General features: G+C 68.0%; 54 protein-coding genes (1 of these 54 cut by a window edge). 28 read left to right on the top strand and 26 right to left on the bottom strand.

Annotated features, from left to right (window positions below):
* Positions 1–177: 177 nt before the first annotated feature.
* Positions 178–924: a hypothetical protein gene (locus ASF54_RS07310; protein WP_055960478.1), complete on the top strand. Its 747-nt coding sequence runs from the start codon at positions 178–180 to the stop codon at positions 922–924.
* 217 nt (positions 925–1,141) lie between these two features.
* On the opposite strand, the gene ASF54_RS07305 is transcribed toward ASF54_RS07310, so the two are convergent.
* From ASF54_RS07305 to ASF54_RS07295, 3 genes are all read right to left on the bottom strand, one after another.
* Positions 1,142–1,801, bottom strand: coding sequence for a response regulator (locus ASF54_RS07305; protein ID WP_055960476.1), 660 nt, complete (start codon positions 1,799–1,801; stop codon positions 1,142–1,144).
* Positions 1,802–3,010 (bottom strand): sensor histidine kinase, encoded by a 1,209-nt coding sequence (locus ASF54_RS07300; RefSeq protein ID WP_055960474.1) that lies wholly within the window; start codon positions 3,008–3,010, stop codon positions 1,802–1,804. It abuts the gene before it with no gap.
* Between the two features lie 122 nt (positions 3,011–3,132).
* Entirely contained in the window at positions 3,133–3,576 is a 444-nt protein-coding gene (locus ASF54_RS07295) for an SRPBCC family protein (protein ID WP_326934329.1), read from the bottom strand.
* A gap of 226 nt (positions 3,577–3,802) precedes the next feature.
* On the opposite strand from ASF54_RS07295, the gene ASF54_RS07290 reads away from it, so the two are divergent.
* Complete coding sequence (locus ASF54_RS07290; RefSeq protein WP_055960470.1) at positions 3,803–4,321, top strand: GNAT family N-acetyltransferase; 519 nt, start codon at positions 3,803–3,805, stop codon at positions 4,319–4,321.
* A 101-nt stretch (positions 4,322–4,422) separates the two neighbouring features.
* Here the strand turns inward: ASF54_RS07290 and ASF54_RS16070 are convergent, their stop codons facing one another.
* The gene (locus ASF54_RS16070; RefSeq protein ID WP_084816016.1) at positions 4,423–4,683 is read right to left on the bottom strand and encodes a hypothetical protein; all 261 of its coding nucleotides are present in this window, start codon (positions 4,681–4,683) and stop codon (positions 4,423–4,425) included.
* A gap of 31 nt (positions 4,684–4,714) precedes the next feature.
* Between ASF54_RS16070 and ASF54_RS07285 the strand changes: the two genes are divergently transcribed.
* Entirely contained in the window at positions 4,715–5,170 is a 456-nt protein-coding gene (locus ASF54_RS07285) for a MarR family winged helix-turn-helix transcriptional regulator (RefSeq protein ID WP_055960468.1), read from the top strand.
* A gap of 81 nt (positions 5,171–5,251) precedes the next feature.
* Here the strand turns inward: ASF54_RS07285 and ASF54_RS07280 are convergent, their stop codons facing one another.
* The gene (locus ASF54_RS07280; RefSeq protein WP_055960466.1) at positions 5,252–5,539 is read right to left on the bottom strand and encodes a hypothetical protein; all 288 of its coding nucleotides are present in this window, start codon (positions 5,537–5,539) and stop codon (positions 5,252–5,254) included.
* A 63-nt stretch (positions 5,540–5,602) separates the two neighbouring features.
* Between ASF54_RS07280 and ASF54_RS07275 the strand changes: the two genes are divergently transcribed.
* Positions 5,603–6,175 (top strand): TlpA family protein disulfide reductase, encoded by a 573-nt coding sequence (locus ASF54_RS07275; RefSeq protein WP_157510133.1) that lies wholly within the window; start codon positions 5,603–5,605, stop codon positions 6,173–6,175.
* A gap of 52 nt (positions 6,176–6,227) precedes the next feature.
* Here the strand turns inward: ASF54_RS07275 and ASF54_RS07270 are convergent, their stop codons facing one another.
* Positions 6,228–6,596, bottom strand: a complete 369-nt coding sequence (locus ASF54_RS07270; RefSeq protein ID WP_055960461.1) for a hypothetical protein — start codon at positions 6,594–6,596, stop codon at positions 6,228–6,230.
* A gap of 102 nt (positions 6,597–6,698) precedes the next feature.
* On the opposite strand from ASF54_RS07270, the gene ASF54_RS07265 reads away from it, so the two are divergent.
* The gene (locus tag ASF54_RS07265) at positions 6,699–6,914 is read left to right on the top strand and encodes a hypothetical protein (protein ID WP_055960460.1); all 216 of its coding nucleotides are present in this window, start codon (positions 6,699–6,701) and stop codon (positions 6,912–6,914) included.
* 66 nt (positions 6,915–6,980) lie between these two features.
* Here the strand turns inward: ASF54_RS07265 and ASF54_RS07260 are convergent, their stop codons facing one another.
* The 9 genes from ASF54_RS07260 to ASF54_RS07220 form a co-directional block, all read right to left on the bottom strand.
* A complete protein-coding gene (locus tag ASF54_RS07260) occupies positions 6,981–7,925 on the bottom strand; it encodes a hypothetical protein (protein WP_055960456.1) in 945 nt (314 codons plus the stop codon).
* A gap of 138 nt (positions 7,926–8,063) precedes the next feature.
* Positions 8,064–8,708 carry a hypothetical protein gene (locus tag ASF54_RS07255; RefSeq protein ID WP_157510064.1) on the bottom strand — a complete coding sequence of 215 codons (645 nt, stop codon included), beginning with the start codon at positions 8,706–8,708 and terminating at the stop codon, positions 8,064–8,066.
* A gap of 62 nt (positions 8,709–8,770) precedes the next feature.
* On the bottom strand, positions 8,771–9,148 hold the full coding sequence (locus ASF54_RS07250; RefSeq protein WP_055960450.1) for a hypothetical protein: 378 nt from the start codon (positions 9,146–9,148) through the stop codon (positions 8,771–8,773).
* A 97-nt stretch (positions 9,149–9,245) separates the two neighbouring features.
* Positions 9,246–10,595 (bottom strand): extracellular solute-binding protein, encoded by a 1,350-nt coding sequence (locus tag ASF54_RS07245; RefSeq protein WP_055960447.1) that lies wholly within the window; start codon positions 10,593–10,595, stop codon positions 9,246–9,248.
* Positions 10,596–10,665: 70 nt separating this feature from the next.
* On the bottom strand, positions 10,666–11,496 hold the full coding sequence (locus ASF54_RS07240; RefSeq protein ID WP_055960443.1) for a carbohydrate ABC transporter permease: 831 nt from the start codon (positions 11,494–11,496) through the stop codon (positions 10,666–10,668).
* On the bottom strand, positions 11,496–12,440 hold the full coding sequence (locus tag ASF54_RS07235; protein ID WP_055960440.1) for a carbohydrate ABC transporter permease: 945 nt from the start codon (positions 12,438–12,440) through the stop codon (positions 11,496–11,498). Before ASF54_RS07235 ends, ASF54_RS07240 begins: the two co-directional genes overlap by 1 nt.
* Before the next feature lie 142 nt (positions 12,441–12,582).
* Positions 12,583–13,227 carry a 2'-5' RNA ligase family protein gene (locus tag ASF54_RS07230; protein WP_055960437.1) on the bottom strand — a complete coding sequence of 215 codons (645 nt, stop codon included), beginning with the start codon at positions 13,225–13,227 and terminating at the stop codon, positions 12,583–12,585.
* 103 nt (positions 13,228–13,330) lie between these two features.
* Entirely contained in the window at positions 13,331–14,365 is a 1,035-nt protein-coding gene (locus ASF54_RS07225) for a LacI family DNA-binding transcriptional regulator (protein WP_055960434.1), read from the bottom strand.
* Complete coding sequence (locus ASF54_RS07220) at positions 14,362–14,985, bottom strand: TetR/AcrR family transcriptional regulator (protein ID WP_084816014.1); 624 nt, start codon at positions 14,983–14,985, stop codon at positions 14,362–14,364. Before ASF54_RS07220 ends, ASF54_RS07225 begins: the two co-directional genes overlap by 4 nt.
* A gap of 117 nt (positions 14,986–15,102) precedes the next feature.
* On the opposite strand from ASF54_RS07220, the gene ASF54_RS07215 reads away from it, so the two are divergent.
* Complete coding sequence (locus ASF54_RS07215; protein WP_055960428.1) at positions 15,103–15,984, top strand: SDR family oxidoreductase; 882 nt, start codon at positions 15,103–15,105, stop codon at positions 15,982–15,984.
* Between the two features lie 636 nt (positions 15,985–16,620).
* On the opposite strand, the gene ASF54_RS07210 is transcribed toward ASF54_RS07215, so the two are convergent.
* From ASF54_RS07210 to ASF54_RS07200, 3 genes are read right to left on the bottom strand one after another with little or no spacing between them, the layout of a single operon-like run.
* Positions 16,621–18,207, bottom strand: a complete 1,587-nt coding sequence (locus tag ASF54_RS07210) for an MSMEG_0567/sll0787 family protein (protein WP_200919575.1) — start codon at positions 18,205–18,207, stop codon at positions 16,621–16,623.
* A 1-nt stretch (position 18,208) separates the two neighbouring features.
* A complete protein-coding gene (locus tag ASF54_RS07205; protein ID WP_200919574.1) occupies positions 18,209–19,285 on the bottom strand; it encodes an MSMEG_0568 family radical SAM protein in 1,077 nt (358 codons plus the stop codon).
* 12 nt (positions 19,286–19,297) lie between these two features.
* A complete protein-coding gene (locus ASF54_RS07200) occupies positions 19,298–19,828 on the bottom strand; it encodes an MSMEG_0572/Sll0783 family nitrogen starvation response protein (protein ID WP_055960425.1) in 531 nt (176 codons plus the stop codon).
* 226 nt (positions 19,829–20,054) lie between these two features.
* Between ASF54_RS07200 and ASF54_RS07195 the strand changes: the two genes are divergently transcribed.
* From ASF54_RS07195 to ASF54_RS07170, 6 genes are read left to right on the top strand one after another with little or no spacing between them, the layout of a single operon-like run.
* Entirely contained in the window at positions 20,055–21,002 is a 948-nt protein-coding gene (locus ASF54_RS07195; RefSeq protein WP_084816013.1) for a carbon-nitrogen hydrolase family protein, read from the top strand.
* Positions 20,995–21,327: an MSMEG_0570 family nitrogen starvation response protein gene (locus ASF54_RS07190; RefSeq protein ID WP_055960422.1), complete on the top strand. Its 333-nt coding sequence runs from the start codon at positions 20,995–20,997 to the stop codon at positions 21,325–21,327. Before ASF54_RS07195 ends, ASF54_RS07190 begins: the two co-directional genes overlap by 8 nt.
* The gene (locus tag ASF54_RS07185) at positions 21,324–22,616 is read left to right on the top strand and encodes an MSMEG_0569 family flavin-dependent oxidoreductase (protein WP_055960419.1); all 1,293 of its coding nucleotides are present in this window, start codon (positions 21,324–21,326) and stop codon (positions 22,614–22,616) included. Before ASF54_RS07190 ends, ASF54_RS07185 begins: the two co-directional genes overlap by 4 nt.
* 9 nt (positions 22,617–22,625) lie before the next feature.
* Positions 22,626–23,474 carry a carbon-nitrogen hydrolase family protein gene (locus ASF54_RS07180; protein WP_055960416.1) on the top strand — a complete coding sequence of 283 codons (849 nt, stop codon included), beginning with the start codon at positions 22,626–22,628 and terminating at the stop codon, positions 23,472–23,474.
* Positions 23,474–24,634, top strand: coding sequence for an MSMEG_0565 family glycosyltransferase (locus tag ASF54_RS07175; protein WP_084816012.1), 1,161 nt, complete (start codon positions 23,474–23,476; stop codon positions 24,632–24,634). The genes ASF54_RS07180 and ASF54_RS07175 overlap by 1 nt, the downstream gene beginning before the upstream one ends.
* Positions 24,579–26,057 (top strand): AMP-binding protein, encoded by a 1,479-nt coding sequence (locus tag ASF54_RS07170; protein WP_055960413.1) that lies wholly within the window; start codon positions 24,579–24,581, stop codon positions 26,055–26,057. Before ASF54_RS07175 ends, ASF54_RS07170 begins: the two co-directional genes overlap by 56 nt.
* A gap of 204 nt (positions 26,058–26,261) precedes the next feature.
* On the opposite strand, the gene ASF54_RS07165 is transcribed toward ASF54_RS07170, so the two are convergent.
* Positions 26,262–27,101: a metallophosphoesterase family protein gene (locus tag ASF54_RS07165; RefSeq protein ID WP_055960410.1), complete on the bottom strand. Its 840-nt coding sequence runs from the start codon at positions 27,099–27,101 to the stop codon at positions 26,262–26,264.
* 40 nt (positions 27,102–27,141) lie between these two features.
* Complete coding sequence (locus tag ASF54_RS07160) at positions 27,142–27,717, bottom strand: YitT family protein (protein ID WP_084816162.1); 576 nt, start codon at positions 27,715–27,717, stop codon at positions 27,142–27,144.
* 180 nt (positions 27,718–27,897) lie between these two features.
* On the opposite strand from ASF54_RS07160, the gene ASF54_RS07155 reads away from it, so the two are divergent.
* A complete protein-coding gene (locus ASF54_RS07155; RefSeq protein ID WP_200919573.1) occupies positions 27,898–28,368 on the top strand; it encodes an Lrp/AsnC family transcriptional regulator in 471 nt (156 codons plus the stop codon).
* A gap of 137 nt (positions 28,369–28,505) precedes the next feature.
* The gene (locus tag ASF54_RS07150) at positions 28,506–29,540 is read left to right on the top strand and encodes an iron-siderophore ABC transporter substrate-binding protein (RefSeq protein ID WP_055960407.1); all 1,035 of its coding nucleotides are present in this window, start codon (positions 28,506–28,508) and stop codon (positions 29,538–29,540) included.
* A 201-nt stretch (positions 29,541–29,741) separates the two neighbouring features.
* On the opposite strand, the gene ASF54_RS07145 is transcribed toward ASF54_RS07150, so the two are convergent.
* A complete protein-coding gene (locus ASF54_RS07145) occupies positions 29,742–30,767 on the bottom strand; it encodes a LacI family DNA-binding transcriptional regulator (protein ID WP_055960404.1) in 1,026 nt (341 codons plus the stop codon).
* 156 nt (positions 30,768–30,923) lie between these two features.
* Between ASF54_RS07145 and ASF54_RS07140 the strand changes: the two genes are divergently transcribed.
* The 8 genes from ASF54_RS07140 (at position 30,924) to ASF54_RS07105 (ending at position 40,962) form a co-directional block, all read left to right on the top strand.
* Positions 30,924–31,862 (top strand): carbohydrate ABC transporter permease, encoded by a 939-nt coding sequence (locus tag ASF54_RS07140; RefSeq protein ID WP_055960402.1) that lies wholly within the window; start codon positions 30,924–30,926, stop codon positions 31,860–31,862.
* The gene (locus ASF54_RS07135) at positions 31,859–32,806 is read left to right on the top strand and encodes a carbohydrate ABC transporter permease (RefSeq protein ID WP_055960399.1); all 948 of its coding nucleotides are present in this window, start codon (positions 31,859–31,861) and stop codon (positions 32,804–32,806) included. Before ASF54_RS07140 ends, ASF54_RS07135 begins: the two co-directional genes overlap by 4 nt.
* 93 nt (positions 32,807–32,899) lie before the next feature.
* Positions 32,900–34,243 carry an ABC transporter substrate-binding protein gene (locus tag ASF54_RS07130; RefSeq protein ID WP_194601800.1) on the top strand — a complete coding sequence of 448 codons (1,344 nt, stop codon included), beginning with the start codon at positions 32,900–32,902 and terminating at the stop codon, positions 34,241–34,243.
* A 99-nt stretch (positions 34,244–34,342) separates the two neighbouring features.
* On the top strand, positions 34,343–36,172 hold the full coding sequence (locus ASF54_RS07125; protein WP_055960392.1) for a glycoside hydrolase family 35 protein: 1,830 nt from the start codon (positions 34,343–34,345) through the stop codon (positions 36,170–36,172).
* A gap of 195 nt (positions 36,173–36,367) precedes the next feature.
* Positions 36,368–36,778 carry an ester cyclase gene (locus tag ASF54_RS07120; protein ID WP_055960389.1) on the top strand — a complete coding sequence of 137 codons (411 nt, stop codon included), beginning with the start codon at positions 36,368–36,370 and terminating at the stop codon, positions 36,776–36,778.
* Positions 36,779–37,087: 309 nt separating this feature from the next.
* Positions 37,088–37,498 (top strand): hypothetical protein, encoded by a 411-nt coding sequence (locus tag ASF54_RS07115; protein ID WP_055960386.1) that lies wholly within the window; start codon positions 37,088–37,090, stop codon positions 37,496–37,498.
* 112 nt (positions 37,499–37,610) lie between these two features.
* The gene (locus ASF54_RS07110) at positions 37,611–39,476 is read left to right on the top strand and encodes a glycoside hydrolase family 13 protein (protein WP_084816009.1); all 1,866 of its coding nucleotides are present in this window, start codon (positions 37,611–37,613) and stop codon (positions 39,474–39,476) included.
* Between the two features lie 190 nt (positions 39,477–39,666).
* Positions 39,667–40,962: an NAD(P)/FAD-dependent oxidoreductase gene (locus ASF54_RS07105; RefSeq protein ID WP_200919572.1), complete on the top strand. Its 1,296-nt coding sequence runs from the start codon at positions 39,667–39,669 to the stop codon at positions 40,960–40,962.
* A gap of 668 nt (positions 40,963–41,630) precedes the next feature.
* On the opposite strand, the gene ASF54_RS07100 is transcribed toward ASF54_RS07105, so the two are convergent.
* Positions 41,631–42,674 (bottom strand): Rv2578c family radical SAM protein, encoded by a 1,044-nt coding sequence (locus ASF54_RS07100; protein ID WP_084816160.1) that lies wholly within the window; start codon positions 42,672–42,674, stop codon positions 41,631–41,633.
* A gap of 113 nt (positions 42,675–42,787) precedes the next feature.
* Positions 42,788–43,054 (bottom strand): hypothetical protein, encoded by a 267-nt coding sequence (locus tag ASF54_RS07095; RefSeq protein ID WP_055960381.1) that lies wholly within the window; start codon positions 43,052–43,054, stop codon positions 42,788–42,790.
* A gap of 90 nt (positions 43,055–43,144) precedes the next feature.
* Between ASF54_RS07095 and ASF54_RS07090 the strand changes: the two genes are divergently transcribed.
* Both ASF54_RS07090 and ASF54_RS07085 read left to right on the top strand, forming a co-directional pair.
* Positions 43,145–43,717, top strand: coding sequence for a TetR/AcrR family transcriptional regulator (locus ASF54_RS07090; protein WP_055960377.1), 573 nt, complete (start codon positions 43,145–43,147; stop codon positions 43,715–43,717).
* Positions 43,718–43,944: 227 nt separating this feature from the next.
* Positions 43,945–44,175, top strand: a complete 231-nt coding sequence (locus ASF54_RS07085) for a hypothetical protein (RefSeq protein WP_055960374.1) — start codon at positions 43,945–43,947, stop codon at positions 44,173–44,175.
* 22 nt (positions 44,176–44,197) lie between these two features.
* Here the strand turns inward: ASF54_RS07085 and ASF54_RS07080 are convergent, their stop codons facing one another.
* From ASF54_RS07080 to ASF54_RS07070, 3 genes are read right to left on the bottom strand one after another with little or no spacing between them, the layout of a single operon-like run.
* Positions 44,198–44,611, bottom strand: coding sequence for a hypothetical protein (locus ASF54_RS07080; protein ID WP_055960371.1), 414 nt, complete (start codon positions 44,609–44,611; stop codon positions 44,198–44,200).
* The gene (locus ASF54_RS07075; RefSeq protein ID WP_055960368.1) at positions 44,608–45,264 is read right to left on the bottom strand and encodes an Asp23/Gls24 family envelope stress response protein; all 657 of its coding nucleotides are present in this window, start codon (positions 45,262–45,264) and stop codon (positions 44,608–44,610) included. Before ASF54_RS07075 ends, ASF54_RS07080 begins: the two co-directional genes overlap by 4 nt.
* Positions 45,255–45,812 (bottom strand): RNA polymerase sigma factor, encoded by a 558-nt coding sequence (locus tag ASF54_RS07070; protein WP_055960366.1) that lies wholly within the window; start codon positions 45,810–45,812, stop codon positions 45,255–45,257. The genes ASF54_RS07075 and ASF54_RS07070 overlap by 10 nt, the downstream gene beginning before the upstream one ends.
* Before the next feature lie 303 nt (positions 45,813–46,115).
* On the opposite strand from ASF54_RS07070, the gene ASF54_RS07065 reads away from it, so the two are divergent.
* The 4 genes from ASF54_RS07065 to ASF54_RS07050 form a co-directional block, all read left to right on the top strand.
* Positions 46,116–47,201 (top strand): helix-turn-helix domain-containing protein, encoded by a 1,086-nt coding sequence (locus ASF54_RS07065; protein WP_055960363.1) that lies wholly within the window; start codon positions 46,116–46,118, stop codon positions 47,199–47,201.
* Between the two features lie 178 nt (positions 47,202–47,379).
* Positions 47,380–47,826 carry an Asp23/Gls24 family envelope stress response protein gene (locus ASF54_RS07060; protein ID WP_055960360.1) on the top strand — a complete coding sequence of 149 codons (447 nt, stop codon included), beginning with the start codon at positions 47,380–47,382 and terminating at the stop codon, positions 47,824–47,826.
* Entirely contained in the window at positions 47,823–48,011 is a 189-nt protein-coding gene (locus ASF54_RS07055; protein WP_055960357.1) for a DUF2273 domain-containing protein, read from the top strand. The genes ASF54_RS07060 and ASF54_RS07055 overlap by 4 nt, the downstream gene beginning before the upstream one ends.
* On the top strand, positions 48,008–48,029 hold the 5' portion of the coding sequence (locus ASF54_RS07050; protein WP_055960354.1) for a hypothetical protein. Its footprint extends 350 nt past the window's final position; the window shows 22 of its 372 coding nt (coding positions 1–22); the start codon lies at positions 48,008–48,010; its stop codon lies beyond the right edge, outside the window. The genes ASF54_RS07055 and ASF54_RS07050 overlap by 4 nt, the downstream gene beginning before the upstream one ends.

The following is a 48,029-nucleotide window of genomic DNA, read 5'->3' as shown; positions in this document are numbered from 1 at the left end:
GGGTGTTTTTGGGTGTCGGCGGGTGCTGGAGCACCCGCCGACCCATGAGAACACCCGCCGACTCCGGGCGACGCGCCCGTGGCGACGCGCGACGGGCAACGCGCCTCGGGCCAGCCGCTGGAGTCTGAGCTACGCCACCGGAGCAGGAAGTCAGACGGTCCCGGCATAATCGACCCGGTGATCGACGACACGAACGACCTCCCGTTCCACCCCTATCTACTCGGGGCCGAGCCCGAGCGCGGCGCTGAGCCCACGGCCGGGCAGAGCGGCGATGAGTCGCCCGTCGGGGTCGCTCCGATCGTGGTTGCGCCGGATCCTGGGCCGTCGTTCGCCCGCACCGTCGACGAGAGCGTGCCGGTCTTCTACGTGGCCTGGGAGCGCGACCGGGTCGTGCTCGGCTGGTTGTGGTGGGACGACGCGTCAGGCGCCTCGTGGCATGTGCCGAACGTGTTCGAAGAGGGCGCGCGCGAGGCCGACGGGCGCACGCTGATCGCCACGCACCCGTGGGTGCACGAGTTGGCAGCCGCTTTCGCCGAGGGGCTCACGCCGAGCGCGGCGATCCAGCGGCTGCTCGCCGATGTTCCGGACGACGAGGGCAACCTCATTCCGGTGCAGGCACCCATGCGGGCACGGTCGTTGCGCCACCTGGAGCAGATCGCCGGGCTCGACGACTATCGGGCGGCCGAGGCTCGGTGGAGAGAGGCACAGGGTGCGGCGGCGGCGTCGGTGTCGGCGGCGGTTGCCGCGGATCCTGCGGTTGCTGCTGCCCCTGCCCCTGCTGTTGTTGCTGCGCCAGTTTCTGCCCCTGCACCGGCCGCGGACCCGGAGCCTGCCGCTGCTCCCACCGCTGCTCCCACCCCCGCCGCGCCTGCCGCCCCCACGCGCAACCGCCGCCGCTTCCCCTTTTTCTGGCGACGCGGCTAGCCCGCCCGTCGCGCCGAGATCGCACTTGGGGTCGGGGTGCGGCGACCACTAGCGCGATCTCGGCGGCCCGAACCCACCCCGATCCGGCCCGAACCCACCCCGATCCGGCCCGAACCCACCCCGATCCGGCCCGAAGCCACCCCGACCCGGCCCGAACTCGGCCCGACCCACCCCGACCCGGCCCCACCCCGACCCGGCCCGGCCCGGCCCGGCCGGCCTACAGCAGCTGGTTGTCGTGCGCGTAGACGACGAGCTGCACCCGGTCGCGCAGGCTGAGTTTGCCGAGCACGCTCGAGATGTGGCTCTTCACCGTCGATTCGCTGACGTATTCGTGGGCCGCGATCTCGGAGTTCGACAGCCCCCGGGCCGCAAGCGTGAAGATGGCGCGCTCGCGGGTGGTCAGCGACTGGAACTCGAGCGGCGCCGGCACGGCCGCGGGAGTCGGCGCCGCACTCACATCGGCGCTGAACAGCTGCCCGAGTTCGTCAGGCGCGAGCACGGCACTGCCGGCGTGCACCGCGCGGATGGCGGCGGTCAGGAAGGCCGGCGTGCTGTCTTTCAGCAGGAACCCGCTGGCGCCGTTGCGGATGGCGGTCGCGGCGGCGGCGTCGAGCGCGAAGGTGGTGAGCACGATCACGCGCGGCGGGGTGGCCGGCCCGTTCGGCCCGAAGAGCGCCTGGACCGTCTCGACGCCGTCCATCACGGGCATCCGCATGTCGAGCAGCACGATGTCGGGTTGCGTCTCGCCGATCACTTGCAGACCCTCGCGGCCGTTCGACGCCTCGCCCACGACCTCCATGTCGGTCTGCGCGTCGAGGGCGACGCGGACGCCCCCGCGAAAGAGTTGCTGGTCGTCGACCAGGACGATTCGGATCACTCAGGCCTCCTTGGCCATCGATGGTGAGACGGGCTGCGTGGCCGGGATCCGGGCGCGCGCCATGAAAGTGCCGTCGATCTCTTCCGCCTCGAGCGTGCCGCCGATGGCCGCGAGGCGGGCCGTCATTCCGGCGACGCCCGTCCCGGCCCGCCGCAGCTCGCCCGTCGGGGTCGGTCGATCGGCCTCGGCGAGCACGGCGTTGTGCACCTCAAGGACGACGTCGTCACGCCGCCACAGCTCGGTGAACGCGATCGGCATGCCGGGTGCGCCGTGGCGGAGGGCGTTGGTCAGAAGCTCCTGGGCGACGCGGCGCAACACCAGGGCCTGTCCGGGCTCGAGCGCGCGGGCGGTGCCGCGGGTCACGTGGTCGACGACGACCCCGGCGGCGGTGACCTGCTCGATGATGGCGGTGAGGTCGTGCGGCTCGTCGGCGGCAGAACCCGAGGATCCGGCGCTGGTGCCGCTCAACACCTCCCGCACTTCGCCGAGGGAACGCCGAGCGGTGTCGGCGATCGTCGAGGTCACCTGGCGAATGCGGTCGGTGTCGTCGAGAAACTGCACCGAGTCGGCCTGCGCGATGATCACGGCCAGCGAGTGCCCGACGATGTCGTGCACATCGCGCGCCATCGCCGCCCGCAGCCGCTCGCCTTCGGCGAGGTCGAGGGCCTGCACGGTCTCGGTCTGCGCCTGGACGCGGAGGATCGACTCGTCTTGCCGGGAGCGGAAGGCGCGAACGGTCAGGCCGGCCAGCCACGCGAATCCGAGCACGCCGATCGGGGCCAGGAGGGTCGCCGCGGCCTGACCGGGGGAGCCGTAGAGGAGGAGAGCGAAGCGCGTGCCGGTGTTCGCGAGATAGACGGACGCGATCCCGCCTCCGATCACGCTCGAGACGAGACCCGCGATCAGCTCGTTGCGGGTGCCGACGCTGGCCGACGCGTAAATGACGAGCACGAGCGCGAGGGTCGTCACGGTCGGGCGTTCGTTGCCGAAGACCTGGACGGCGGCCATCAGCCAGACGAGGACGAGGGCGACGCGAGGAGAGACCCGACGCAGGGCGACCGCGACGGCGGCGAGGAGCACCGAGGCGACACTCGGGCTGTTCAGCAACAGGCCGAACGGCACCAGGCTCAAAGCGATTATGACGACCGCGGCCATCGCGTCGACCCGGAACTCGAGCGTGGTGAACCGCTCGCTGAGTCGTCTCGGCATGCATCGCCCCCGGGTGATCGTGGTCAGTCGTCGCTCGAGTCCATCCTGGCTGATGAACGACGCCCCGGCTTAGTCCGCTAGGGGGATCTGCGCTCGACCCTGCGCTCGGGTGTGCGCTCGGCCTACTCGGCGAGGATCCCGTCGATCTGCCCCAGCGCGAGCGTCATGCCCTCCTCCATGCCCATTTCGAGCAGCTGGTCGAGCTGCTCCCGGCTGGCGAACTCGGTGACGAGCGTCATGCGGGTGCCGCTCGCCGCGGGCTCGAGCGTCATCCGCATGTGCGACACCGGCATCGATTCGTCGGGGTTGCCGTCGGCATCGGCGAAGCTGTCGTCGAGTTCGACCCGGTGCGGGGCATCGACCGCGGTGATGAGCCAGAGGCCAGCGGCACGATCGCCGTCGGGGCCGGTCATGTAGTAGCTCGTGCGGCTACCCGTCGTCAGCTCGTGCTCGACGAACGTGGCCGGCCACGTGGGCGGGCCCCACCAGCGTTCGAGCTGACGAGGATCCGCCCAGACCTCCCACACGCGCTCGGGTGCCGCGCCGAACTCCGTTATGACGGTCATCGTCAGAGTGTCGGTGTCGTGTGTGGATTGGATGACGGGCATGGCTCCCTCTCCTGCTTCGTCGTCGAAGCGCTGTTCCGGTGCAGTGATTCTGCTCCCTGTCGCGTGCTGCACGCCAGAGCGCGAGTGCCCCCGCCGAGATCGCGCTTGTGGTCGCCTACATCCGACGTCAACTGCGATCTCGGCGACCGCGTCCGCGGAGAACACCCCGCGATACCGTGGAGGCATGCTGCCCGCACCGACTCCGCGACTCCGGTTCCGGCCGATGAGCGCGGCCGATCTCGATGCGATGGCGGGGCTGCTCGGCGATCCGAGCGTGATGGAGTTTTACCCTGCGCCGAAGACCCGCGACGAGGCTGCGGCCTGGATTGGGTGGAACGAGCGGAACTACGCCGAATACGGGTTCGGGCTGTGGATCCTTGAGACTGTCGATGGTCTGTTCGTGGGCGACTGCGGACTCACGTGGCAGAAGGTCAACGGGGTGCCGATGCTCGAAGTCGGCTATCACGTCAGGTCGGAGTTCCAGGGTCGCGGGTATGCCACCGAGGCGGCCGCGGCCTGCCGAGATGCCGCTCGCGCTGCGGCGCTCGCCGGGGAGTTGGCGTCTGACGTGCTGGTCGCGATCATCCACCCTCTGAACGTCGCATCCCGCCGCGTGGCCGAGAAGATCGGCATGGTGCAGTGGGACGACGACACCGGGGGAGCGCTGCCCGTCCGCACCGTGATGGGGATGACGCTCGTCTGACTGCGATCTCGGCGAGCGATGGCCCCGAGAAGGCCGAATCTGCGGCGACTAGCGGGAATGGGCGTAGGTCAGGCCATCTCGCGACAGCTCGCTAGCTCGGGCTAGCGCGGGCAGTTCAGGAACGTGCGGTTCGTCACCGGATCGCGGTCGATCGCGTGCGTCGAGAGTGATGTGTGGCACACCGGGCACTGGGGGTCGGCCGGAGGCTCGTAGGGCTCCTCGGGATGGCCGGCGCCCAGCGAGGCCGGGCCGGCGATCGGGTACATGAAACGGTTGAGGCGCCCGATGAAGCCGGGGGCCTTGTCGAACGGCGTTGCGGCTCTCGGTCGCGCTGGCTTGCGATTGCGTACTGGTTTGCCCACAAATAGTTAGTGTACGCGTTAAAGTGGGGCCATGGAAGATCCCCTCGCCCTCGACCGGCAGGTCTGCTTCGCACTCGCGGCCACGAGTCGAAGCGTCATTGCGCTCTACCGGCCGGTGCTCGAACCTCTCGGCCTGACCCACCCGCAGTACCTCGTGATGCTGGCGCTCTGGCAGACGAGTCCGCTCCGCGTGCGCGATCTGGGCGAGCAACTCTCGCTCGACCCCGCAACGCTGTCGCCGCTCCTCAAGCGGCTCGAGGCTCAGGGGTATCTGACCCGAACGCGCAACTCTGCCGACGAGCGGTCGCTCGACATCGCGCTGACCGAGGCCGGGGTGGCCCTGCGGGAGCGGGCGCTCGCGGTGCCGGGCCGGATCCTCGAGCTTTTGGGGGTCGACCCCGCCACGCTCGAACGAGTGCGCGATGAGCTCACGGTGCTGCTGGAGGCCAGCCGCGCAGCCGCCTCTCCGCCGCGCTCGGCCGGGTGACTGTCCACGATCGGCTAGTGCCAGGCGCCTGCGATCAGCAGATCGTGGACACTCACCCGGCGGCGCGGGTGGTGGCGACGGTCACCGCTGCGAGTAGGTGACGTCGGCGACGCCCCGCAGCTCGGCGCGAAAGTGCTCACTGAGCCGCCTGCCCTCTTCGAGCCACCGGACGTCGCTCTCTTTCGAGACGAGCCACGACTGGTTCGGCCTCGCGTGGGCCAGGTAGTAGTCGTTCCAGGCGAGGATCTTCTGCGCGAGTGCCGGGGAGAGGCCGAGCGACTCGCCGTCGGTCATGCCGTCTGCCCAGAGGGGCCAGTCCGCCCCGTAATCGCACGACATGTCGATCGTGCGTCGCTCCTCAGCTGCCATGACGCGAGACTACCTAGCCGGGTGGGCTTCGGTGGGTGACTCCGCCTCTAGGATTCGATGGTGATGACACGTCGTGGGGGCCCGATAGCGGTGCTGGCCGGTCTCGCAGTCGCGCTCGTGGCCTCCGGGTGCACGTCGCAGGGCCTGTCGCAGGGAGATCTGACGCCGTCGGGAGCCGGTCAGGTCACGGAGTACTCCGTCGCCCAATCCCGGAGTCCAGTGAAGTTCAGCACGTCGCTGCTCGACGGCTCGAAGCGGACTGCGGAGGATTACCGCGGCAAAGTGCTGGTCGTCAACTTCTGGTACGCCTCGTGCCCGCCCTGCCGTGCCGAGGCGAACGACCTTCAAAAGCTCAGCGTCGAGAACGCATCGACCTCGACGTTCCTCGGGGTCGACGTGCGCGACGACGACCAGACTGCCGCCGCATTCCTCCGCACATTCAAGGTGCGCTACGACACGGTATCTGACGTCGAAACGGGGGCTGTGCAGCTGGCGTTTGCCGGCACGCGCGGGCCGAACGCCACTCCGACGACGATCGTCGTCGATCCGAGGGGCCGGGTGAGCGCCAGGATCCTGGGCGGTATCGACCCCTCGACGCTCAGGTCTCTGATCAAGACCGCCGCGACTCGGACGTAGCTAATTGTGATCCGACTCCTGTTGGCGCCCGCGGTGCCGGGGCGGCCTGGACTCAGGCTGCGAAGCGCGTCAACTCGTTGACGTCGACCGCGAAGACGATCACAGCGTAGGCCCCGACGAGCGCCAGCAGGATACCGCCGACAAGTGCTGCGGCGCGGTTGTTTCCACCCCGGATTCCAGCAGCGAGGTCGACGATGATCGCCGCGAAGATAATCGGCCAGCACAAGTAGAGCGCAGGGCCGAAGAGGGGCTGTAGCGCACCCCAGGGCAGTGCCGGAACCCCCGAGCCCGTAGCCAGGGGCATGATGGCCGCCAGGGTGGCAAAGGTCGCGACGAGGCTCAGTGCGAGCGCTATCCATCCCCGCGCTGATACGGGAGCCCGGTCCGTGCGGTCGCGAGTGTCGGTGACTGTTGCCTGCATGCTCGAATGCTCGCGGGTTCGACAGCGGGCGGCTAGGGGCTCTTCTGCCCACGGGGTGAAGCACGAACGACGATGAGCTATCCGATCGCCTAAGGTCACACCATGCTTCGAGACATTCTCATTGTCGCGGTCGTCATCCCGATCTTTGCCGTCGGGGTCGGACTGCTCGTGATCGGTGCGATTCGAGGCAATCGACGCGAGGTGGTCGGGCGGGCCGACTCGTGGCGAACTGCGCCCGTCAGGCCCTGGTTCGTCTGGGGCTTCGTTCTCGTCGCGTTCGCCTTGGCTGCCCTGATGGTCGTTTTCGTGAAGCTGTAGCGGGGATGCCGCAGAGCGTTCTTGCTAGTGAGGCAGGGTGAGTCGGCGAGGATCCGACAGCGGAAGTCACGCAAACGGATTGCGCAGCTGCGGAGCCGGCTCGCGGAACTCGTTGACGACGTCGCCATCCCACGACACGTCGTCGTCCGGCTGCACCTCGTAGGTCTCGAGAATCGGCGAGTCGAGAACGGCAGCGATCGCCGCCCGTGTTCCGCCGACGAGGGTGAAGTCGAAGTCGATCTCGGAGGCGATGCACCAGGCGGAGTCTGCTGGCCATACGAGCTGCGGCATCACGCCCTCGGACTCGTCGTCCCAACCGATCCCGGCCGTCAAGGGCCAGTCGGGGTTGCTGAGTTCGGCGGCGTCGGTCGCGAACATCAAGTACCGGCGATCCGGCAGCTCGAGCAGAAGCGGTGGCACGACCGGGCGACGACGGAACAGTCGCGGCGGCTGGTATCGGGTTCTCGCCAGTGCCTCGCGAACCTCCGGAGCGACGCTTGCCCGGAAGGCCTCGTCGTAGGCAGCCTGAGCAGACCCGTCGTCTCCCGAGGCGGTGTAGACGACGCCGGTGCCCTGCAGCTCTCCCCATCCCTCCCAGACGCCTACCGTGAGATCACCAGGGGTCGTCGTCTCGGGTGTGAGTCGAGTCACGATATCGGCGAGGTACTCGGGTTCGAGGAAGCCGGACCGGGTCTGCCCGCAATACCAGCCGTCGTCGAAATGCATGCGCGATTCGTCGTCATTGAGGCGCCTGGACTGCACGAGGGGGTGCATGCTCCGCCCATTGCGCCGGGCGAGCTCGGCCCAGGGCCAGACCGTCTCTTCGACAATGGTCGGCATGCCATACGGCAGCTGGCGCGGCACGTCGAGGTCAACACGGCTGGCGGGAACCGGGTGAAGGATCCGGGCGTACGCCTCAAAGCCCGACCCCACGGTGCCCGCCACCGACCACCCGGGCCCGAAGCGCTCCCGCGTCCAGTCGCCGCGGGTCAGGTCGTCGGTGAGTTTCATAGAGGAAGTAAACCGTCAATCGCCAATATCGCGCGCGGCCCGTCCGTGACATCCGACCGCCTCGCTCTGCCGGGGTTCGTCATGCGGTGCCGCCTTTCGCTCGTGGGGTGGGGGACGCCCCAAGGCGTGGTCTCGTTGTCATTTGTCGGCACGGTCGAGCTCACGGCGAAGCGACCGCAGAACGCGCATCAGGATGTCGAGCTTGGTGACGCTTGCCGGGTACGAGCGGCCGATCGTTGATCGACATCGAAGGACGATGCTGTCGTTGTCCGCGAGATCGATCGCAAGCGCATACGCCTGGTTCGCTCCCGCCCGTGAAACCCACTGCTCGGCGAGGGTGATCGTCTCAAGAGTCGACCACGGCACGCTCCTCACCGGAGTCTTCGAGCTCGGCGTCCAGGCGTGCAGGCCGTCGCGGTCGACCGTCCACATCACGACGCGGTCGTCGCCCGAGTCTGAGTCGGTAACCGGCAGGTAGAAGGCGGGGTTGGACGACGCCCGGATCAGAGCGAGGGCACGTCGATCGGACTTGCTGCGGTCCCTTGAGGAGATGGCGAAATACAGACCGACGCCCAGGAGGAGAACTGGGAGGAGGACCGATGAGCCTCTGCCCCTGCCATGGCCAGCGAAGTCCGCGACGACAAAGGACAGATGGGTGAACTCGGCGAACAGGATCGCTGCGCTGGCGAGGATGAGGATCGACAGGCCGAGCACGGAACGCCACGCGCGGGGAGTTGTTCCGTCGCGAAGGTGTCTGACCCAGCGATCCCCCGCGTATTCCATGCGTTTAGTGTGCCCTGCCGGGAAGGAAGGGGCTCACCGAAGCCAGGGGCTCACCGACCGCGTCAAGCGACGCGACGGTCTTGCGCCTCACGCCAGATCGCTTCGGCCTGCGGGCGGTCGAGGCGCATTCCGCGGCTCATCAGGTCGTGCACGACGTCACCCTTCGTGGCCCCGCACCAGGCCGGCTCGCGGCAGGTGCATCGCTCGTCGTCGCCGGCAACGAACTCGTCGCGGGGCTGCGGCTCGAGCCCTTCATGCGCGGTGGTGTCTCGCGACGAAGTGGCGGTCGGGGGAGTGGCAACGGCCTCGGTGACAGCGGCTCGAGCAACGCGACGGACAAACGCGATGTTCTCTCTGAGCTGCTTGCCGAGCGGCGTCTTCGAGGCCACGCGCACGGTCCGGGCGGAGATCCGCGCAGCCGCGTCGAGTCGTTCTCCCACAGACGTTCCTCTCGAGCAGGTCTGTCAAGACTACGACGCGCCCTCCGTGCAGTCGATGGACGCGAGCAATTACGGCGAACTGAGCCGGCCCAGGCCGCTACTGGGCAGCCGTGTTGTAGGCGGCGATCTGCTCGGCCGACTTCGTCTCGGCGGCCTTCATGCTCGAGGTCACGTCGGCTCCTTCGACGATCTTGTTGAAGGCGCCGATGACCGTCGCGCGGACCGTGGGGAAGGCGCCGGTCCGGCATCCCGCAGCCGCCTGGCTGGCGGGGGTGTCGGAGAGCTGCTTGTACATGGCGGCCACGTTCGGATCTGCAAGGGATTTCTTTCCGACCGTGGTGTCGGCAGCGTCGGTGTTCGACGCGAGGTACCCGGTCGCGTTCGCCCACTCGGCCTGGACCTCGGGCGAGTGGAGGAACGACGCGAACGCGTAGGCAGCGTTCTGCTGGGCGTCGGAGTGGTTCTTGCCCGAGATCCAGAGGGCGTTGCCGCCGACGACCGCGCCGGCGTCGGTCGACGTGGAGGTCGTGGGGAAGGAGGAGACGACCGAGGTCTTCTTAGTCGGGTCGGCTGTCGTGTATGCGCCCGTCGAGGTCAGCATCATTCCCACCTTGTTGCTGGCGAACGAAGAGGTCATGACATTCGGGTCGGTTCCGGGGTTCAGAGCCGTGCCCGCGGTGAACAGGGCCTGCAGTTCACGGAGGAAGGCCACCTGCGTGCCGGACGTCATGTCGATCCCGGTGACCCTGTCGGATCCTCGGCCGTTGTCGGGGGTGCAGAAATCCTGCCCGCCCGAGGCGGACAGCTCTTCGAGCATCCACGAGTCGGACATGTTCATGGTCATTCCGTACGCGCCGGTCGAGGAGTGGATCTTCGAGGCCCAGGTGGCGAGCTCGGTGAGCGTCGTCGGTGGCTTGCTGGCGTCGAGCCCCGCCTTCTTCACGAGGCTCTTGTTGAGGTAGAGCACCGGCTGAGAGACCGAGAATGGCATGGCTGCGAGGCCGCCTGAGGAGGCGGCGTAGTACTTGCGCACGACCGACGGGAAGGTGTTCTCGTCGAACGAGGAGTCTTTCGCGGTGAACGTCGACAGGGGCGTCGTCTGCTTCGAGTCGACCATGAAGCCCGTGGAGACGTCGTTCATCATGAGGAGGTCGGGGGTCGATCCCGACTGGACCGACGCGGTGTACTTCGTCTGCACGTCGGCATACGTGCCCTGGAACGACGCCTTGACGGTGATCTTCCCCTTCTCCTGCTTGTTGAACTGGTCGACGAGATCCGTGAGTTCCGTTGCCGCGGGCCCGGCCATCTCGTGCCAGAACGTGATGGTCACCGGACCGCTAGAGGACCCGGAGGAGGGAGAGTCGGCGCTGGAGCAGCCGGTGAGCGCGAGGAGCGCGGCGGTTCCGGCCGCGGCGGCCGCAATGAGGAGGGGGTGGCGAGATGACACTGGGGAGCCTCTTTCTTTCGAGCTGGACGGGAGGGGATGCCGCGGGGTGCGGCCGGTCGGGGGCGGAGTTCTACTTGAGGGCGCCGGCTGTGATGCCGCCGGCAAGGAAGCGCTGGGCGAGCAGAACCAGCAGGAGCACGGGAAGCGTCACCATGGCGGCCCCGGCCAGGACGACGCCGACGTCGTTCACCTCGGCGCTCGAGAGCTGGGCGATGCCGACCTGGATGGTCCTGTTCTCGGGCGAGTTGGTGACGAGCAGCGGCCAGAAGAAGCCGTTCCAGGCTGCGGTCGCGCTGACGAGAGTGACGGAGATGAGCGTCGGCCGAGTGATCGGCAGCAGCATCGCGAAGAGGAACCGGAGATGCCCTGAGCCGTCGAGGAGTGCTGCTTCGCGCAGCTCCCCGGGGAAGCTGAGGAACGCCTGCCGGAACAGGAAGATGGTGAGCGCCGAGGCCATGAACGGCAGGAAGACGACGGGCACCGTATCGATGAGGTGCCAGGACGACACCGTGAGGTAATTGGCGATCAGGGTCGTCTCCGCCGGGATCATCATGCTCGACAGCAGAACGAGGAAGAGGGCGCGGGTGCCCCGCAGGCGGCAGAAGACGAGAGCGTAGGCGGCAGCGATCCCGATCGAGACCTGCAGCACTGTCTGCGCGAACGTGACCGCGAGGCTGTTCAGGAACTGCCGACCGAGCGGCATCACTTCGGTCGCGCGGATCACGTTGTCGAGGGTCAGGTGGATCGGGATGAGGCCTTCGAGTCCGCGATTCAGCCACGCCGTCGGGGTCAGGGCGCCGACAAAGATGTAGTACAGGGGGAAGCAGACGACGAGAACCGCCGCGCAGAGCCAGGCATAGAGGAGGGTGGCCCGGATCCTCGAGCGTGCCGAGCGTCTCATCAGTAGTTCACCCGCTTCTCGAGCACACCAAACTGCACCAGTGACAACGCCAGGATGAGCAGGAAGAGCACCACTCCGAGCGCGGCGGCGAGACCGAAGTTCGCGCTCGCCGCACCGAACGCCGCCTGGTAGATGTCGTAGACCAGCGTCGTCGTCGAGCCCGCCGGCCCGCCGCCGGTGAGGATCTGTATCTGGCCGAAGGTCGTCAGGGCTTCGACCGTGCCGGTCACGACGACGAAGAACAGCGTCGGTGTCACCAGCGGCAGTGAGATCGACCACAGGGTGCGGACGGCCCCGGCCCCGTCGAGGTGCGCGGCCTCGATGACATCGGCGTCGATACCACTGAATGCCCCGAGGAGCAGCAGCACCGTGAAGCCGATCGATCCCCAGACGGTGACGATCACGACGCTGACAAGTGCCCACCGGGTGCTCGTCAGCCAGGGGATCGCCGGTCCGCCGAAGCGGGTGATGACCGAGTTGAGAAGCCCTGTGCCGGGTGCCAGCATCGCGGCGAACGCGACTGAGGCGGCCGAGACCGAGACGACCATCGGCGAGGTGAGCAGAGCCCGGAATACCGGCACGCCGCGCAGCTTCACCGTGAGGGGGATGGTGATCAGGAGACCGAGAAGGATCCGGCCCGAGACCACCGCGAGGCAGAAAATGGCCGTCTGCGCCATCGTCCTGCCGAACTCCGGGTCGGTAAAGGTCGTCACGTAGTTCTTGACGCCGACGAAGCCTGCCGGCTGGCCGAAGATATCGGTGCCCTGCATGCTCAACCAGAAGACCTTGACCAGCGGGTAGAACACGAACACGGCGAACACGGCAAAGGCGGGCACGAGCAGAGCGACCCCGAACCGCCGGTCGGCACGGAGCCAGGAACGCGTCGTGGCTGCGGATATCGAGACCGGGCGTGCTCGGAGTCGTCCGCGAATCGAGACCGTCATGGGTCACCTTTCGAGTAGTAGGGAACGTTCCCTATTGGGAAACCGCGATAACTCTGCGGCAGTGGTGACGACCCGGTCAAGGCCGATCGGTGTCTGGCCGTCGAGCGTTCACGCGGCGTTTACACCGCACGCGACGGAGCGATCAGGAGGACGCGAGGTTCCAGGTGAAGACGTGCTCCCAGGTCATCGTCTGCCACCAGCGCCCAGACCAGTCGGGGCTCGAGGTGCGGTAGAGCGCGACGTTGTGGCCGAGAAAGCGGGTGGGCACGGGTATCTCGAGTTCGGTGATGAATTCGCCGACCTCGTCGTGGAGATCGGGCCTGACGTAGAGGTCGTGCGACGCAAGCGAGAGGTGCGCGCGGAATTTGTCGGGCTCGAAATCATTCGGGGGTGGCGAGCTCATCGGGCGACGAAGCGGGGCGACAGTGGCTTCGATCTTCTCGGCCAGGCGGAAGAGATCGTCGTTGACGGTCCCGTCGGCACGGTGGTGCACGTCGTACACGAAGCCGATCCCCTGAGCGCGCACGCCCGAGTTGTGCACGTCGAAAGCGGGCTGGTCGGCCAGCGCCGATGTGACGACGTCGATCACGTCGTTCTCGGCCGCGCCGAAGGGCTGGCTCCCGACCAGTGTCGCGTGCGGGGGGAAAGCGCCCGCTGACACGAGACCGAACTGCGCTCGGAGTTGATCGGTGATGACGGTCACCGCTCTGCAGGTCTGCGCGTCAGGGCGAAGGTAGATGCCGTAGCGGTAGGGGTCGCTGTCGTCGCGGGGTGATTTCGGGGACATTCGATCGTTCACGCTCTCTCGTTCGGGTTCGCTGCCGTTAGGGAACGTTCCCTATTTCGAGGCATAGAGGTTGCCTTCGGGCGAGGCGAGGGTGTCGAACGGATTAACGGAGGGCGGCGAACTCTCCGGGCGAACCAGCGGTTCGTCCGGGAAGGAGTTCGCCGTCGACGGCGAGATGCCTGGTGCCGGCGGAGCGGCCGTCGATCTGATCGACGACGTCATCCACCGACAGGGTGCCGATGAGACCGAGCGGCTGACGCCACGAAGTGATGCCCAGCAGCTCGCTCAAGAACGGTGTGACGCCGTCGTAGCCGGTGACGGAGAGATCGTGTGGCGCTGAGAGCCCGCGGCGCTGAAGCGCTTCCAGCACGGCGACGGCCCACGAGTCGCTCGGGGCCATCAGGGCTGTGACACTGCCCGAGTCGAGCACGGCCTGGACGAGAGAATCCACCCCGTCGAGCTCGCCGCCGAAGTCTTCGCAGGGAATCTCGGCGACGTCGACGTGCGACGAGCGGAGCCGCTGCACCATCGCCCTGGTTCGCGCTGCCTGCGTCAGCGACGAGGTGGGTGACAGCGTCATGACGGCCACCCGCCTGTGACCGAGCCCGACGAGGTGATCGGCGAGGCCCTGACCGCCGCCCGACTCGTCGCAGTAGACGCTGCTGATCGAGGCGTCGCGTTCGGGCCGCCCTGCGATCACCGTGGGCATTCGCCGGGCGAACGGGAGGACGTCGGTCACCGGCAGCGCACCGCTGCAGACGATGAGTGCCTCGACCCGGAGAGAGACGAGGGTCTCGAGGGCGCGGCGTTCTTCGACCAGAGAAAAAGACCCGGATCCCGTCGCGGTCACCACTCGGTAACCCCGGGCCGAGGCCTGCTCTTGAAAGGCGGTAAGGAGGTGTCCGTAGAACGGGGTCGCCGCGTCTCGCACGAACACTCCGAGAGTGTGGGTGCGGTGAGCTGACATGCCCTGTGCGTTCGCGTTTGCGACGTACCCGAGGTCGGCGGCGATCTGCTTGACCCGGGCCAGGGTGGCCGGTGCCACTCCGGGGGCACCGGAGAGGGCGCGGGAGACGACGGATTTCGACACACCGGCACCGGCGGCGACGTCGTAAATCGTGGGGACGGAGTCGGTCACGTCGCGCTCCTCGGCGACCCGACTGCCGTGGCGGGTTCAGCGGAGCTGCGAACCAGAATCGCCGCTGCTTCCTCGAGATGCGAGAGTTCGTCGGCGACGTAGTCCGCGAGGGGCGAGGGACTGTCGGACGCGACCCAGAGCTCATAGCCCGAGTAGTACGCCCGGACCCCGAGGTCGGCGAGGATGCCTGCCTCTCGCTTCTCGACGCCCCGATCGACCAGGGCCTTCTCGAGGGTGGAGGCGATTGTGAAGCGCTTGAAGACGGCCCGCTCGTTCAGTTCGGGACTTTCGGCCAGCACGGGGTCGAGGATCCTGCCCGTCCTCCGATGGTCCTCTGTGTGCGCGCGCGACAGGAGCCCGATTGCGCCGGCCATCAGCTCGGACGGGTTCGCGCCCATCGGTGCCTCGCTGACACCGCGTCTCACCAGCTCGACGAGTGCGCTCTGGCCCTGGAACACGATCTCGCGCTTGTCGGAGAAGAGACGGAACAGCGTCGTCTTTGTCAGCCCGGCGCGTTCCGCGATCTGCGCGGTCGTGGTCGCCTCATAACCGTGCTCGGCGAAGAGCTCGAGGGCAGCGCTCAAGAGGCGCCCCTGCGCGTCCGGCTCCCATCGACCCATGTTCTGATTCTAGTGATGTTACTCAGTCGCATCAGGTGTACGGTGATGTTACTAGGTCACATCAGAAGGCGATGACGAGAAGCCTCTCGTCCGCGCCGCAACGAGAGGGAGCACATCATGCGCGTTTTCATCACCGGGGCGTCCGGATGGATCGGCACCGCACTCACGAAAGACCTGATCGCCGCCGGGCACGAGGTGGTCGGACTCGCGCGTTCGGACGCGTCGGCGACAAGGATCCGACACCTCGGCGCCAGCGCTGTGCTCGGCGACATGCAAGACCACGACCTGATCGTGTCGGAGGCGTCGCAGGCTGACGCGACCGTGCATCTCGCCTTCACCCTCGACTTCGACGCCTTCGACGAGACGATCGACAACGAGGTGGCGTTGCTGCAGAAAATCGGGGATGCGCTCTCCGGGAGCGGCAAGGCGTTCGTTGCGGCATCCGGCACACCGATTCTCGAAGGCAGGGTGTCGACCGAGGCCGATCATCTGGATCCTGCCGGGCCGGCCGGAGCCCGAGCGCGGACCGCGAAAGCTGTCGACCGGCTGGCCGATCGGGGTATTCGGTCGGTGCTCGTGCGTCTCCCGCGAAGCGTCCATGGCGAAGCAGATCGCAACGGCCTCATCGCGTCACTCGTCGGGCTCGACCGGCAGCTGGGAACCGCTGCCTATGTGGGCGACGGCCAGAACCGGTGGCCTGCCGTGCACATCAGCGACGCTGCGCGACTGTTTCTGCTGGCAGTCGAGAAAGCGCCGGCCGGTTCTGTTCTGCACGCCGTGGGCGAGGAGGGCGTGGCCATGCGGCAGGTCGCTGAGGTGATTTCGGCGAAGACCGGTCTGCCCGCTACCGCCGTCGATCCCGAGCAGCTCGGTGTGTTCGGTGCGCTGCTCGGCGGCGACCAGCCGTCGTCGTCGTCGCTCACGCGAGGGCTCGTCGGGTGGGAGCCCTCCGGCCCCACTCTGCTCGACGACCTCGAGGCCGGTTTCTATACGTCGTGATCGCCGGGTCTCGTGGCGCTGGAGTGAGCAGGGGTACGAGCGGCAACGAAACTGACAGGGCCGATTTCATCAGAGGATTACGGTCACTCGAGTGCGTCCCCACCGCACAACAACCTGCTTCTTCCCTAAGGAGCAGGCCGGGGCCACCGTCAGGGCCCGAATCCTCGATGGTGGCCCCACTCACGTTTTTCTCGACTCCGACACAATGTCGGGCCCATTCCGGTCGCCGTGGGGTTGGCTGGTGTCATCACCACATCAGGGGTGAGGGTCCGCATTCGGGTTGCGGGCCGGCGGGGGCCACAATTCGGGTTGTGGTCTCCCGCCTTTCCCTGCTGAGAAAGACGTGTCGCTCGCACGCCTTGGCCGCGTCGCCGGAGTCGTGCGAGGTGAGCGGTGCGCCGAGATCGCAGTTGTGGTCGCCCGTACCCGACGCCTAGTGCGATCTCGGTGACGGCAGAGGCGAGGTGCGGGTGGTGACGTCGGCTTCGAGCGGGGCGTCGCGGATCCTGCTCGAGCAGATGCGGGGGTTCTAGCCCGGGCGTGCTCCCGAATTGGAAGGAGAAACGCGCCGGCGCCAACGGAAACGTCAGGATCCGACGGGGTCCCGCGGCAGAATCTCCTTCAAATTTGCATCGGCTAGGCCGGCCCCAACCCGGTCACGCCACCGCTCACGGCAAGCGTCGTCTCGCCGTCGGGCCACCGGAGCCGCACGCCGGGCGACGTGGTCAGTTCGCCCATCTCGGCGGTGACGGCGTAGGGCGACGACATGCGTGAGCGCCCGGCCCGGTCAGCCGTGACCATGCCGAAGCCGGGGAAGCAGCCGAGCCAGTCGCCCATCGAGACCGAGCCCATCGAGACCGAGCCCGCCACGCGCGAGCCAGCAGCACCAGAACCACCAACGGCACCGGCACCAGAACCAGGCACGGGCACAGCCCCCACCTCGATCACCGCTCCGTACCCGCTGGCTTCGGCGAGCATGCCGACGGTGCCGACGATTCCGGCCATGCTGACGTCTTTCGCCGCGGCGGGCTGGGCCCGGGCGACCGTGCCCGCGAGGTCACGCAGTTCGCCCGAGCGTCGTGCCTCGGTGGAGTTCCACTGCGACCCCGAGTAGCCGGGCCGCCACGAGCCGCCGACGTCGACCGTGAGGCTCAGTGCGTCGCCGAGACGGCCGCCGCCGCCCGGCACCGGCGTCGAGGTGCGTCCCAGAGCGGTGATCGAGAGGGATGCGGGCGCACCGACCTGCGTGTGTCCGCCGAGCAGCGGAACGCCCCAGGCCTCGGCACCGCGACGGACTCCGGCCAGCACGCGGCGCACGAACGCGGCATCACGACCGGCGACCGCGTCGAGTAGCCCGACGGGCGCGGCACCCATCGCACTCAGATCGTTGACGTTAACGAGCACGCCGCACCAGCCGGCCCACTCGGGATCGCGCTCGACCATCGACGGCAGGATCGCGTCGCACGCCGCGATCACATCGGTGCCGGGCACGGGCGCCCCGTCGTCGCCCACCCAGCCCGCGCCGCCGAGCGACGAGAGTGACTCGAGAGACGACAGCGACCCGATCGACGACAGCGACCCGGACGGCAGCGACCCGGCCGACGACAGCGACCCGAGCGACGCCCCAGGATCGGCCGACGAAACCGACCCAGGCTCCAGCAGCGCCGCCAGGTGCGACTTCGTCGCGTCCACGAGCCGCTGATACCGCCCGATCGGCCAGCGCATGCGCCGGTGCTCCACCCCGCCGATCACGGCGGTTCCGGTCGTCTCCCATCCGATCCGCCGAAACAGGATCGAACTCCGCTCCTGCACGGTCGCGTCGAATCGGATCACGCCGAGCTGTTCGGCCAGAGCGCACGCCGCGCGCACGAGCGCCGACCCGATGCCGGCGGCACCCCGGGCGCCGGGTGCCACGACCAGTCGGCTTCCCGTCCACCAGCCGATGTCGATCGCGGTGGCGGGAGCGATCCGGACGCCCCCGATGACCTCCGCGCCCACCCGTGCCACGAGCACGATCGTTCGCGGATCGTCGTCGAGGTCGTCGCGATCGGTGCCGGCGAAGAGCGCCTGCTCGGCCACGAACGCGTCGTGACGGAGTCTGCGGTACGCGGCCACGTCGGATCCTTCGGCCCGCACCACCAGGGGGGAGAGCGCAGGATCCGACTCCGTCGCGCCGAGCACTCCACTCGGCCCCATGAGCGCCGGCACGTCGATCAGGCTCACGTCACCCTCCCGCGGTCTGCAGGGCGGAGCAGGCGCCGCAGGCCGCGCAGCCCGCCTTCTGGTCGGACCCGCGCATCCCCGCTCTGATCAGCGCTTCCGACACCCGCGACGTGATGTCGTGGAGCACGGAGCGGTGCGGAGCGGGCACCTTGTCGACGTCGGTTGCGAGCGTGCCGCGGAGTGGACGGAACGGCACGACGAAGGGGTAGACGCCCATATCGATGAGCTCCTGGGCTCCGGCGACCATCTCGTCGGGATCCTCGCCCATGCCGACGAGCAGATAGGTCGAGACCTGGTTGCGACCGAACACTCGCACGGCCTCACGCCAGGCGGCGCGGTACTCGTCGAGTGAGACGCGCGATTTGCCGGGCATCCAGCGCCGGCGTACGTCGTCGTCCATCGACTCGACGTGGATGCCGATGGATCGCGCGCCCGCCTCGTAGAGGTCGGTGATCGTCTGCAGGTCGGCGGGCGGCTCGCACTGCACCTGGATCATCAGGTCGGGCACGGCCTTCTTGATGGCGCGCACGCACCGGGCCAGGTGGGTGGCTCCGCGGTCGCGACCGTTTGAGGTGCCGGTCGTCATCACCATCTGCTCGACGCCGTCGAGACGCCAGGCGGCCTCGGCGACCTCGGCGATCATCGCCGGGGTCTTGACAGCGACCGTCGAGCCCGATTTCAGCGACTCCTCGATCGAGCAGAAGCGGCAGCGCTCGGCCGGGTCGTAGCGGATGCAGGTCTGCACCACGGTGGTCGCCAGCACCTTTGCGCCGTGTAGCCGAGCGATCTGCTCGTACGAGACGCCGTCGGCCGTGGCCAGGTCGTAGAACTTCGGCCGTGCCACCGGCGACACCTCGATGCCGGTGTCTTCGCCGTCGAGCAGCAGCTTGCCGTCGTCGACGAGGTACGGGCTCTCCTGGTTGACGGGGATCGCCGACTGCATTCCCTGGAAGAGCACGTGGCCGTCGTCGGAGGGGCCGGCGCCGCCTTCGCGGTGCACCGGGGCCGCGACCCGGATACCCCGGATCGCGATGTCGACCCGCGTCGACAGCTGCGACGCGTTGTTGGTGATGGTCACGGGGTCGCCCGCTCAGACCATGTAGGTGCTGTTGATGATCGCGCCCTTGCGGGCGTAGTGGATGACGGCGTCCTGCACGTCGAGCGGGTGGCAGGGGATGACGCCCTCGATGAGGTCTTCCTCGCGGTTGCCGTGCAGGGCGAGGCCGAAGCGGCAGCAGAAGACCGTGCCGCCCTCTTTGATGAAGGTCTCGAGCGCGTTGTTGATGTTGGTCTCGCCGGGGAATCCGTCGGCGCCCGTCGTCGGGAATCCGCGGTTGGCGATGCAGTTCATCGAGCCGGGGCCGTAGAAGTACAGCACGCTCGTGAAGCCCTTGCGAAGGGCACGGATGGCCTGGAGCGTGGCGACGAACGACACCGACGACTCGTGCGCGATGCCGTGGACGAGCTGGAAGTAGTACTCGCTCTTCTCGGCCTTGTAGTCAGGGAAGATCTTGGTCGATCCGTACATGTTCGTGCCCTTGGGCTGCGAGGGGTGCGGGATCTCGTTACGGGACGTCTCGATGTTGTCGAGGATCTGCTGGTCGATGTCGATGTCGCTCATGGGTGTCTCCTAGCGGGTCGAGATTCGTGATGATCTGATTCGGGGAGCCGTACGAGAACGAGTCTTTGCCGCCCGTGTTGCCGACTGGTTTCGGGCAGATTGCATGTTCCCGCCGAAACGCACTCTTATTCCGGGCGAAACCAATCCGAAACACGACCTGACGTTGACTAGCTGCACCGCAGGATCCTGCGTGTCCGCTCCACCGATCAGCCGCAAGGAGTCTTCGATGGCCACCACCGTCGCCAGCGTCTCGGCGAACTTCACCCGAGACCTCGAACAGAACTACGCGCTCATCGAGAGCCTGGTCGCCGAGGCCCGCGAGCAGGACGTCCAGCTGCTCGCCCTGCCCGAGGCCGCCATCGGCGGGTACCTCTCGTCGCTCGGCAACCACGGCGACACCGTCAAGACGACGTCGCGCTCGCTCCCGCCGGCGATCCGCCTCGACGGACCCGAGATCAGGCGGGTGCAAGAGATCGTCGGCGACCTGGTCGTCGCCGTCGGATTCTGCGAGCTCGGCGACGACGGCGAGACGCGCTACAACGCGGCCGTCTGCCTCGACGGCACCACCATCTACGGCTCTTACCGCAAGGTGCACCAGCCCCTCGGCGAGCACATGTCGTACTCGGCGGGCGACACCTACGAGGCCTTCGACACCCCCGTCGGTCGCATCGGTCTGCAGATCTGCTACGACAAGGCGTTCCCCGAGGCGGCACGTTCACTGGCGATGGACGGCGCCGAGATCATCATCAGCATGTCCGCCTGGCCCGCCGCCCGGACGGCCACCGCCGAGAACCTCCAGGAGGATCGCTGGACCTACCGCTTCAACCTCTTCGACATGGCGCGGGCGCTCGACAACCAGGTGTTCTGGATGGCGTCGAACCAGTCGGGCACGTTCGGCTCGCTGCGCTACGTCGGTAACGCCAAGGTCGTCGACCCGGGCGGCAACATCCTGGCGACGACGCTGCTCGGCTCGGGCATGGCGGTCGCCACCATCGACGTCGACGAGAGCTTCCGGGCGATGCGCGGCGGCATGTTCCACCTGCGCGACCGGCGGCCCGACGCCTACCGGACGGGCGAGGCCGAGGCTCGCGACGAAGCCGCGCGTGCCGCCGCCGCGCAGCTCGCCGACTCGTCGACGCAGCTCGCCGACACGGAGGTGCTCGCACATGCCTGAGATGACCTTTCGGGTGCGCTGGCCCGACGGCACCGAGGTCGCCTGCTACTCGCCGAGCCTCGTGATGCACGACTTCCTCGATGAGGGCGCCGACTATCCGCTGCAGGAGTTCGTCGAGCGATCCTCGGCGGCCCTCGACCTGGCGAGCGATCGCGTCCGCGCCACCTTCGGATTCGTCTGCACCTCGGCACTGCAGCAGAAGAGCGAGATCCACGAGAAGGCGGCCGACTTCGACGGCGGAGACGTCAGGATCCTGCGAATGGCCCCTCCGCTACCGGTCGACCAGGCCGCATTCCCCGCCCGATCGACCGGGGCCTCGGCATGAGCCGCGAGCTGGTCGACGGCGCTCACCTCGAGGTCGTCGTGGTCGGCGCCGGGCAAGCCGGACTCTCGGCGAGCTGGCACCTCACCCGGGCGGGCGTCGATCACCTCGTGCTCGAGCGCGACACGATCGGCCACGACTGGAAAGACCGCCGCTGGGACGCCTTCACCCTCGTCACACCGAACTGGCAGTGCGTGCTCCCCGGCTACCCCTACGACGGCGACGATCCCGACGGCTTCATGAAGCGCGACGAGGTGCACGCCTGGGTGCGGCGCTACGCGTCGACCTTCGATGCGCCGGTCGTCGAGAACGTCCTCGTGACGAGGCTCCGCGAGACCGACGGCCGGGGCTTCGAGATCGTCACCGACCGCGGCACCGTCACGGCCGACCAGGTGATCGTCGCGACCGGTGGCTACCACCAGCCGGTGCTTCCGGCGATGGCAGGGCGCATGCCCTCTGACGTCGTGCAGATCCACTCGGCTGACTACCGATCGCCGGGGGCGCTGCCGGAGGGCTCGGTGCTCGTCGTCGGGTCTGGCCAGTCGGGCGCCCAGATCGCCGAAGACCTCTTCCTCGCCGGACGCGACGTCCACGTCGCTCTCGGCACCGCGCCCCGCTGCGCCCGCTACTACCGGGGGCGCGACTGCATCGCCTGGCTGAGCGACATGGGTGTCTACGACATCCCCGTGCACGCTCAGGTCGGCGGCCTCACGAAGCGCGAGTCGACCAACCACTACATGACCGGCCGTGACGGGGGCCGCGACATCGACTTCAGGGAGTTCGCCCGCGCCGGCATGCACCTCTACGGCCGGTTGGAGGGTCTCGTCGACCACGCGCTGACGTTCGCGCCGACGGCGGAGGGCTCGCTCGACCACGCCGACTCGGTGATGGAGTCGATCAAGACCGATATCGACCGCTTCATCGCCCGGGAGGGGATCGACGCCCCCGCCGAGGAGCGCTACTCGCCGGTATGGCGACCCGAGACGGAGACCACATCCCTCGACCTGACCGAGGCCGGCATCACCAGCGTCGTCTGGGCGGTCGGCTTCCGCTCCGACTACTCGTGGGTGCAGGTCGGCGTCTTCGACGGAGCCGGGCACCCCACACACCAGCACGGCGCGACGGGTGCTCCGGGCCTGCACTTTCTCGGCCTGCCGTGGCTGCACACCTGGGGCTCCGGCCGCTTCGAGGCGATCGCGCGCGACGCCGAGCACGTGGCGTCGTCGGTCGTTGCTTCGCGCACGCCACGAACGGCAGAAAGCGCACGCGAACCGGCCTCCGTCTCCGGCTAGCCTCGGGGCATGGGCAGCATCACGATGGGGGCGGTGGCCGCGCACTTCGGTCGAGACGTCGGGCGAACCCTGCAGAAGCTGCCGGGCATCCTCGACCAGGCGCGCGACCGCGGCGTCGACCTTCTCGTGCTGCCCGACGCGACCCTCGGCGGGTACCTCCTCGACCTGCAGCATCCCGGCCCGGACTCGCTGCCGCCCGCGGTCGAGATCGACGGACCGGAAGTGCAGGCGGTGGCCGAGCTGGCAGGAGACCTGACCGTCTGCTTCGGGGTGGCCGAGCGGGCCGTGGAGAGCGGCGTCGAGCGCCGCTACAACTCGGCGGTCTGCGTGCAGGGCGGCCGGATCCTCGGCTCTCATCGCAAGGTGCACCTGCCGCTCGGCGAATCGGAGGCGTACGACGCGGGCGACTCGTTCGGCTCGTTCGACACGCCCGTCGGCCGGGTGGGCATGATGATCGACTTCGACAAGACGTTCCCCGAGGCGGCACGGTCGCTCGCGATCGACGGCGCCGAGATCCTCGCCTGCCTGAGCGCCTGGCCCGCGAGCGTCACCGACCGCTCGGATCGGATCCGCAACGACCGCCAGGCCCACCTCTTCGATCTCTATGACTGCGCCCGCGCAGCCGAGAACCAGGTCTACCTGGTGTCGTCGAATCAGACCGGCGTGCTCGGCGGCCTTCGATTTCTCGGGCAGGCGAAGGTCGTCGACCCGGCCGGCGAGATCATCGCGAAGACCTGGGCAAAAGGTGGGCTCGCGGTGGCGACCGCCGACGTTGCGACCGACGTGGCGAGAGCCCGCCGCACGATGAATCACCTCGACCAGCGCCGCGAGAGCGCCTACCGAGCCGCGGGATCCTGATGCGCATCGCGCAGGTCACCTACTCGACGAAGCCCCGCGGCGGCGTCGTGCACACGCTGGCCCTCGCCGAGGCGCTCGCCCGACGCGGGCACGACGTCACGGTCTGGACGCTCGGCCGCGGCGGCGACACGGTGTTCTTCCGCGACGTCGACCCCGCGGTGACGATTCGCGTGGTGCCGTTCGAGGCGCGCGACAACGAGAGTGTGGGGGAGCGGATCCAGCGATCCATCGTCGAGATGCGCCGGGCCTTCGAGCCGGCGGCGGGCGACTACGACATCGTTCACGCGCAAGACTGCATCTCGGCCAACGCGGTCGGCCGCTGCATCCGCACCATCCACCACCTCGACGAGTTCACGACGTCCGAGCTGATCGCCTGCCACGACCGCGCCGTCCGCGACCCGATCGCTCGGATCTGCGTCTCGGCGGCGGTCGCCAGTGAAGTGCACGACGGCTGGGGCCTTGCCCCGACGGTGATCCCGAACGGTGTCGACGCGGCCCGGTTCGCGACGGCGGCTTCCGCTCGTCGGCAGAGCGCAGGATCCGCCAGCCCGCACTCACTCCCACCGGATCTCGGCACCTACGTCCTCGCCCTCGGCGGCATCGAGCCGCGCAAGGGCAGCCTCGATCTGATCGAGGCCTTCGCTCGGCTCCGCGTCACGCACCCGGCGGCGCGGCTTGTGTTCGGCGGCGGCGAGACGTTGTTCGACTATCGGCCCTACCGCGAGGCATTCGACGCCCGCGTGCAGGAGCTCGGCCTCCACCCCCTCATCCTCGGCGTGCTCGACGAGGCCGATGTGGCTCCACTCGTCGCCGGGGCTGCCGCTCTCGCCTTCGTGTCGACCAAGGAGGGCTTCGGTCTCGCGGCGATGGAGGCGCTCGCCGCCTCGGTGCCGGTCGTCGCCCGCGATCTGCCCGTGCTCCGCGAGGTCTTCGGCGATACAGTGCTCTACGCCTCGGATGTCGAGGCGATCGCCGAGCAGCTCGCCGCCGCCCTCGACGGCGCCGCTCCCGATCCCGAAGCCGGGCGAACCCTCGCCGCCGGCCACGACTGGGACGACGTCGCCGCGCTCCACGAGGTGTTCTACGCGCGCGTCGGAGAGGGCGGTGACCGTGGCCAGGCAGTCGATCTCACGGATCATCACGGCGCTCGCCGAGGCTGACCCGGAGCGCGTCGTCGCCATCGACGACGACCGATCGCTGACAGCGGTCGCCCTTGACGGGGAGTCGAATCGTCTCGCGCGCGACTACGCCTCGCGCGGTGTCGGGCAGGACGACCTCGTCACCGTCTCGCTGCCGAACACGGTCGAGGTGATCGTGGTGTGCGCGGCGATCTGGAAGCTCGGGGCGACGCCGCAGCCGGTGTCGACGGGGCTCGACGCGCGGGAGCGGGCCGAGCTCGGGCGGCTGGCGGGGGCTCGGCTGATTGTCGGGTACGAGTCCGCGGATCCTTCTCTTCCCTGGGTCGCTGCCGGGCACCTCCCCGACCCGTCTCTGTCGGACGAGCCGCTCGACGATGCCTGGGCCGCGTCGTGGAAGGCGCCCACCTCTTCGGGCAGCACCGGCCGGCCGAAGATCGTGATCGCGACGGCACCCGCCCTGCTCGACGCATCGCAGCCCGTCGCCGCTTTTCTGCCGCTCGGGGGAGTGCACCTCGTGGCCGGGCCGCTCGTGCACTCGGCGACGTTCACCTATTCGTTCCGGGCGTTACTCACCGGGGCACGGCTCGTGATCCTGCCGCGGTTCGACGAGCGGCGCGTGCTGGCGGCTATTGGTCAGCACCGCGTCACCTGGATGCTGGTCGTGCCGACGATGATGCACCGGCTGCTGCGTCTGCCCGCCGACGTTCGTGCCGCGGCCGACCTGTCGCCACTCGAGACCGTGCTGCACCTGGGGGCGCCCTGCGCTCCCGAGCTCAAACGCGCGTTCGTCGCCTGGCTCGTCGAGGCTGTGCCCGGGGGTGCAGACACCCTCGTCGAGCTCTACGCGGGCAGCGAGTCGAACGGGCTGGTGATGATCCGCGGCGGCGAGTGGCTGGGGCGCCCCGGCAGCGTCGGTCTCCCGATCGGTGGCACGGAGGTGTCGATCCGGGCGGTGGACGACCCGTCTCGCTCGCTGCCCGTCGGCTCAACCGGCCTCATCTGGATGCGACGCCAGGGCTCGCCGACCTACCGCTACCTCGGCGGCTCGTCGCGGCGCGATCCGGAGGGCTGGGACACCCTCGGAGACCTCGGTCACGTCGACGCCGACGGCTACCTGTTCATCGCGGACCGAGCCGACGACGTCATTCTCCGCGGCGGCGTGAACGTGCTTCCGACCGACATCGAGCGCGTCGTCGAGGGCCACCCCTCGGTGCGGTCAGCCGTTGCCTTCGGGGTGCCCGACGACGACCTCGGTCAGCGCATCGAGGTCGTCGTCGATGTCGCGGGCCAGGACGAGGATCCCTCGGCCCTGCTCGAGTGGGCCCGGTCGCGTCTCGACCTCGAGCGGCGCCCCTCGCGGGTGCACGTGGTGCACGACCCCGTGCGCTCTGACGCCGGCAAGACGAGTCGCCGTGCTTACGCCTCCCGTTTTGCCGACCGCTGATCGGCCAGGCGCGGCTGGCGCGCGCGTGCGGCCCGCCGAGATCGCACTTCGGGTCGCCTGCACCCGACCACTACTGCGATCTCGGCGAGGAGCAGGTGCGGCGGCCCGTCGGCTGCAAATTCGAAGGAGAAACGCATCGGCATGAGCGTAAACATCACGATCCGGCGGGGTCGAGCGGCAGTTTCTCCTTCAAATTTGCAAGCGCTACGCCGACGCTGGACCGGCCTCCGCCGCGATACTCGCCACAGTCGCCGCATCGAGGTCGAAGACCGGGGCGCCGGCGGGGGCGGTAAACGGCAGGATCCGAGTGGTCCCGTCAGCCCGAAGCTTCACGACGCTCGCCGCACTGCCCCGAAAGGCCCCCTCGGTGCCGGTCGCAGCGAACAGGTCGGCCTGGTTGGTGACGCCGCCGCTGACGACGACGCGGGCCCCCGCGAGCTCGTCCAGGAGCGCGAGGTGGTAATGGCCTGCGAGCACCAGGCGGACGTCGGTTCCGGTGATGGTGGCGGCGAAGTCCGTCGGATCCTGGAGTTCGAGGGCCGCGAGCAGGGGTGTCTCGGCGGAGACTGGCGGGTGGTGCATGGCGATGACGGTTCCGCGTGGGGCGGGCGTGGCGAGTATGTCTGCAAGCCAGGCCAGTTGCTCGGCCCCGACCCGGCCGTAGCCCTTGCCCGGGATCGACGTGTCGAGCGTGATAACCCGAACACCGTCGACGTCGATGACGCCTCGAAGCGGGTAGGCGCCGGGGGCCAAGACCTCGCGGAATCCGTCCGGGAGGTCGTGGTTGCCCATCGCGTAGACGACGCGGGCCCCTCGGGCTGCGGCCCAGGGCTCGACGGTGTCGCGGAGGTGGCGGTACGACTCGGGTGACCCGTCGTCTGAGAGGTCGCCGGTGCAGGCGACGAGGTCGAGGCGCTCGATCGTCGACGCCCGGGCCAGAAGGAGGTCGAGCTGCTCACGTGTATCGACCTGGCCGTAGTGGCGGGTGTCGCCAGCCGCGAGGTGGGTGTCGCTCAGGTGCAGGATGTCGAACGTGTCGGACATGGCTGTCACGCTAGCGCTCGCCGGCGGTCGGCGCCGCGCCCTACTTCCAGCGCGGCACGCCCGAGTAGCGCCCGGGCCGGTGATTGAGCGCGATCATCAGGTTGATGACGACGGCGCCGACGGCCGACAGCAGCACGAGCCAAGCCGGCACGACAGTGAGTGCGGCCAGCACGACGGCGACGTCGAACGCCATCTGCACGTAGCCGGCCCGCCAGCCAAGACGCTCCTGCGCGATCAGGGCGACGATGTTGAAGCCGCCGAGGCTCGCCCCGTGCCGGAACAGCACGATCATGCCGAGGCCCGCCAGCACGTTCCCGACGATCACCGCGTACACCGGCGACAGGTTCGACACGTCGAGGGCGGCGACGTGCACCGACGACAGCACGGAGACGAGAGCGACCGAGATCGCCGTCTTGAGGGTGAACAGCCATCCCTTCTTCCAGAGGGCCAGCACGAAGAACGGGGCGTTGACGACGAAGAACAGCACCCCGAACGGGATCGGCGCGGCGTAGCTGATCAGCAGCGAGAGCCCGGCGGTGCCGCCCGTGACGACACCGGCCGTCTTGAGCAGAGAGAGTCCGAGCGATGCGGCAAGCGTGCCGGTCGCGATACCCATCACGTCTTCGAGCACGGAGTGCCTCGATTCAGGCGGGGTCGCGGCGAGGGCGGCGGTCGAGGCATCGAGGATCCGGGTCACGGCCTCAATGCTGGGTAGCGGGCCATGTTCGCGCAACTCACCAGGGCACTGTTGCGCAGAATGAGTTGCAAAACGCCCAACGTCCTGCAGAATGCCTAGGTGACCATTGATTCTGTTGACGCCCGACTCATCCAGGTCTTGGATTCGGATCCTGACATCTCTGACGTGGCCCTCGCCCGAGCCCTCGGCATCTCGCGCACCACCGTGCACTCCCGGCGACGGCGGCTGGTCGACGACGGAGTGCTCGGCGCTCAGAGCCGACGCCTCGACCCGGCGTCGCTCGGTCGCCCGCTGATGGCGTTCGTGTCGATCGCGATCAGCCAGGCCGACGAGGAGCACGCCGTCGCGGGCCTCCTCGCGCTGCCCGAGGTCGTCGAGGTCCACGCGATCACGGGCGACAGTGACATGCTCGCGCGGGTGGTCGCCTCGTCGACCGACGATCTGCGGCGCGTGACGGGGGCGATCCTCAGGATCCGCGGAATCGTTCGCACCAACACCACGATCGCGCTCTCCGAGGTCGTGCCGCGACGGATGGCGCCGCTGCTGGCCGTCGTCGCGGGCCGGGGCTAGGCCCTTCGCGCCAGGAGCTCTCGACGCGCACGGGTCTCTCGACGCGCACGGGTCTCTCGACGCCGTTAGGTCAGGCTTGCCTAAGTAAGCCTTACCTAATACGGTGGCACGGCACCCAATCCGAAAGGCACCATCCCTTGTCTCAGAAACTTCTCCGCCGAGGAATCGCCGTCGTGGCCGCAGCAGCCCTGGCGTTCTCCCTCGCGGCCTGCAGCACGTCGTCCGACGCAGGATCCGGCAGCACGTCGGGCGCATCGGCCTCTGACGCCTTCCCGGTCACGATCAAGTCGGCCCTCGGCAGCGCGACCATCGAGTCGAAGCCCAAGCGCGTCGTCACCATCGGCTGGGGTGCGGCCGACACCGTCGTCTCGCTCGGCACCACTCCTGTCGGCATCGAGGAGGTCACCTGGGGTGGCGACTCCGAGAAGAACTACCCCTGGGTCACCTCGGCGATCGAGAAGCGCGGCGACGCTCTGCCCAAGACCTTCGCGGTCTACCCCGACATCGACATGACGGCCCTCGCCGAGCTGAACCCCGACGTGATCATCGCCCCGCAGTCGGGCATCACTGCCAAGCAGTACAAGACGCTCAGCGCTCTCGCGCCCACCGTCGCCTACCCCGGTGAGGCCTGGGGCACCTCGTGGAGCGACGAGATGACGATCATCGGCAAGGTCCTCGGCGAGAGTGACAAGGCCGCCGACCAGATCGCCGGCATCAAGACGACCCTCGCCAAGACGGCCGCTGAGAACCCCGACTTCGCGAAGTACAACTTCACCTACATCTATGCCGCCGAGCCGGGCTCGCTGTCGATCTACCAGAAGGGCGACCCGCGCGTCGACATCATCGCGGGTCTCGGCCTGACGCAGGAGAAGACGGCCGCCGCTCTGCCGAAGACCGCCGGTACCTTCGTCTCGACGATCGGCCTCGAGAAGGCCAACCTGCTCGACAAGACCGACATCGTCTTCACCTGGTTCAACGACGAGGCCAACCAGAAGCAGATCGAGAAGCAGCCTCTTTACGCCTCGATCCCGGCGGTGAAGCGCGGCTCGTACGTGCCGAACGTCAACCAGCAGCTCGCGATGGCCTCCACCGTCATCACGCCGCTGAGCCTGCCGTATGCGCTCGACAAGTACGTCGCCATGATCAAGACGGCGGCTGCCAAGGTCGACTGACCGGTTCTGCTCGCGCGGCGGGCCGTCGAGTGCCGCCTTATGCGGCGCCTGGCGGCCTGTCGTTGGCATAAGGCGGCACTCGCGAGTCGGGCCGGGCATGGGTGCCGCGGGCTCGTGCAGCGAGTGCCGCCATATGCCGCGTGCGGGCCACCGCCGTCGGCATTAGGCGGCACTCGGCACCAGATCGGTCAGCGCAGCGGCTCAGGCGCCGGGCGGTGGCGCCGTGCTCGCCCGCACGACCAGGTCGACCGGCACCATCGTCACCGGCGTCGGCGTCGTCCGCTCGATCTGCGCCACGAGCATCGCGACCGACGACCGCCCGACCTCGTCGAAGTGCTGGTGGATGGTCGTGAGCGGCGGCCAGAACGACTCCGACTCGGTCATGTCGTCGAAGCCGACGATGCTCAGGGTCGACGGCACGTCCCGACCCAACTCGTGGCAGGCGCGCAGGAGGCCGAGGGCCATACCGTCGTTCGCGACAAAGACCGCGGTGATCTCGGGGCGGCGGGCGATTTCGAGGCCTGCGCGGTAGCCGGATCCTGTGCTCCAGTCACCGGTGAACGGGGGAGGCACCTCGCGACCGTGCGACTCGAGCACCTCGCGCCATGCGGCTTCACGACGCCTGGCCGCATAGAAGGTCTGCGGCCCGGCGATGTGCCACACGGTCTCGTGGCCGAGGTCGAGCAGGTGCTGGGTGGCCAGCCGGGCGCCGAGGGCTTGGTCGGTGTCGATGAAGGGACGTTCGCTGAGGCGGCTGGAGTCGATGATCACGACCGGCACGTCGGCGGGCAGATCGACGTCGTCTTCGGAGAGCAGGTCGGCCTCGATGACGATGACGACTCCGTCGACGGCCTGCTCGGAGAGCCGTGCGATGGCGCCGGTGACCTCTCCGCGGGTGCGCTGCGAGACGGGAAGGAGGGTGATCGTGTAGCCGACCAGACCCGCGGCCTCGGCGATGGCCTCCAAGAACTTCGTGTTGCCGAACGACGAGAGCGTGAACATGATCACGCCGATGGTGTGGAATCGGCCCGAACGGAGGGCGCGGGCCGCACGGTTCGGGCTGTAGCCGAGCTCGACCATCGAGGCGCGCACGCGGTCACGGGTAGCGGGCTGGACGTTTTCGAGATCGCGGGCGACACGCGAAACGGTTTGCATCGACACGCCCGCGTGGCGCGCCACGTCTGCGGCGGAGGCCTTCTTCGCGGCCGGGCCCGAAGCGGAGCCCACGGCAGGGCCCTCGTCGGGTGAAGGTGCGGAGCCCGCGGCAGGTGAAGGTGTCGCTGAGGTCACGATTTCCTCCAGGTCGGTGGCGATGTTGACGTTGCCATGCTAGCGTCGCCTCCGTGATGTTGACGTAAACATCGTGGAGACGAGGAAGTTTCGATGAGTTCTGGAACCCTGACGGGCGCCAAGGCGGCACGGCTCGAGCCGACGCCCCGCAAGCGCCGGCGCACGGGCCGCGGCAAGCAGACGGGCTGGATGTTCGTCGCTCCGTTCATGGTGGTGCTGATCCTCATGTTGATCGTGCCGATCGGCTACGCGATCTACCTGAGCCTGTTCCGCGACCAGCTGATCGGCGGCAACCACTTCGTGGGCCTCGCCAACTACATCCAGCTGCTCCAAGACTCGAAGTTCTGGTCGAGCTTCGGGCGCGTGCTGATCTTCCTGGTGATCCAGGTGCCGGTGATGCTCGTTCTGGCACTGGTCGCGGCTCTCGCCCTCGACAGCGCTCGACTCCACGCCGCGAGCTTCTTCCGCATCGCGATCTTCCTGCCCTACGCGGTGCCCGGCGTCGTCGCCGCCCTCATCTGGGGCTTCATCTACGGCCCGCAGTTCGGCCTCACCGGCTCGTTCAACGATCTGCTCGGCAGCGACCTGCTCAAGCCGTTCACCTCGACCTGGATCCTGACGTCGATCGGCAACATCGTGACCTGGGAGTTCCTGGGCTACAACATGATCATCTTCTTCGCGGCCCTCCGCGTCGTCCCGGCCGAGCTCTACGAGGCGGCGTCGCTCGACGGTGCCGGCAGCCTCCGCACGATCATCTCGATCAAGCTCCCGGCTCTCCGCGGCGCCATCGTGATCGCCTCGATCTTCTCGATCATCGGCAGCTTCCAGCTCTTCAACGAGCCCAACCTGCTCAAGACCCTGGCGCCGAACGTGATCGGCACCTTCTTCACCCCGAACATGTACGCCTACAACCTCTCGTTCGCCGGCCAGCAGTTCAACTACTCCGCCACCGTCGCGATCGTGATGGGCGTCATCACCGCCGTCATCGCCTACATCGTCCAGGTCCGCGGCACGCGACAGGAGAACCGATGAGCACCCTGACCAGCCCCGAGGTCATCCCCGAAGAACAGGGCCGAGGATCCGGCGGTCCGTCGAAACGCTCTCGTCGTGACCGGCCCGGCCCCAGTGGCTACCGCGAGAAGAAGTCGCGCGGCCTCACCGCGATCATGGTGATCTTCCTCGTCTACTCGCTCGTGCCGCTGTTCTACCTCGTCGTCAACTCGACGAAGTCGCAAGACTCCTTGCTGGCGTCGTTCGGCCTCTGGTTCGGCGACGGCTTCCACCTGTTCGACAACATCCAGCAGGTCTTCACTTACAACAACGGCATCTTCGTCACCTGGTTCCGCAACACGCTGCTCTACGTAGTGGTCGGTGCCGGGGGAGCGACGCTGCTCGCGACCCTCGCCGGCTACGGTCTCGCGAAGTTCCGCTTCACCGGTCGACGTGCGGTGTTCGCCATCGTGCTCGGCTCGATCGCCATCCCGGGTACAGCCCTTGCCGTGCCGACGTTCCTGCTCTTCTCGAACATCGGCCTGACGAACACCCCGTGGGCGATCATCCTTCCGTCGCTCATCAGCCCGTTCGGTCTCTACCTGGTCTGGACGTACGCGGTCGACGCGATCCCCGAAGAGCTGCTCGAAGCGGCCCGCATCGACGGGGCCGGCGAGATCCGCATCTTCTTTACGATCGCGATCCGGCTGCTGACGCCCGGCATCGTCACGGTGCTGCTGTTCTCGGTCGTCGCGACCTGGAACAACTACTTCCTCCCGCTGATCATGCTCAGCGACCCGAAGTGGTACCCGCTGACCGTCGGCCTCAACCAGTGGTCGCAGCAGGCGAACGGCGTCGCCGCCGACCCGATCTACAACCTGGTCGTCACCGGCTCGCTGATCACAATCGTGCCGATCGTCATCATCTTCCTGCTCCTCCAGCGCTACTGGCAGTCGGGCCTCGGCGCCGGCGGCGTGAAGCAGTAGACCAGCAATTTCCCCCAGCAATCCCTCCCCTCACCAACCCACACAAGTCATTCCCACCCTCCCTACCCACACAACGAAGTGAAAGGATCCCTCATGCACAAGCGCTTGAGGACGATCGTCGGTGCCGCAGTCACCACGATCGCAGTAACCGCAGCTCTCACCGGCTGCTCGAACAGCGGCGGCGGCTCATCGAACGATGGCGGAAACGCCGGCCAGGTCGACGCCGCCCTCAAAGCCGGCGGAACCCTGACCTACTGGTCGTGGACCCCGTCCGCGGCAGCCCAGGTCAAGGCCTTCGAGAAGGCCTACCCGAAGGTCACCGTCAAGCTCGTCAACGCCGGTACCGGCACCGACGAGTACACGAAGCTCCAGAACTCCGTCAAGGCAGGATCCGGGGCGCCCGACGTCGCTCAGGTCGAGTACTTCGCGCTGCCCCAGTTCGCTCTCGCCGACTCGCTGACCGACCTCACCCAGTACGGCTTCAACGACCTGAAGAGCAAGTACACCAGCGGCACCTGGGGCTCGGTGTCGCTCGACGGCAAGCTCTACGGCCTGCCTCAGGACTCCGGCCCCATGGCCATGTTCTACAACAAGACGCTCTTCGAGAAGTACTCCATCCAGGTGCCGAAGACGTGGGACGAGTACATCGCCGCCGCGAAGAAGCTGCACAAGGCCGACCCCAAGGCATACATCAACTCCGACACCGGTGACGCCGGCTTCACTACGAGCATGATCTGGCAGGCCGGCGGCCGTCCGTTCGAGGTCGACGGCAGCAAGGTGTCGATCAACCTGCAGGATGCGGGCACCAAGAAGTGGGCCGACACCTGGAACGAGCTCGTCGAGAACAAGCTCCTCGCCCAGACCCCCGGCTTCACCGACGACTGGTACAAGCAGCTCGCCGGCGGCGAGATCGCGACCCAGATCACCGGTGCCTGGTTCCCCGGCGTCATCGAGTCGGGTGCCAAGGCCGGCTCGGGTGACTGGGCTGTCGCTCCGATCCCGACCTACGACGGCAAGACCGCTGTCACGGCCGAGAACGGCGGTGGCGCACAGGTCGTCATGAAGCAGTCGAAGAACCAGGCTCTCGCGGCCGGATTCGTCAAGTGGCTGAACTCGAGCGACGACAGCGTCAACACGTTCCTCGCCTCGGGCGGATTCCCGTCGACGACCGCCACGCTCGACTCGAGTGAATTCCTCGCCACGAAGCCTGACTACTTCGGTGGACAGGCCATCAACGAGGTGCTCAAGAGCTCGTCCGACTCGGTCGCCTCCGGCTGGAAGTACCTGCCCTTCCAGGTCTACGCGAACAGCATCTACGCCGACACCGTCGGTCAGTCGTACGCCGACTTCTCCGACATCAACACCGGTCTGAAGGCCTGGCAGACGGCGCTCGTGAAGTACGGCAACGAGCAGGGCTTCACCGTCACAGCCAAGTAGCCCCACCAGCACTGCGTTCGACCAGCACCACAGTCACGGAGCGGGTGCGACCACTTCGGTCGCACCCGTTCTCCGTCCTCCGACTCTGAGAGAGACCCCATGACCACGAGCCGCTTCACGATCGGCGACGACGCCTTCCTCCTCGACGGGCGCCCGCATCGGATCCTCTCCGGGGCTCTCCACTACTTCCGCATCCACCCCGAGCACTGGGCCGATCGCATCCACAAGGCCCGGCTCCTCGGCCTCAACACCATCGAGACGTACGTGCCGTGGAACGACCACGCACCGACGCCCGACGAGTGGATCACCGACGGCCGGCTCGACCTCGGCGCCTTCCTCGATCTCGTGCACGAGGCCGGAATGCACGCCATCGTCCGGCCCGGCCCCTACATCTGCGCCGAGTACGACAACGGCGGCCTTCCGGGCTGGCTGTTCCGCGACCCCAGCGTCGGCGTCCGACGCTCCGAGCCCCTCTTCCTGGCGGCCGTCGAGACCTATCTCCGGCGCGTCTACGAGATCGTCGTGCCGAGGCAGATCGACCACGGCGGGCCGGTTGTGCTCGTCCAGATCGAAAACGAGTACGGCGCGTACGGCTCCGACGCCGCCTACCTCCGCGCCCTCGTCGACCTCACCCGCGACGCCGGCATCGACGTTCCGCTCACCACGGTCGACCAGCCCGAGCCCGACATGCTCCGCAACGGCTCGCTGCCCGACCTGCTGAAGACCGGCTCGTTCGGCTCCCGCAGCCCCGAACGCCTGGCCACCCTGCGTGCAGCGCAGCCGACGGGGCCGCTGATGAGCTCCGAGTACTGGAACGGCTGGTTCGACCACTGGGGCGGTGTGCACCACACCACGCCCGCCGAGGCGCAGGCGAGTGATCTCGACGAGCTGCTCGCCCTCGGAGCGTCGGTCAACCTCTACATGGTGCACGGCGGCACGAACTTCGGCTTCACGAACGGGGCCAACGACAAGGGCGTCTACGAGCCCACCATCACGAGCTACGACTACGACGCACCGATCGACGAGGCGGGCCGGCTCACTGAGAAGTACTTCGCCTTCCGCGAAGTCTTCGCGAAGTACACCGACGTGCCCGATCTCGACTTCGACGACTCCAGGAGCCTCGAGGATCCCACGGCTCACACCCCGGCACCCGTGCCGGTCGTCGAGGTGGCCGGGTCGACGCCTCTGCTCGGCGTTCTCGGTCGACTTGGCCATTTCGCCCCCGCGTCCGCCGCGCCCACCTTCGACGAGCTCGGCGTCTACCGCGGCTACCTCGTGCTCCGTGCGGCGCTGCCCGTCGCCGGCGCCCTGACGTCGGGCGAGTCCGGCGGCCACGTGCTCGAGGTCGGTGAGGTGCGCGACCGCGCCATCGTCTTCGTCGACGGAGTTCGCATCGGCGTGCTCGAGCGGGCCCGCGGCGATCGACGCCTGGCCCTGCCCGCGGGCGCCGAGCTCATCTTGCTGCTGGAAGACCAGGGGCGGGTCAACTACGACCAGCGGATCGGCGAGCCCAAGGGGCTGATCGGCGAGGTCACGGTGGACGGACGCACCGCCGAGTGGACCGCACTTCCGCTCGACCTCGATCTGCTGGCAGCGAGCGGGGCCGGGGCGGATCCTTCGATGTCTTCTTCGCCTCTCGTCGGCCCCGGTATCGCGCGCTTCGAGTTCTCGCTCGGGGCTCCCGCCGACCTGTTCCTCGACAGCGGTGGCCTCGGCAAGGGCGTCGCGTTCGTGAACGGGTTCCCGCTCGGGCGGTATTGGAGCGACGGGCCGCAGCGCACCCTCTACGTACCCGGCCCGGCGACCCGGTCGGGTATCAACGAGCTCGTACTGTTCGAAACCGAGGTCGACGCGCCTAGCCCGGCGTTCGCCGCCCTCGCCGACCTCGGCCCCGCGCGGGCGGATGCGTTCGACGTGCAGGGTGCCTGACCGCTCGCCGTGACACGTCTCGCGGACTAGCCCACCCGCCGCGGCGCGCGGGTGTGACCGCGAGACGTTTTGCGGCAGCTTGACTCGGGTCTTCGAGCGGCGTCCCCCGGATCCTGATCCCATAAACAACGCGGGGCGTTGACTCGGCGAAGACGACAGCCGTCGCCACGCGGGCACGGCGAGAAGGGATCCACCATGGCAACCGAGATCACCGAGGGCGGCCAGGCCACTATCGATGCGCTGGCGCGGATGCGCGACACCTCCCTCGAGATGGGCGACCGGTTCGACGTCGATTTCGTCGACCACGACCCCGCCGACGGTCAGCCCGCCGGAGGAGGCGGAATCGCCTGGTTCTGGGAACAGTTCGGCACCTCGTTCAGCGACGTCGAGCGCACCGAGCTCGAAACGATCGTGACGCCGACGAAGTACATCACCATCGCCGACCTCTCGGCCACCCACACCGGCGAGTACCAGGGGCACGCAGCGACCGGCAAGCGCTTCACCGTGCGCAACGTGCAGGTGATCGGCTTCACTGACGGCAAGGCCTCCGATCGGTGGGGCTCGACCGACGAGCAGGGCATCCTGCGGCAGCTCGGCCTTGCCTGAGCGGGGCGTCCTCCGGCTAGACCCTCGGAGTCGGCTGCTGAGGTGGACCTAGGGCCACCTCGACTGCCGGCGACGAGGGTCTGGGCCGATCGCGGGGGTGTGTGCCGATCGCGCGGGTCGGTGCCGGTCGCGCGGGTCGGTGCGGGCCTCGCGAATCGGTGCCGATCATGCGGGTCGATGCCGGCCTCGCGAGCATCCCCCGCGCGGGTGCCACCCCAACGTGGAGGCGCGCCGGGTTGCGGGCGGTGCCTAATCTGGCAGAGGAGCGCAGGATCCTGCAGCTCGTCACCCGGCAGAAGTGAGCTGCGCATGAACCCCGTCACCGGACTCGTCCGCGGCACCTCCGCCTACATCTGGTCCCTCGTCACCGTGGTCGCCGTCGCGTTCGTGGGCCTCGGCGTGCTCAGCCTGGTCGGGGCCGTGCTAGCGGTCGCCGCCAGTGGCCGAGCCGACCTCTCGCCCGTGGGCCTGCCGCTCGTGCTGCTGCTCGCCGGTGCGATCGCACTGCCCCTGAGCCGCCGCGCGCTGCCCCTCGTCACAGCCCGCGAAGCCGCCGCCGGGTACACCACCGTGCCGCTGTTCTCGGGTGAGCTGCCGCTCCGCGATCCGCGCGACGGCCGCGAGCTCATCGCCGCGGGGGCCGACGTGCCGCGGTCGTTCCGCGTCAGCCTGCGCCCTGCGCGCCGCGCTGCCCAGTTCGCGCCCGCCGCCGCCGCCTGACCCGAATTTGAAGGAGATCCGCGCCCGGGCGAACGGACTCATGCCGATCGGCGGGGGTCGGCAGCGCGTTTCTCCTTCAAATTTGCAGGGGGCCCGCGCCTAGGCTTGACGAATGAGCCTCGCCGACGAGTCAGCCCAGTCGCCCGCTACACCAGCAGCAGCAGCACCCGCACCCGCGCCCGCCTGGTGGACTAAGGCCGTCGTCTACCAGATCTACCCGCGCAGCTTCGCCGACTCCAATGGTGATGGCGTCGGCGATCTCGGCGGAATCCGGCAGCACCTCGACCACCTCGTCGACCTGGGTGTCGACGTCGTCTGGCTGTCGCCCATCTACACCTCGCCGCAGGCCGACAACGGCTACGACATCAGCGACTACCGCGAGATCGACCCGTTATTTGGCACTCTCGACGAGTTCGACCTGCTGCTCGCCGAGATGCACGAACGCGGCCTCAAACTCGTGATGGACCTCGTCGTCAACCACACGAGTGACGAGCACGCCTGGTTCCAGGAGTCGAAGTCGTCTCGCACGAGCCCGAAGCGCGACTGGTACGTCTGGCGCGACGGCGTCGACCGGAGCCCCCGTGATGGCCGCACCGAGCCGAACCTGTGGCGCAGCGCCTTCAGCGGCCCGGCCTGGACGCAGCTCGCAGCCGCCGACGACCGATCAATCAACCACCACGCCGACAACCGATCAGTCGACGGCCCCGCCGACAACCGATCGACCGACGACCCCGCCGACAACCGATCGACCGACAACCGATCGACTGACAACCGATCGACCGTCAACCGATCGGTCGACGACCAGTACTACCTCCACCTCTTCGCGCCCAAGCAGCCCGACCTCAACTGGGAGAACCCGGAGGTGCGCGACGCGATCTACTCGATGATGAACTGGTGGCTCGACCGGGGTGTCGACGGCTTCCGCATGGACGTCATCAACCACATCGCCAAGATTCAGAGCGACCTCGTGAGCGACAGCGAGGGGTTCTCGATGGGCCCGCAGATCCACGAGTACCTGCACGAGATGAACGAGCGCGTGTTCGCCGGCCGCGAGGCCGACCTGATCACGGTCGGCGAGATGCCCGGGGTGACGGTCGACGACGCGAAGCTGTTCACTGGCGCAGATCGGCTCGAGCTCGACATGGTGTTCCAGTTCGAGCACGTCGGGCTCGATCACGGCCCGGCCTCGAAGTTCGACAACGTGCCGCTCGATCTCCGCGACCTGAAGCGCTCGCTCAGCCGATGGCAGGAAGGCCTCGCCGACACCGGCTGGAACAGCCTCTACCTCGCCAATCACGACCAGCCGCGCTCGGTCTCCCGCTTCGGCGACGACGACGAGTTCCGCTTCGAGTCGGCGACTCTGCTCGCGACGATCCTGCACCTGCATCGGGGCACGCCCTACGTCTACCAGGGCGACGAGATCGGCATGACGAACGCCGGATTCGCCTCGATCGACGACTACCGCGACATCGAATCGCTCAACTGGTTCGCCGAGCAGCGCGAGGAGGGCCGCGACCCCGAAGAGCTTCTCGAGTCGCTCCGGTTCCGCTCGCGCGACAACGCGCGCACTCCGGTGCAGTGGACCGAAGGATCCGAGGCGGGATTCACTTCGGGCTCACCCTGGCTGGCGGTGAACCCGAACGCCGCTCTCATCAACGTGCACGCCGATCGCCAGTCCGATCGCTCGATCTTTGAGCACTACCGTCGGCTCATCGCGTTGCGGCACTCGTCCGAGGTCGTCGCTCTCGGCTCGTACACGCTCCTCGAGCCCGACCATCCGACGCTCTTCGCGTTCACGCGCACCCACGCCGACGACTCGCTCCTCGTCGTGGGCAACTTCTCGTCGGAGGAGTTCGACGCCCCGGTGCTCGGGTCGGGTTCGTGGGGGCGCGGATCCTTGGTTCTGGGCAACTACGCCGACCCCGGAGAGGCGACGACTCTGCGCCCGTGGGAGGCCCGCATCGTCCGTCGCGGCTAGTCCGGCCCCGAATTTGAAGGAGATCTGCGCCGAAAAACCGAAAGTGAGGCGGATCGGGCGGCGTCGTCGAAGGTTTTTCCTTCAAATTCGGAAGGCGAGCGAATCAGGGGATACCCTTGCAGTTGATTTCGAGCGAAGACGACGAACCAGCGCCCTCGCCGGCCTCCTCGTTCGTCAAGAAAGAGGAAAAATGGCCGAGCTGCCGCACATCGTCATCATCGGAGGTGGCTTCGCGGGCATCGCGACGCTGAAGGCCCTCAAAGATGCGCCGGTGCGGGTGACCCTGATCGACCGCCACATCTACAACATGTTCCAGCCGCTCATGTACCAGGTGGCGACCGGCGGGCTCAACGCCGGAGACGTCACCTACTTCCTCCGCAGCCTTCGCAGCACCCAGCCGAACGCGAACTTCCAGCACGGGCTGCTCAAAACCATCGATGCCGAGGCGCAGGTCATCGAACTTGCCGACGGCGAGAAGATCTCGTACGACGCACTCGTTCTGGCGAACGGCGTCAACACCAACTACTTCGGCACCCCCGGCGCCAAGGAGTACGCGAAATCGATGTACTCGCGATCACAGGCGCTCAGGATCCGCGACGAGCTCTTCACGCAACTCGAAAAGGCCGCTGTCCGCGAAGATACCTCCGAGGTCCGCGTCGTCATCGTCGGCGGCGGAGCGACCGGCGTCGAGATGGCCGGTGCCCTCGCCGAGCTCCGCGACCAGGCGCTCGTGACGGCCTATCCCGAGATCGACCGCAAGAGCATCACGATCACCCTGGTGCACCGGAGCGGCGAACTCCTCAAGCCGTTCGCACCGCGACTGCGCCGCTACTCGGAGGGCGCCCTCCGCAAACGCGGCGTCGAGCTCCGCCTCAACACCGGCGTCGCCGAAGTGCGCAAGACCGGCGTCGTCACCGCGTCCGGCGAAGAGATCCCGGCAGAGCTCGTGATCTGGGCCACCGGAGTGACTGCACACGGAGAAGTCGACGGCTGGGGGCTCGAGCAGGGTGCGGGTGGCCGGATCCTCGTCGGTTCCGACCTGCGCGTCAAAGGCCACGACCGCATCTTCGCCGTCGGCGACATCGCGCTCACGCCCAAGCCGCTCGACCAGCTGGCGCAGCCGGCCCTGCAGGGAGGCGCGCACGTCGCCGAGCAGATTGCGCGCGTGCTCACCGGCAAGCCGACCCGGGCCTTCAAGTACCACGACCGCGGCACCATGGCGACGATCGGCCGCCACGCCGCCGTCGCTCAACTCCGCGGCGGGATCACTCTCACCGGCGTGCTCGCCTGGTACACCTGGATCGTCATCCACATCTACAGCCTGCTCGGCAACAGCAACCGGGTCACCACTATGGCGCACTTCATCTCGCGCTACGCCTGGTTCGCCTACCGGAAGGCCGTGCCGATCGTCGGTGACGTGCGCCCCGTGCGCAAGAACGGCGACCGGGCAGAAGAGATTCCGGCTACGACCGACGCTCGCGGGTAGGTTCGTCGCCCTCGAACGCTTCTCGCTGCGCGAGAGGCGTTCGGGGGCGGCGACCCTACTGGTGCTTGCTGGCGCCTTCGGCGGGCGCGGCGCGAGGCCTTCGGCCCGCACCGCGGCCGCGGCGCCTTCAGCGCGCGGGTAGGGGGCCGGTGCCGAGATCGCAGTTGTGGTCGGGTGGGGGCGACCCGAAGTGCGATCTCGGCGTGCGACGCCGCGTCGCGCGCGTGAGGTGGCCTGGTCTACGTCGGTAGGGCGCGCGAGGCGGGAGGTTGGGCCATCTCGTGGGTCGAGATCGCAATTGGGGTCGGGTGGGGGCGACCGGAAGTGCGATCTCGGCGTGCGGCGCGGCGCCGCGTGCGCGAGGTGGCCTGATCTACGTCGTTTGGGGGCGCGTGGCGGGAAGTTGGGCCATCTCGTGGGTCGAGATCGCAGTTGGGGTCGGGTGGGGGCGACCGGAAGTGCGATCTCGGCGAGCGGCGCGGCGCGGCGCGCGCGAGGTGGCCTGATCTACGTGGATGGGGCGCGCGTGGCAGGAGGTTCGGCCATCTCGCGAGGCCACCTGCACCAGCACCAGCACCGGCCACCTGCACCGGCTCCAGCACCAGCACCAGCCCCGCGAGCGAGCACCGCAAGCCCGAGCCACCCGCCGCACAGCCCGGCGACCGGCGTCAAAACAGGGTCGGCGGTGCGGGCACGTCGGAGGGCGCGGGTGACGGGCGCTTGCCGCGAAGCTGGAAGAGCTCGTGGGTGTCGCGATTGGGGATCGGCAGCCCGTGCCGCACGAGAGCATCGCGAAGGCGCCGGTAGACGAGCTTCTGGTAGTCGCCACTCGCCTGGGTGCCGCCGGCGTAGAGGCGACGGTAGCCGGCGACGAGGTCGGGCCGCTCGCGCTGCAACCAGGCGAAGTACAGCTCTTTCACGCCGGGCTGGAGGTAGAGGAGCGTCGGCAGCACGTTGGTGGCACCGGCATCGGCCAGGGCGCCCACGAGTGAGTCGATCTGCTCGGCGCTGTCGGTGAGCCCGGGCAAGAGCGGCGCCGCGAAGACGGTGCAGTCGAGGCCGGCGTCGCGGATCGCCCTGAGAGTCTCGAGTCGGGCCGTCGCTGACGGGGTGCCGGGTTCGATAGAACGCTGGAGGTCGTCGTCGAGCACGGCGATCGACAGCCCGAGCTGCACGTCGACGTGATCGGCGGCTCGACGCAGACGGCCGATGTCGCGTCGAATCAGCGTGCCCTTGGTGAGGATCGAGAACGGCATTCGTGCGTCGGTCAGGGCATCGATGATGCCGGGCATGAGCGCGTAGCGCCCTTCGGCCCGCTGGTACGGGTCGGTGTTGGTGCCGAGGGCGACCCGGTCGGGCAGAACGCGTTTGCGCGACAGCTCCCGTCGCAAGACCTCGGCGATGTTGGTCTTGACGACGATCTGCGTCTCGAAGTCGTCTCCGAGACCCATGCCGAGGTGCTCGTGGGTGGGTCGGGCGTAGCAGTAGACACAGGCGTGCGAGCAGCCGCGGTAGGGGTTGATCGTGTATTCGCCCGGCATCACGCGGGCTGTCGCCGCCACGTGGTTGAGAGCGGATTTGGCGAGCACCTCGTGGAACGTGATGCCCTGGAACTCGGGGGTCTGCACGCTTCGTACGAGGCCGGTGATCTGAGCGAGGCCGGGGAGCGCGCCGCCGTCGACCGCATCGACCCGTTGACCCTGCCAGCGCATCGCGGGGGCCTCGGTCTTCGTGCCGGTCGGCCGGAAGGGTGTCGGTTCGCTCATGGTGTCAAAACGGTATCGAAGACCACCGACACTGCGGCGCGGTTAGGAGACGAGAACGGTTACGCGGCGCGAGGCAGGCGGATCGAGCCGGTCGAGGTGTACCGAACGGAGACCGAGGCGGAGCGCGGCTGAGCCTTCTCAACGGCGACGTACGAGCCGACGACGTCCAGGTGCGTAGTGCGTCCGGTGTAGGTCCCGGCGGAGGAGCGCGACGCGTGGCCGCTGATGTACGAGCCCACGACGCCGTCGCGCGGTGCGGGGGTGGTCACGTAGTGGCCGGTGATCGGTGTGGTGAGGGCCTCGGGGGAGGTGGTGATGGAAGACATGGGGCGGATCCTTCGCTCTGGAGAACGATCGTTCTCTCGGTAGATAAAACGATAAGGGAACGATCGTTCTCACGCAAGTAGACTGGTCTCATGACGGAAGACGAAATTCGCGATCGGATCGTCGCCACGGCCGACGAGCTCTATTACGCACGCAGCATTCAGGCGGTCGGAATGGACGATCTGCGGCAGGCGGCCGAGGTGTCGTTGAAGCGTCTCTACAGCCTTTTTCCGTCGAAGGAGTCGATCGTCCTCGCGGTGCTGGTGCGCCGACACGAGAGATGGACCGCGGGGCTCGAGGCTGCGGTCGACGGAGAGAAAGTGCCCGAGGGCCGCGTGCTGGCCGTGTTCGACTACCTACTCGACTGGTTCGACACCGACTCGTTTCGCGGCTGCGGGTTCATCAACGCGTTCGGCGAGCTCGGAGCCGTGTCGCCGGGCGTCGCGAACGCGGCGCGCGTGCACAAGAGGTTGTTTCAGGAGTACGTCGCGCGGCTCGTGTCCGACGCCGGGGGCGGGCCCGAGCTCGCGGCCCAGCTGGCGATCCTCGCCGAAGGGGCTCAGACGACCGCGGCGATCAGCGGCGAAAGCACGGCAGCGGGGCAGGCTCGCCGAGCGGCTGAGACGCTGATCGCTGCTGACCTCCGGTCGATGGCCCACTCGTAATACTCGCGCTGCGCCTGTGCGAATCCTCTACGCTCTGGCGCAGACGAGCGCACGAGCGTAATCTCAGCCGTGTTCGGCTCGGACATCGACGACGCTGCTGACCGCTCCCCGGGGAGGCCTTCCGCAGTAGTGCGTTTGCTGTCTGCACGTCGATGGCATCCTGCGAGGAGTCAACCGCCCTCGCGACAACCGAACCCAGTGGGCACGGAGCCCGCGGAGAGATTCTCATGACGCGTGCAGTCCTCGAGGCATCCATCATCTCTACGCGGCTGAGCCTCCTCGCGCAGCTCGATTCGTCGGCCGGAGTCTCGTTCATGAACCGCGCCGAGCTGCGGCTTCGCATCTTCGGTGTCGTCGACGCGCTCGACCGCGGAGTGATCACGGCCGACAAGGCACGCGAACTCTTTGCCCGGGTGCAAGACGACATCTCGACCCTGATCGCTGCCGACCAGCGGTAGGTCGAACCGATCAGCTCAGCGTCTACTTCGAGGCGGGCCGACCGGTGTCGTCGATCAGTCGCACCTTGACGTTGATGGCGAGGGGACCCGCCTCGCCCAGTGTGCTTCGGATGAGCTCACCGACCGCTCGCAGGGTCTCGGTGGCGGGCACGGCCGCGCTGGTGGCGATGTGGGCGCTCACGGTCGTGAAGCCGTCAGCGCGATCGATGTCGACGAGGACGTCGGGTTGCCGGAGCGCGAGCCGCACGGCGACGGCATCGACGGCCGCCTCGACTGTCGGTTGCGCGGGATAGACGCCCGTGACTCCCTCGGTGGCGCGAATCGCGGCGGTGAGCTCGCGCGAGAGTGCGGCGTCGTCGTGAACGGAGAGCGCAGCGTCGTCGTGCCCGGAGAGCGCGGCATCGTCTCCGCGGGAGCGCTCGAGGTCGTCGCTCATGATCGTTGCCCTCCGGTCGTGTAGATGTCGTCGATCGTCACGTCGATTGTGCTCACCACGAGTTCGGTATGGCGGGCGAGGGCGTAGCCGATGCGCTCGCGGAGCTTGGCGGCGGTGTCGGCGAGCGAGAGGCCGAACTCGAGGCTCGCGGTGACATCGACGCGAATCGGCTCGCCAGGGGTGGTCACGTCGCCGTCGAGAGTGCACCGGCCCATGATGAGGCCGCCCATCGTGTCGCCGGCTCGCCGGATCATTCCGCGCACGGCCGCCTCGGTCAGAGCGAGTCGAAGCGCAGGATCCGAGTGGCTCACGGGGATGTCCCGACCCGACGTGATCTCGGCTTTGATCGTGTCGAGGAGCCCGGAGATCCAGTTGTCGTCACGACCCGGCATGGCACGGGATTCGCGGACGAGCACGGTCTGCGAAAGCTCGCGCATGCGTGTCATTCCGCTGAGCGCGAGGCGGCACGAGGCGGAGTTCTCGATTCCGGGGTCGTACGGGGTCCGGCCTCGGTCGAGATAGTCGCCGAGCTCTTCCATCGTGTAGCCGTCGAGGTCGTCGGCGGCGGAGACGGGCAGGTCGTCGGGGTTGGCTGGGGTGGCAGGAACGGCACCGTCGTCGGGAGCGGCACGGTCGTCGGGTGTCATCGCCATGCCTCCATTTCGTGGAGCACGTATCGGCGTGCCCGGGCCAGGAGGCCGCGGACGGTAGGAATCGGGAGTTCGAGAGCGTCAGCGATCTCCTGGTAGCTGTAGCCGGCGGTCTCACGTAACAGCCAACACCGTCGCTGGTCGGCTGGCAACCGGTCGAGTGCCTCCGACACCGCGTCGAGTTGCAGGCGAGTCTCGACGATCCGCTCGGGATTGGTCGTCGCGGGCGCGGGGGGATCCCAATCGTCGATGTCGTCGTGCTCGCGCCTGACTCGAATGCGGTCGATGGCTTTGCGCGTGACGATGCGCATCAGCCAGTTGCGGATGTGCGCCGGGCTGTCGAGCTCGGAGATCTGTCTCCAACCGGTGAGGAACGCCTCCTGGACCACATCGTCGGATTCGATGTCGGAGCCAAGGAGCTTTGCGGAGTACACGCGCATCAGCGGCCCATGACGCCGGGCAAGCACCTCGAACGACTGGACGTCGCCGTCGGTCGCTCGTGCTGCGAGCGTGGCATCGGTGGCGGTGGAGAGCTGGGCGTGATCGTCGATGACGCCCTCCCCTGCTCGGTCTTGTGCGTGTGGCTACGGTCTGCTTCTCCTGAATACCACTTCGTTCACTCGGCCCGCCAGTCAGTGGCCCATTCGCGACGGTGCCCGGAGCTAGCGAGGGGTGACCCGATCGTTCTACCCGCGTAGTGGGGCGCGAAAACGAGCCATCCTCGAAACGTCTCTCTACGAAATACTTCCATGCAAATTCGTGACATCCACGCGTCGGCACACGTCTCCATAGTGGCGGAACCCTCGTGGTCTCCGTCCGAGTCCGATCGCGATGCGATCGACAGAAGGAGAGAAGTGAGCACCATCCTGCCCTCGGCGCCCGATGCCGATGACGACGTCGTTTCGCAGCGCATCGAGGATCCCGCAGCACGTCTGCCAGGCACGACGAACCCCGCGACCGTCGGTGGCGACCCCGATCCGGTTTTCACCGAGGCGGGCGCGCCGTTTGTCCAGCGGGAGATGTCCGGTCGGAGTCGTGAGGAGGCCGCTCGTCTGATGGAGCGCTTCTACGGCGGTGCTCGGGTTCGCAGTGTGCCCTCGTCGCGCCCGTTCCAGTTTCGATTCGCCTCGTCGGGCGATGCCCACATCACCCTCCGCATGGCGAGCGTCACCGGCACGATGATCAGCGAGGTGTCGAAGCTCGACGACTACGTCGTCACCTGGCTCCGCGAGGGCGCGGCCGCCCTCACCGTGGGCGACACCTCGTTCGCGCTGACGGAGGGGCAACCCGTGCTCCTGCCGACGACGGTCTCCTTCGTCTTCGAGGCCCAGCCCAGTCGGCAGAACGTCGTGCAGATATCCGGCCCCTTCCTCGACGGCGTCGCCTCGGAGCGCCACGGTGGAGACGTTCAGCCGCTCGTCTTCCGATACGGCACGCCCCTGCCCGACGATGCCGTCGCCACGTGGCGACGAGCCGTCACCGCGGCCACCCCCGTGTTGACCGACGCCGCAGCCACGCGCCTGGTGCGGATGGAGACGAATCTGCAGCTGGCTCGCACTCTGCTCGACGTCTTCCCGTGGCACACGCAGCACGTGCCCGAAGCCTTCCTCGTGCCTCGCCTCACGCGGGTCCGGGCCGCCGTGGAGTTCCTGCACAACAACGCCCATCTGCCCATTACGCCCGCGGATGCCGCGGCGAATGTGGGCCTCCATACCCGGTCGTTGCAGAACGCCTTCCAGCGGCACCTCGAACTGTCACCGACCGAATACCTGCGCAGGATCCGGCTCGACCGTGTGCGGCGAGACCTTCTTGAGCACACCCCGAAGACTGCCACCGTCAACGACCTGGCACGGGCGTGGGGGTTCGGAAACCTCGGTCGATTCGCCACCGCGTACCAGCAACGCTTCGGGGAAAAACCGAACGAAACGCTCCGGCGTTAGGGGTACATCGAGCCCCGATCGCTAGCCGGAAAGCGCCACCAACTGAACAAAATCTGATGATCTCCTGGACGAGCATGACGCGAGTCCGGGTGCATGCGTCTGAATGATGTGCCTGATCACTTCGGGCCTCGCTCACCGGGACCCCGGGGAGCACCACCACCAGCTAATGGAGAGAAAAATGACGAACGTCACCCCCACTTCCAGCTCGACCGTCGCCAAGAACTCGGCCGGAGCCCACGCCGCCACCGGTAAGAACACCATCGCCGAGGGCGTCGTCGAGAAGGTCGCCGGCATCGCTGCCCGCGAGGTTCCCGGCGTGCACGACCTCGGCAACGGAGCAGCCCGTGCCATCGGCGCCATCCGCAGCGCCATCAACCAGCAGGACCGCGGCCAGGGCATCAAGGTCGAGGTCGGCGAGAAGCAGGTTGCCGCCGACATCATCGTCGTCGCCGAGTACCCCGTCGAGCTTCAGAAGCTCGCCGACAGCGTCCGCGCCAGTGTGACCGAGGCCATCTCGACGGTCGTCGGCATGGAGGTCACCGAGGTCAACGTGACCGTCTCCGACGTCTACATCCCGTCCGACGACGACGACAACAACGACGAGACCGAGAGCCGCGTCAAGTGACCCCGACCACCAAAGGAATGCTGATCGGTGCCGTCCTGGCACTGGCAGCAGTCGCGTTCGGCTTCTGGGCGATGATCCTGGTGGCTGTCGCCATCGTGATCGGCTGGGGTGTCGGACGGGTCGTCGAGGGCAAGCTCGACGTGAAGTCTCTTTCCGACACGCTCCGCGGGCGGCGGTCCTCGTGACCGCGGCGGTGATGGCCG

Source organism: Frondihabitans sp. Leaf304, from assembly GCF_001423105.1.
Lineage (GTDB): Bacteria > Actinomycetota > Actinomycetes > Actinomycetales > Microbacteriaceae > Frondihabitans.
This window is presented reverse-complemented; position numbering and strand designations above follow the sequence as displayed.

What these genes read in the sequence shown, in the direction of transcription:
- ASF54_RS07260 (WP_055960456.1), bottom strand. Translation starts at nt 7,925, where the DNA reads ATGAAACTCACCGACGACCTGACCCGCGGCGACTGGACGCGGGAGCGC.
- ASF54_RS07280 (WP_055960466.1), bottom strand. Translation starts at nt 5,539, where the DNA reads ATGGCAGCTGAGGAGCGACGCACGATCGACATGTCGTGCGATTACGGG.
- ASF54_RS07270 (WP_055960461.1), bottom strand. Translation starts at nt 6,596, where the DNA reads ATGCAGGCAACAGTCACCGACACTCGCGACCGCACGGACCGGGCTCCC.
- ASF54_RS07130 (WP_194601800.1), top strand. Translation starts at nt 32,900, where the DNA reads ATGCACAAGCGCTTGAGGACGATCGTCGGTGCCGCAGTCACCACGATC.
- ASF54_RS07095 (WP_055960381.1), bottom strand. Translation starts at nt 43,054, where the DNA reads ATGTCTTCCATCACCACCTCCCCCGAGGCCCTCACCACACCGATCACC.
- ASF54_RS07275 (WP_157510133.1), top strand. Translation starts at nt 5,603, where the DNA reads ATGACACGTCGTGGGGGCCCGATAGCGGTGCTGGCCGGTCTCGCAGTC.
- ASF54_RS07080 (WP_055960371.1), bottom strand. Translation starts at nt 44,611, where the DNA reads ATGAGCGACGACCTCGAGCGCTCCCGCGGAGACGATGCCGCGCTCTCC.
- ASF54_RS07165 (WP_055960410.1), bottom strand. Translation starts at nt 27,101, where the DNA reads ATGTCCGACACGTTCGACATCCTGCACCTGAGCGACACCCACCTCGCG.
- ASF54_RS07100 (WP_084816160.1), bottom strand. Translation starts at nt 42,674, where the DNA reads ATGCGCTGGCAGGGTCAACGGGTCGATGCGGTCGACGGCGGCGCGCTC.
- ASF54_RS07195 (WP_084816013.1), top strand. Translation starts at nt 20,055, where the DNA reads ATGGCCACCACCGTCGCCAGCGTCTCGGCGAACTTCACCCGAGACCTC.
- ASF54_RS07135 (WP_055960399.1), top strand. Translation starts at nt 31,859, where the DNA reads ATGAGCACCCTGACCAGCCCCGAGGTCATCCCCGAAGAACAGGGCCGA.
- ASF54_RS07220 (WP_084816014.1), bottom strand. Translation starts at nt 14,985, where the DNA reads ATGGGTCGATGGGAGCCGGACGCGCAGGGGCGCCTCTTGAGCGCTGCC.
- ASF54_RS07240 (WP_055960443.1), bottom strand. Translation starts at nt 11,496, where the DNA reads ATGAGACGCTCGGCACGCTCGAGGATCCGGGCCACCCTCCTCTATGCC.
- ASF54_RS07285 (WP_055960468.1), top strand. Translation starts at nt 4,715, where the DNA reads ATGGAAGATCCCCTCGCCCTCGACCGGCAGGTCTGCTTCGCACTCGCG.
- ASF54_RS07090 (WP_055960377.1), top strand. Translation starts at nt 43,145, where the DNA reads ATGACGGAAGACGAAATTCGCGATCGGATCGTCGCCACGGCCGACGAG.
- ASF54_RS07175 (WP_084816012.1), top strand. Translation starts at nt 23,474, where the DNA reads ATGCGCATCGCGCAGGTCACCTACTCGACGAAGCCCCGCGGCGGCGTC.
- ASF54_RS07115 (WP_055960386.1), top strand. Translation starts at nt 37,088, where the DNA reads ATGAACCCCGTCACCGGACTCGTCCGCGGCACCTCCGCCTACATCTGG.
- ASF54_RS07160 (WP_084816162.1), bottom strand. Translation starts at nt 27,717, where the DNA reads ATGGGTATCGCGACCGGCACGCTTGCCGCATCGCTCGGACTCTCTCTG.
- ASF54_RS07190 (WP_055960422.1), top strand. Translation starts at nt 20,995, where the DNA reads ATGCCTGAGATGACCTTTCGGGTGCGCTGGCCCGACGGCACCGAGGTC.
- ASF54_RS07300 (WP_055960474.1), bottom strand. Translation starts at nt 3,010, where the DNA reads ATGCCGAGACGACTCAGCGAGCGGTTCACCACGCTCGAGTTCCGGGTC.
- ASF54_RS07255 (WP_157510064.1), bottom strand. Translation starts at nt 8,708, where the DNA reads ATGGAATACGCGGGGGATCGCTGGGTCAGACACCTTCGCGACGGAACA.
- ASF54_RS07290 (WP_055960470.1), top strand. Translation starts at nt 3,803, where the DNA reads ATGCTGCCCGCACCGACTCCGCGACTCCGGTTCCGGCCGATGAGCGCG.
- ASF54_RS07125 (WP_055960392.1), top strand. Translation starts at nt 34,343, where the DNA reads ATGACCACGAGCCGCTTCACGATCGGCGACGACGCCTTCCTCCTCGAC.
- ASF54_RS07295 (WP_326934329.1), bottom strand. Translation starts at nt 3,576, where the DNA reads ATGACCGTCATAACGGAGTTCGGCGCGGCACCCGAGCGCGTGTGGGAG.
- ASF54_RS07185 (WP_055960419.1), top strand. Translation starts at nt 21,324, where the DNA reads ATGAGCCGCGAGCTGGTCGACGGCGCTCACCTCGAGGTCGTCGTGGTC.
- ASF54_RS07215 (WP_055960428.1), top strand. Translation starts at nt 15,103, where the DNA reads ATGCGCGTTTTCATCACCGGGGCGTCCGGATGGATCGGCACCGCACTC.
- ASF54_RS07075 (WP_055960368.1), bottom strand. Translation starts at nt 45,264, where the DNA reads ATGGCGATGACACCCGACGACCGTGCCGCTCCCGACGACGGTGCCGTT.
- ASF54_RS07265 (WP_055960460.1), top strand. Translation starts at nt 6,699, where the DNA reads ATGCTTCGAGACATTCTCATTGTCGCGGTCGTCATCCCGATCTTTGCC.
- ASF54_RS07230 (WP_055960437.1), bottom strand. Translation starts at nt 13,227, where the DNA reads ATGTCCCCGAAATCACCCCGCGACGACAGCGACCCCTACCGCTACGGC.
- ASF54_RS07180 (WP_055960416.1), top strand. Translation starts at nt 22,626, where the DNA reads ATGGGCAGCATCACGATGGGGGCGGTGGCCGCGCACTTCGGTCGAGAC.
- ASF54_RS07060 (WP_055960360.1), top strand. Translation starts at nt 47,380, where the DNA reads ATGACGAACGTCACCCCCACTTCCAGCTCGACCGTCGCCAAGAACTCG.
- ASF54_RS07110 (WP_084816009.1), top strand. Translation starts at nt 37,611, where the DNA reads ATGAGCCTCGCCGACGAGTCAGCCCAGTCGCCCGCTACACCAGCAGCA.
- ASF54_RS07235 (WP_055960440.1), bottom strand. Translation starts at nt 12,440, where the DNA reads ATGACGGTCTCGATTCGCGGACGACTCCGAGCACGCCCGGTCTCGATA.
- ASF54_RS07085 (WP_055960374.1), top strand. Translation starts at nt 43,945, where the DNA reads ATGACGCGTGCAGTCCTCGAGGCATCCATCATCTCTACGCGGCTGAGC.
- ASF54_RS07140 (WP_055960402.1), top strand. Translation starts at nt 30,924, where the DNA reads ATGAGTTCTGGAACCCTGACGGGCGCCAAGGCGGCACGGCTCGAGCCG.
- ASF54_RS07120 (WP_055960389.1), top strand. Translation starts at nt 36,368, where the DNA reads ATGGCAACCGAGATCACCGAGGGCGGCCAGGCCACTATCGATGCGCTG.
- ASF54_RS07105 (WP_200919572.1), top strand. Translation starts at nt 39,667, where the DNA reads ATGGCCGAGCTGCCGCACATCGTCATCATCGGAGGTGGCTTCGCGGGC.
- ASF54_RS07200 (WP_055960425.1), bottom strand. Translation starts at nt 19,828, where the DNA reads ATGAGCGACATCGACATCGACCAGCAGATCCTCGACAACATCGAGACG.